51 protein-coding genes and 1 tRNA gene are annotated in these 53,980 nt (G+C 40.0%); 40 read left to right on the top strand and 12 right to left on the bottom strand.

The genetic code is table 11. The features are described 5' to 3' along the window. Window positions 1–139 precede the first annotated feature (139 nt). From O9316_RS02225 to O9316_RS02215, 3 genes are all read right to left on the bottom strand, one after another. Window positions 140–217: transfer RNA gene (locus O9316_RS02225), tRNA-Pro, on the bottom strand. A 60-nt stretch (window positions 218–277) separates the two neighbouring features. After that, window positions 278–1,111, bottom strand: a complete 834-nt coding sequence (locus tag O9316_RS02220) for a DUF2807 domain-containing protein (RefSeq protein ID WP_298204141.1) — start codon at window positions 1,109–1,111, stop codon at window positions 278–280. A gap of 29 nt (window positions 1,112–1,140) precedes the next feature. Then, entirely contained in the window at window positions 1,141–1,602 is a 462-nt protein-coding gene (locus tag O9316_RS02215) for a DUF4442 domain-containing protein (RefSeq protein WP_298204140.1), read from the bottom strand. Window positions 1,603–1,787: 185 nt separating this feature from the next. Here O9316_RS02215 and O9316_RS02210 point away from each other — a divergent pair, with 185 nt between their 5' ends. From O9316_RS02210 to O9316_RS02155, 12 genes are all read left to right on the top strand, one after another. Further along, window positions 1,788–2,306: a DUF4870 domain-containing protein gene (locus O9316_RS02210; protein WP_298204139.1), complete on the top strand. Its 519-nt coding sequence runs from the start codon at window positions 1,788–1,790 to the stop codon at window positions 2,304–2,306. A gap of 58 nt (window positions 2,307–2,364) precedes the next feature. Further along, the gene (locus O9316_RS02205) at window positions 2,365–2,697 is read left to right on the top strand and encodes a PadR family transcriptional regulator (protein ID WP_073362689.1); all 333 of its coding nucleotides are present in this window, start codon (window positions 2,365–2,367) and stop codon (window positions 2,695–2,697) included. Between the two features lie 2 nt (window positions 2,698–2,699). Next, window positions 2,700–4,445: a PspC domain-containing protein gene (locus tag O9316_RS02200; protein ID WP_298204138.1), complete on the top strand. Its 1,746-nt coding sequence runs from the start codon at window positions 2,700–2,702 to the stop codon at window positions 4,443–4,445. Between the two features lie 2 nt (window positions 4,446–4,447). After that, entirely contained in the window at window positions 4,448–5,182 is a 735-nt protein-coding gene (locus O9316_RS02195; RefSeq protein ID WP_298204137.1) for a head GIN domain-containing protein, read from the top strand. Between the two features lie 133 nt (window positions 5,183–5,315). Beyond that, window positions 5,316–6,224 (top strand): TIGR01777 family oxidoreductase, encoded by a 909-nt coding sequence (locus O9316_RS02190; RefSeq protein ID WP_298204136.1) that lies wholly within the window; start codon window positions 5,316–5,318, stop codon window positions 6,222–6,224. A gap of 198 nt (window positions 6,225–6,422) precedes the next feature. Further along, a complete protein-coding gene (locus O9316_RS02185) occupies window positions 6,423–6,995 on the top strand; it encodes a nucleotide exchange factor GrpE (RefSeq protein WP_298204135.1) in 573 nt (190 codons plus the stop codon). 8 nt (window positions 6,996–7,003) lie between these two features. Further along, window positions 7,004–8,119 (top strand): molecular chaperone DnaJ, encoded by a 1,116-nt coding sequence (gene dnaJ, locus O9316_RS02180; RefSeq protein WP_298204134.1) that lies wholly within the window; start codon window positions 7,004–7,006, stop codon window positions 8,117–8,119. 165 nt (window positions 8,120–8,284) lie between these two features. Next, window positions 8,285–9,205, top strand: coding sequence for an ABC transporter ATP-binding protein (locus tag O9316_RS02175; RefSeq protein ID WP_298346930.1), 921 nt, complete (start codon window positions 8,285–8,287; stop codon window positions 9,203–9,205). A 9-nt stretch (window positions 9,206–9,214) separates the two neighbouring features. Further along, entirely contained in the window at window positions 9,215–10,516 is a 1,302-nt protein-coding gene (locus O9316_RS02170) for an ABC transporter permease (protein WP_298204132.1), read from the top strand. Window positions 10,517–10,569: 53 nt separating this feature from the next. Beyond that, window positions 10,570–11,733 (top strand): sigma-54 dependent transcriptional regulator, encoded by a 1,164-nt coding sequence (locus tag O9316_RS02165; RefSeq protein ID WP_298204131.1) that lies wholly within the window; start codon window positions 10,570–10,572, stop codon window positions 11,731–11,733. Window positions 11,734–11,748: 15 nt separating this feature from the next. Next, window positions 11,749–12,372 carry a DEAD/DEAH box helicase gene (locus O9316_RS02160; protein ID WP_298204130.1) on the top strand — a complete coding sequence of 208 codons (624 nt, stop codon included), beginning with the start codon at window positions 11,749–11,751 and terminating at the stop codon, window positions 12,370–12,372. Window positions 12,373–12,479: 107 nt separating this feature from the next. Further along, complete coding sequence (locus O9316_RS02155; RefSeq protein WP_298204129.1) at window positions 12,480–13,436, top strand: Fic family protein; 957 nt, start codon at window positions 12,480–12,482, stop codon at window positions 13,434–13,436. A gap of 12 nt (window positions 13,437–13,448) precedes the next feature. Here the strand turns inward: O9316_RS02155 and O9316_RS02150 are convergent, their stop codons facing one another. Continuing rightward, on the bottom strand, window positions 13,449–14,660 hold the full coding sequence (locus tag O9316_RS02150) for an MFS transporter (RefSeq protein ID WP_298346928.1): 1,212 nt from the start codon (window positions 14,658–14,660) through the stop codon (window positions 13,449–13,451). Window positions 14,661–14,755: 95 nt separating this feature from the next. On the opposite strand from O9316_RS02150, the gene O9316_RS02145 reads away from it, so the two are divergent. Beyond that, complete coding sequence (locus tag O9316_RS02145) at window positions 14,756–16,387, top strand: ABC-F family ATP-binding cassette domain-containing protein (RefSeq protein WP_298204127.1); 1,632 nt, start codon at window positions 14,756–14,758, stop codon at window positions 16,385–16,387. A gap of 57 nt (window positions 16,388–16,444) precedes the next feature. On the opposite strand, the gene O9316_RS02140 is transcribed toward O9316_RS02145, so the two are convergent. The 4 genes from O9316_RS02140 to O9316_RS02125 form a co-directional block, all read right to left on the bottom strand. Further along, window positions 16,445–18,367 (bottom strand): von Willebrand factor type A domain-containing protein, encoded by a 1,923-nt coding sequence (locus O9316_RS02140; RefSeq protein WP_298204126.1) that lies wholly within the window; start codon window positions 18,365–18,367, stop codon window positions 16,445–16,447. A gap of 36 nt (window positions 18,368–18,403) precedes the next feature. Beyond that, window positions 18,404–19,327, bottom strand: a complete 924-nt coding sequence (locus O9316_RS02135) for a hypothetical protein (RefSeq protein WP_298204125.1) — start codon at window positions 19,325–19,327, stop codon at window positions 18,404–18,406. 3 nt (window positions 19,328–19,330) lie between these two features. Then, window positions 19,331–19,864: a sigma-70 family RNA polymerase sigma factor gene (locus O9316_RS02130; protein WP_298204144.1), complete on the bottom strand. Its 534-nt coding sequence runs from the start codon at window positions 19,862–19,864 to the stop codon at window positions 19,331–19,333. 132 nt (window positions 19,865–19,996) lie between these two features. Further along, the gene (locus tag O9316_RS02125; protein WP_298204124.1) at window positions 19,997–21,004 is read right to left on the bottom strand and encodes a T9SS type A sorting domain-containing protein; all 1,008 of its coding nucleotides are present in this window, start codon (window positions 21,002–21,004) and stop codon (window positions 19,997–19,999) included. A gap of 221 nt (window positions 21,005–21,225) precedes the next feature. Between O9316_RS02125 and O9316_RS02120 the strand changes: the two genes are divergently transcribed. The 5 genes from O9316_RS02120 (at window position 21,226) to O9316_RS02100 (ending at window position 26,234) form a co-directional block, all read left to right on the top strand. Next, window positions 21,226–22,605 (top strand): MATE family efflux transporter, encoded by a 1,380-nt coding sequence (locus tag O9316_RS02120; RefSeq protein ID WP_298204123.1) that lies wholly within the window; start codon window positions 21,226–21,228, stop codon window positions 22,603–22,605. Window positions 22,606–22,709: 104 nt separating this feature from the next. Further along, entirely contained in the window at window positions 22,710–22,934 is a 225-nt protein-coding gene (locus O9316_RS02115) for a hypothetical protein (RefSeq protein WP_298204122.1), read from the top strand. A gap of 30 nt (window positions 22,935–22,964) precedes the next feature. Next, the gene (locus tag O9316_RS02110; RefSeq protein ID WP_298204121.1) at window positions 22,965–24,434 is read left to right on the top strand and encodes a DUF4836 family protein; all 1,470 of its coding nucleotides are present in this window, start codon (window positions 22,965–22,967) and stop codon (window positions 24,432–24,434) included. Then, on the top strand, window positions 24,427–25,071 hold the full coding sequence (locus O9316_RS02105; protein ID WP_298204120.1) for an ATP-binding cassette domain-containing protein: 645 nt from the start codon (window positions 24,427–24,429) through the stop codon (window positions 25,069–25,071). Before O9316_RS02110 ends, O9316_RS02105 begins: the two co-directional genes overlap by 8 nt. Further along, complete coding sequence (locus tag O9316_RS02100; protein WP_298204119.1) at window positions 25,071–26,234, top strand: FtsX-like permease family protein; 1,164 nt, start codon at window positions 25,071–25,073, stop codon at window positions 26,232–26,234. The genes O9316_RS02105 and O9316_RS02100 overlap by 1 nt, the downstream gene beginning before the upstream one ends. On the opposite strand, the gene meaB is transcribed toward O9316_RS02100, so the two are convergent. Next, entirely contained in the window at window positions 26,231–27,310 is a 1,080-nt protein-coding gene (gene meaB, locus O9316_RS02095; protein ID WP_298204143.1) for a methylmalonyl Co-A mutase-associated GTPase MeaB, read from the bottom strand. The genes O9316_RS02100 and meaB overlap by 4 nt on opposite strands. A 284-nt stretch (window positions 27,311–27,594) precedes the next feature. On the opposite strand from meaB, the gene O9316_RS02090 reads away from it, so the two are divergent. Genes O9316_RS02090 through priA form a run of 5 tightly spaced genes read left to right on the top strand, consistent with a single transcriptional unit; the run spans window position 27,595 to window position 33,696 of the window. After that, window positions 27,595–28,998, top strand: a complete 1,404-nt coding sequence (locus O9316_RS02090) for an FAD-linked oxidase C-terminal domain-containing protein (protein WP_298204118.1) — start codon at window positions 27,595–27,597, stop codon at window positions 28,996–28,998. A 17-nt stretch (window positions 28,999–29,015) separates the two neighbouring features. Further along, complete coding sequence (nadC, locus tag O9316_RS02085; RefSeq protein WP_298204117.1) at window positions 29,016–29,876, top strand: carboxylating nicotinate-nucleotide diphosphorylase; 861 nt, start codon at window positions 29,016–29,018, stop codon at window positions 29,874–29,876. Beyond that, window positions 29,876–30,823, top strand: coding sequence for a YihY/virulence factor BrkB family protein (locus O9316_RS02080; RefSeq protein ID WP_298204116.1), 948 nt, complete (start codon window positions 29,876–29,878; stop codon window positions 30,821–30,823). The genes nadC and O9316_RS02080 overlap by 1 nt, the downstream gene beginning before the upstream one ends. Beyond that, the gene (locus tag O9316_RS02075) at window positions 30,820–31,248 is read left to right on the top strand and encodes a DUF2147 domain-containing protein (RefSeq protein WP_298204115.1); all 429 of its coding nucleotides are present in this window, start codon (window positions 30,820–30,822) and stop codon (window positions 31,246–31,248) included. The genes O9316_RS02080 and O9316_RS02075 overlap by 4 nt, the downstream gene beginning before the upstream one ends. Continuing rightward, entirely contained in the window at window positions 31,249–33,696 is a 2,448-nt protein-coding gene (gene priA, locus O9316_RS02070; RefSeq protein WP_298204114.1) for a primosomal protein N', read from the top strand. It abuts the gene before it with no gap. On the opposite strand, the gene O9316_RS02065 is transcribed toward priA, so the two are convergent. Further along, window positions 33,693–34,388, bottom strand: coding sequence for a LytTR family DNA-binding domain-containing protein (locus O9316_RS02065; protein ID WP_073362647.1), 696 nt, complete (start codon window positions 34,386–34,388; stop codon window positions 33,693–33,695). The two genes, priA and O9316_RS02065, sit on opposite strands and share 4 nt — an antisense overlap. 170 nt (window positions 34,389–34,558) lie before the next feature. Here O9316_RS02065 and rpsF point away from each other — a divergent pair, with 170 nt between their 5' ends. The 8 genes from rpsF (at window position 34,559) to O9316_RS02025 (ending at window position 40,352) form a co-directional block, all read left to right on the top strand. Continuing rightward, the gene (gene rpsF, locus O9316_RS02060) at window positions 34,559–34,897 is read left to right on the top strand and encodes a 30S ribosomal protein S6 (protein WP_073362646.1); all 339 of its coding nucleotides are present in this window, start codon (window positions 34,559–34,561) and stop codon (window positions 34,895–34,897) included. A gap of 5 nt (window positions 34,898–34,902) precedes the next feature. Continuing rightward, entirely contained in the window at window positions 34,903–35,199 is a 297-nt protein-coding gene (gene rpsR / locus O9316_RS02055; protein ID WP_073362644.1) for a 30S ribosomal protein S18, read from the top strand. Between the two features lie 15 nt (window positions 35,200–35,214). Next, entirely contained in the window at window positions 35,215–35,655 is a 441-nt protein-coding gene (rplI, locus tag O9316_RS02050; RefSeq protein ID WP_298204113.1) for a 50S ribosomal protein L9, read from the top strand. Window positions 35,656–35,717: 62 nt separating this feature from the next. Then, window positions 35,718–36,194 carry a DUF6495 family protein gene (locus O9316_RS02045; RefSeq protein ID WP_298204142.1) on the top strand — a complete coding sequence of 159 codons (477 nt, stop codon included), beginning with the start codon at window positions 35,718–35,720 and terminating at the stop codon, window positions 36,192–36,194. Between the two features lie 49 nt (window positions 36,195–36,243). Next, window positions 36,244–38,241 (top strand): NAD-dependent DNA ligase LigA, encoded by a 1,998-nt coding sequence (ligA, locus tag O9316_RS02040; protein WP_298204112.1) that lies wholly within the window; start codon window positions 36,244–36,246, stop codon window positions 38,239–38,241. Continuing rightward, a complete protein-coding gene (locus O9316_RS02035; protein ID WP_298204111.1) occupies window positions 38,231–38,902 on the top strand; it encodes a hypothetical protein in 672 nt (223 codons plus the stop codon). Before ligA ends, O9316_RS02035 begins: the two co-directional genes overlap by 11 nt. 8 nt (window positions 38,903–38,910) lie before the next feature. After that, entirely contained in the window at window positions 38,911–39,633 is a 723-nt protein-coding gene (locus O9316_RS02030; RefSeq protein ID WP_298204110.1) for a hypothetical protein, read from the top strand. A gap of 14 nt (window positions 39,634–39,647) precedes the next feature. Then, entirely contained in the window at window positions 39,648–40,352 is a 705-nt protein-coding gene (locus tag O9316_RS02025) for a hypothetical protein (protein WP_298204109.1), read from the top strand. Here the strand turns inward: O9316_RS02025 and O9316_RS02020 are convergent. Together O9316_RS02020 and O9316_RS02015 are read right to left on the bottom strand one after the other, a co-directional pair. Beyond that, window positions 40,317–41,234 (bottom strand): metallophosphoesterase, encoded by a 918-nt coding sequence (locus O9316_RS02020; protein ID WP_298204108.1) that lies wholly within the window; start codon window positions 41,232–41,234, stop codon window positions 40,317–40,319. The two genes, O9316_RS02025 and O9316_RS02020, sit on opposite strands and share 36 nt — an antisense overlap. Window positions 41,235–41,242: 8 nt before the next feature. Further along, window positions 41,243–42,022 carry a 5'-nucleotidase gene (locus O9316_RS02015; RefSeq protein WP_298204107.1) on the bottom strand — a complete coding sequence of 260 codons (780 nt, stop codon included), beginning with the start codon at window positions 42,020–42,022 and terminating at the stop codon, window positions 41,243–41,245. Window positions 42,023–42,069: 47 nt separating this feature from the next. Between O9316_RS02015 and O9316_RS02010 the strand changes: the two genes are divergently transcribed. The 9 genes from O9316_RS02010 (at window position 42,070) to O9316_RS01970 (ending at window position 53,812) form a co-directional block, all read left to right on the top strand. Beyond that, window positions 42,070–42,588 (top strand): hypothetical protein, encoded by a 519-nt coding sequence (locus tag O9316_RS02010; protein ID WP_298204106.1) that lies wholly within the window; start codon window positions 42,070–42,072, stop codon window positions 42,586–42,588. 1 nt (window position 42,589) lies between these two features. Then, a complete protein-coding gene (dapA, locus tag O9316_RS02005) occupies window positions 42,590–43,471 on the top strand; it encodes a 4-hydroxy-tetrahydrodipicolinate synthase (protein WP_298204105.1) in 882 nt (293 codons plus the stop codon). A gap of 78 nt (window positions 43,472–43,549) precedes the next feature. Beyond that, entirely contained in the window at window positions 43,550–44,347 is a 798-nt protein-coding gene (bamD, locus tag O9316_RS02000; RefSeq protein WP_298204104.1) for an outer membrane protein assembly factor BamD, read from the top strand. A gap of 5 nt (window positions 44,348–44,352) precedes the next feature. After that, the gene (locus O9316_RS01995; protein ID WP_073362712.1) at window positions 44,353–44,670 is read left to right on the top strand and encodes a DNA-directed RNA polymerase subunit omega; all 318 of its coding nucleotides are present in this window, start codon (window positions 44,353–44,355) and stop codon (window positions 44,668–44,670) included. Window positions 44,671–44,681: 11 nt separating this feature from the next. Further along, the gene (coaBC, locus tag O9316_RS01990) at window positions 44,682–45,890 is read left to right on the top strand and encodes a bifunctional phosphopantothenoylcysteine decarboxylase/phosphopantothenate--cysteine ligase CoaBC (protein WP_298204103.1); all 1,209 of its coding nucleotides are present in this window, start codon (window positions 44,682–44,684) and stop codon (window positions 45,888–45,890) included. Then, window positions 45,880–46,773 (top strand): DUF4835 family protein, encoded by an 894-nt coding sequence (locus O9316_RS01985; protein WP_298204102.1) that lies wholly within the window; start codon window positions 45,880–45,882, stop codon window positions 46,771–46,773. The genes coaBC and O9316_RS01985 overlap by 11 nt, the downstream gene beginning before the upstream one ends. A 19-nt stretch (window positions 46,774–46,792) precedes the next feature. After that, window positions 46,793–48,445 (top strand): DNA repair protein RecN, encoded by a 1,653-nt coding sequence (gene recN, locus O9316_RS01980; protein WP_298204101.1) that lies wholly within the window; start codon window positions 46,793–46,795, stop codon window positions 48,443–48,445. A 49-nt stretch (window positions 48,446–48,494) separates the two neighbouring features. Next, complete coding sequence (gene fabV / locus O9316_RS01975; RefSeq protein ID WP_298204100.1) at window positions 48,495–49,685, top strand: enoyl-ACP reductase FabV; 1,191 nt, start codon at window positions 48,495–48,497, stop codon at window positions 49,683–49,685. Window positions 49,686–49,786: 101 nt separating this feature from the next. Then, the gene (locus O9316_RS01970; RefSeq protein ID WP_298204099.1) at window positions 49,787–53,812 is read left to right on the top strand and encodes a GEVED domain-containing protein; all 4,026 of its coding nucleotides are present in this window, start codon (window positions 49,787–49,789) and stop codon (window positions 53,810–53,812) included. Window positions 53,813–53,980 lie beyond the last annotated feature (168 nt).

Raw genomic sequence — 53,980 nt, 5'->3', positions numbered from 1 at the left:
GCTTTAGCACACAACTTAAGAAAGAAAATTGCAGCTTAAAGGCAATTTTAAACTCATTTTAAAATAGTAAACTTTTGATGAAAGTTTAATCAAATAAAAAAACCGTCTCAAAATTTTAGTATTGAGACGGCTTCTTTTTTGGTCGGGGTGGCAGGATTCGAACCTGCGGCCTCCTGCTCCCAAAGCAGGCGCGATAACCGGGCTACGCTACACCCCGAATTTTTTTTGCGTGGGCAAATATAGTATTATTTTTTGCATTGTATCGCTTGTTTACCAATTATTTCAGGGGTTTTTTCGATAACACAGCACTGTCTGTAAATGTCGATAACTCAATTTTGGGTTCTCCGTACAAATCCAACTGTGATTTTCCTGCCATGGAAAGCGTAAGTTGCTTATCTACTTTAATACTAGCACGGGAATACGATTCTGTTGTTATTTTACCAGACTTACAATCCAAATTTTTTCCTGTAAATCCACTGTTATTGTCCAAACGAAGCGTAATGTTTTCAACATCACCTTCCACTTCGGCGGTGGCTTTTTGATAGGCATCAAAGGTTAAGTCATGCCCAGTAATTAAAGCTTTGCATTGGGCACTTTTACTCAAGTTGATACGACATTCATCACTTTTTACATTGAGTTCCGATTTCGAATGGTCGTTGGCAATGAGCTCAAACTTTTTGCATTGTGCATTAACAAAAACTTTAGAATCATCAAAACTAGTGAACGTAATGGTTTCCAACTTCATTTCCGCAAGGGCATTAATTTTAGCTTCATCTTTGGTAGTTACCGCGATAAAATCATCGGTATACGTTACACGAATGCTTAACTTCTTGTAGCCAAAAGCACTTTTTAAGGTAGCTAAGCGCAATTGACGTCCCACCACACTAATACCAATGGCATCATGCAAATTGTCGTCGGCTTCAATTTCAAGTCCACATTCATTACCTTTTATCAAAAAAACTTCAAGATTGTCGGAAATTTCCAAAGCATTGAAGGCTTCAATCTTTTTTTGTTCTACGGTAACAATTTTGGACCCTTTTACTTTTTCTTTTTTTTGGGCTTGTACCCCCAACGTAAATACAAGGGTAATGATCAAATAAATGCGATTCATGAATTATTTTTTTTCAAAGGTAACAATTCTCATGATTTCGATTTTAATTTTAAGGTCCATTCAAAATCCATAACAGAAACAACCTCCCCCAATTCATCTACCCCAATGGATTGCAACCAAATCGTTTGTCCTCCTCCCGAATTGACTACTTCATTGAGTATAGCTGCGATAGCGGCACCTTGTTGACAGGTAAATGTAATTTTGCCGGTAGCTTTTTTAGTGTAGGTTGCTTTATTGTTGAGGACTAACATTGATATTGGCTTCTTTTTGCGTTGAATCTCAGCCATTACCAAGGCTCCTGTAGTCAACTCGGCCGCCATCGCTTGGACGGCAAAATACATAGATTGAAACGGATTTTGATTGATCCAGCGGTGGGTGACAGTGGCTACACAAGCGGTTTCAGAAATGGTTTTAACCCGAACACCGCACCAAAATGCTGCCGGTAACCGCCATGCTAAAAACACGTTTAATTTACGAGGTGAAAGTTGCATAAAGCCTTTATTTTCGGTAAATATACACATACCTTTTATATATATGGTGAAACTCAAAATGTTAATATATTGTTAAATCTTAGTACTTTGTAATGCATAATACCTGTTTTTGGTTGTATCTTTGTTTAAGAAAATAATAGTTTATAAAAAGTATTATTAAGTTTCAATCATCAAAATCAAATGGTATGAATGCTAATGAACGAAATATAGGAGCGCTCTTGCATCTTGGTGCGCTAGGGCAATATCTATTTCCCTTTGGAAATTTTATTATACCTGCTTTTATATGGTCGGCCAAAAAAGAAACATCCTCTGTATTGGAAGCGCAAGGACGTAGCGTATTGAATTTTCAACTGAGTGTTTTAGTGTATACCCTAGTTTTAGTTGGCTTAGGGCTAATACTCACTGTAAGTGCTTTTACCCAAGGAATGATCGCATTTCAATGGGATGACCAATCATTTTCGATTCGCAATCTCGAAGAGGTACAATTCTCGACTGGACTAATCGTTGGGATTACCGCATTTGTATTATTCATATTGTTAAAAATCACAGAATTTGTTCTCGTCGTTTATGGAGCGCTAGAAGCTACTCGTGGAAGAATTTATCATTATCCATTATCCATTCCGTTTTTGAAACAACGCGTTCAAAACGTCAGTGTTCAATCCAATGACAATGTTTCTGAACCTGCGGTTTCCAACTCCGAATAAAATCATCAATCATCAATCAAAAAACAAACATCCTCGTGGATTAAAAAAAAGTAATTTTATGAACATCGAAAACACAAAAGCACAAATGCGAAAAGGCGTTTTGGAGTTCTGCATCTTGTCGGTGCTAAAAGACAAAGAGGCTTATACTTCCGAAATTTTGGATACGCTCAAGGCAGCGCGGTTACTCGTAGTCGAGGGCACTGTCTATCCGTTGCTGACCCGCTTAAAAAATGATGGCTTGCTCAATTATCGTTGGGAAGAATCGACATCGGGACCACCGCGTAAATATTACGAGTTGACCGAATTGGGAAAAACATTTTTAAACGAATTAAATGGCACGTGGACTGAACTCTCCGATGCTGTAACCATTATCACTAAACAAAACCAATAATCATGAACAAGACCGTAAATATCAATATAGGTGGTTTATTTTTCCACATTGATGAAGACGCTTATCAAAAACTTTCCCGCTACTTTGATGCAATAAAAAATTCGCTCACAGACGCTACCGGAAAAGATGAAATCATGAAAGATATCGAAATGCGCGTAGCTGAACTCTTTGCCGAGCGCCAACTTTCAGACAAACATGTAATCAATAGTCACGATGTAGATGAAGTTGTCAATGTTATGGGGCAACCCGAAGATTATCGTTTGGATAATGAAGGGGAACCCCGAAAAGAAACTGATTTTAAATACGCCTTGCCTCCACGTCGTCGCAAATTATACCGCGATGAAGAACGTGGTGTAATTGGAGGGGTTTGTACGGGTTTGGGACATTATTTTGGAGTAGATTCGTTTTGGTTTAAACTGGCCTTTTTAATCCTGGGATTTGGAACAGGAACGGGGTTTTTAGCCTATTTAATCCTATGGATTGCCATGCCTAAAGCCATTACTACTGCTGAAAAGTTGGAAATGACGGGAGAACCCGTAACCATTTCTAATATAGAGAAAAAAGTGCGTGAAGAATTTGAGCAAGTTTCTCAACGAATTCAAAATGCAGATTACAACGAAATAGGAGAAAAAGTCAAATATGGAGCTGAATCTTTCGGCAATCGTTTAAGTGGCTTTATTACAACCGTATTTGGTGTTTTTGCCAAAATTATTGGAGCCTTTGTATTGATTTTTGCCTCTTTGTCCCTGTTGGGGGTATTAATAGGTGCTGTCATTTTGATTTTTACCTCACAATTGCCTCAAAATGCCGCAATAAATAGGGTGGTTACCCCAATCGGATTGGAAACGCCGTACTGGATTCAAGGACTCTTATTTATGTTTTGCTTTGGGATTCCGCTGTTTTTTTTAATGTTATTGGGACTCAAGCTACTGATGAATCATGTTCGTTCTTTAGGTAATGTGGTAAAATATACCTTGCTAGCCGTGTGGATTGTTTCTTTAGGCGCGTTGATTACCATTATCATCAATGAAGTAACGCAAGCGGCCTTTGACGGCAAGGACATTGTAAAAGAGCAAATAATGTTGCAACCTCAAGATACACTACAAATACGATTTGTGAACAATGATTTTTATGCCAAAGACATGAATCCTTCACACGATTATCGTTTAACGACCAACGAGCAACAAAAAGAAGTGATTTATTCCAATCAAATTAGTTTTGAAGTATTGCCCACTGATGCCGCAACTCCTTATGTGCGAATTGAAAAAGTAGCCGTTGGTAAAACAGTTGGAGAAGCTAATGCAAGAGCTCAAAAAATAGAATACGGGTTCAAAATTGAAGGCAAACAACTGTTGTTAAATAATTACTGGACTACGGCGATCAATAACAAATTTCGTCAACAGGAAGTTACCGTTTACTTGTATTTGCCCAAAGGGGTAAAGTTTAAAACCGATCGTTCAGTTCGTCATTACGATTACAGTGATAATTCCTATTTCAATATGCATCATTCTTCCGAGGATTATGTGTATCTTGTGGAGGAAAATCAGGTAAAATGTACCAATTGTCCTCCCGACGAAGATGAATACGACGACGTTATTGAAACCGAAACGATTGAAAAAGTGAATGATTCTGTTGATAAAGTAACCGTTAAAGTCAATGGTGTCGAAATTATTCGTGAAGAAAAAACTGGAGAAAAAGGAAGCCTTATTATTAACAAAGATGGCGTTGTCATCAAAAAATCAAATTAAGTATGATACGAGTCGTAGTTTATTGTACCAAGTTTTTAGTAGCAATTATTGCAGCATTATTGCTCACGTCGTGTAATCCCATGTTGAATGGCGTGGATGGAAATGGAAATGTGACCACCGAAGTACGAAATATTTCTGGAAAGTTTACAGCAGTTCAAGCTTCAGCCGGCATTGAAGTCGAAATGAAACAAGACAGCACCACCAAAGTTGAGGTTGAGGCCGATTCTAATTTGTTGGAGTTTATAAAAACCGATTTGGAAGGCGAGACGCTAAAAGTGTATATCGACAAAAGTATTTCGGGAGCCAAAGAACTTAAGGTATACATCCACATGCCAGAACTAAAAAAAGTAACCTCGAGTAGCGGAGCCAATGTATTGCTGACAGGAACGTTTGTGGGAACCTCTTTGATTATGGATTCTAGTAGTGGAGCTCATTTGGAAGGTAAAGTTGAATACGATACAATCACTGCCGAAACCTCAAGTGGTAGTTCAATGGACATTAAAGGAATTGCACTAAAGTTGAAAACGAGTTCGTCCAGTGGAAGCACACTGAATGCTAAAGGATTGTTGGCTAATGACGTTAATGCTGATGCGAGCAGTGGAAGTGAATCTTCTGTAAATGCAAGAGTTACGCTTGACGCAAGTGCATCCAGTGGGTCCAGTATAAAATACACGGGAATTGCCAAAACCGTTGATAAGAATGAATCTTCGGGAGGCAGTATTCAAAAAATTGACTAATTTGTTTTTTTGCGAGAAAGATCCCGGCTTCGGCGGGGATTTTTTTATTACATTCCTAAACAGACGTTAAACCTTTTATAGGGGATCACTAGTTTTGTTATTATTTGGATAATTTTGACCCCAAAAAGAGGGTATGCGCATTTTAATAACAGGAGGTTCAGGTTTGATTGGTTATGCATTGACCAAGCTTTTGGTTCAAAAGGGGCATCATGTCCATTGGCTGACCACACAAAAATCACCCAACAATGTGCCTGAAGGTGTGCAAACGTTTTATTGGAATCCCGCCGAAGGAAAAATTGACGACCAATGTTGGAATGGAGTTGATGCCCTTATACATTTAGCAGGTGCGACTATTGCCAAACGGTGGACACCGCAATACAAAACGATTTTATTGGAGAGTCGTGTTGTATCGACCAATGTATTGTATGCCAGTTTAAAAAAGGTACCCCAGCACCAAGTAAAACACATACTATCTGCCTCGGGAACAGCTATTTATCCCGATGATTCCCAAGCGGTATACACAGAACACTCCCACATACAATCGAGCACTTTTCTAGGAACATTAGTGCAACGCTGGGAAGCTACTGTGGATCAATTTTCAAAACTCGATTTAACGGTAACCAAGGTACGAACGGGCGTGGTATATGCTCGTGAAGGCGGTGCTTTGAACCCTATTGTTCAGCCTATTCGATGGGGAATGGGGGCCTTTTTTGGATCCGGTAAACAAATGCAATCATGGATTCACCTTCACGATATTGTGCAATTGTATGCCTGGCTTCTCGAGAAGGGGCATGCAGGTGTTTTTAACGGTGTCGCTCCACATGCCGTAAGCAACAAAGAGCAAACCAAAATCATTGCGCGCCTTTTGAAACGTCCCCTTTGGTTACCTCCCGTTCCGCGATGGGTAATGAAACTCGTTTTAGGCGACATGCATGAATTGTTGTTTAATGATAAGAAAATTCTTCCCCAACGGGCATTGGACCTTGGGTTTAAATTCACCTACCCCGATGCCGAAAAGGCACTAAACGATTTATTGCCATAACCAATTTTTCCGAGTATATTTTATTTTAAGTAGAAATTACATTTCAGTTTGGCAATAGAAATGTAAGACGAGGTAAATCGCCATTTCTGGAATGTAAGGGGGTGGAACCTCTTTTTTCACTAAAAATAAATGACAATTTGACATTTTTAAGGAAATGGCAGTACTTTTGCACGGAATTTTGCGAAGCAATACATTCGAATGAAAATCAACAACCCATTTAAAGGAAAAAATACCATGAATACTGAGACAAACGAGCATGAAGCCCCTGAGTTAGCTCCTGAAATGTCGGAAACAGACGGTTGTGCGCCAACAGAAGAATTGTCAGCAGAACAACAATTAGCGTTGCAATTGGCCCAAGAAAAAGATAAATTTTTACGTTTGTTTGCAGAATTTGAGAATTATAAAAAACGCACCACCAAAGAGCGCTTAGAGTTGTTCAAAACAGCCAATCAAGAAGTTTTGATGGCCATGTTACCCGTTTTAGATGATTTTGATCGCGCAATGGAGCAAATTCAAAAATCAGCAGATGAAGCCCTGGTTAAAGGCGTAGAGTTGATTCATGAAAAATTTAAAGCAACGTTAGTTGCAAAAGGTCTTGAACAAGTTTCCCTTCAAACAGGAGATGCTTTTGATGCGGATTTTGCAGAAGCGATAACTCAAATTCCTGCGCCCACAGAGGATTTGAAGGGGAAAATCGTAGATGTGATTGAAAAAGGGTATAAATTAGGCGATAAAATTATCCGTTTTCCCAAAGTGGTCATCGGACAATAATTGAAAATATGAGTAAAAAAGACTTTTACGAAATACTAGGTGTCGGTAAAAATGCCAGTGCGGAGGAGATAAAAAAAGCCTACCGTAAAAAAGCGATTGAATTTCACCCGGATAAAAACCCCGGTAACAAAGAAGCGGAAGAGAACTTCAAGTTGGCCGCAGAAGCCTATGAGGTTTTGAGTGATCCCGATAAAAAGGCACGTTATGATCAATACGGTCATGCCGCCTTTGATGGCGCTGGTGGCTTCGGTGGAGGTCATATGAATATGGATGACATCTTTAGTCAGTTTGGCGATATTTTTGGTGGTGCTTTTGGTGGAAGTTTTGGCGGTGGCTTCGGCGGCGGCGGTTCGCGCAGAATGAAAGGCAGTAATTTACGGATTAAAGTCAAACTCACACTGGAAGAAGTAGTAAACGGCGTTGAAAAGAAAGTAAAAGTTAAGCGAAAAATACAAGCGCCTGGTGTTCGTTATAAAACCTGTCCCACCTGTAATGGCGCGGGGCAAGTAGTAAAAGTTACCAATACGATTCTAGGGCGTATGCAAACCGCAACCACGTGCCCTATGTGTGGCGGATCGGGGCAAACAATTGAAAGCAAACCCAATAATGCCGATGCCTATGGGATGATCATGGAAGACGAGACTGTTTCGATCAAAATACCTGCCGGTGTTGCCGATGGAATGCAGTTAAAAGTATCAGGCAAAGGAAACGATGCTCCCGGAAATGGAGTCCCCGGCGATTTGATTGTGGTGATTGAAGAAACGGAGCATGAATGGCTTAAACGGGATGGTGAAAACCTTCACTATGATTTATACATCAGTTTTGCTGAAGCGGCTCTAGGAGTGTCCAAGGAGCTAGAAACGGTTAATGGAAAAGTTCGTATCAAGCTGGAAGAAGGCATTCAATCGGGAAAAATTTTACGATTGAAAGGCAAAGGTATTCCTAGTTTAAACAGTTATGGGAATGGCGACTTGTTGGTGCATGTTAATGTTTGGACCCCAAAAACCCTATCCAAAGAGCAACGACAATTTTTCGAAAAAGCCTTGACCGACGAAAACTTTATACCACACCCCGAAAAGAGCGAAAAATCTTTTTTTGAAAAAGTTAAAGATATGTTTTCGTAGTTAAAAAAATAATTTTACTTTTGAGCATTACTTGGAAACAGGTAATTTCTTTTTCATAGCAATTTTTCCCATCCTTGTGTCACCATAAGGGTGGGTTTTTTGTTTTTAGTTATGCCCCATTCTGTTGGGAATTCCGTATTTTTACCCGAAGATTAGAAAAAAAATATGCAATCCATTTTAACTGTAGATAGCGTTGTCAAACAATACGGTGATTACACGGCTTTGAATGCTGTTTCACTCACGGTACCCCAAGGAAGTATTTATGGGTTATTGGGACCCAATGGCGCCGGAAAAACGTCCCTCATTCGCATTATCAATCAAATTACCTTACCCGATAGCGGTTCGGTGGTTTTGGACGGAGAACCCCTTCAGCCCAAGCATGTTCATGAAATAGGGTATATGCCTGAAGAGCGTGGATTGTATAAAACCATGAAAGTGGGGGAGCAGTGTTTGTATCTTGCGCAACTCAAAGGAATGTCAAAAAATGATGCTAAAACGCAACTTAAGTATTGGTTTGAAAAGTTTGAAATCACTTCTTGGTGGGACAAAAAAATACAAGAGTTGTCCAAAGGAATGGCGCAAAAAGTACAGTTCATTGTGACCGTTTTGCATCAACCGAAGCTCTTGATCCTAGACGAACCTTTTTCGGGCTTTGATCCTGTAAATGCCAATTTAATCAAGGATGAAATTATCGCATTGAATCGACAGGGAACTTCGATTATTTTTTCAACCCATCGCATGGAATCGGTAGAAGAAATGTGTGATTATATCGCTTTAATTCACCGTTTGAATAAATTAATTGAAGGAAAGCTATCGGAGGTAAAAAAACAGTATAGAACCCATTCGTATGATGTGGGGATTTTGACCGATAATGTGGAAGGTGTTTGGCATGATTTGTCCCAAAAGTTTACCCTGAAAACAACCGATTTCAAGTCGTTGAATCAGGAGTTGAAATTGGAAATTCAATTAGGAAACCATTCCGCCAATGAACTTTTACATACGCTGATGCAACGCGGGCAAGTAACCCATTTTGCAGAGAAAATACCCACTGTCAATGATATTTTTATCCAAACCGTAACGGATTAATCGGCTATTATGAGCAAACTTATATTGATAATTAAGCGAGAATTTACCGCCAAAGTGCGCAATAAATCTTTTATTGTGATGACTTTTTTGAGTCCGCTCCTTTTTGTTGGAATTGCCGTTTTTGTTGGCTATTTGAGTACGTTGAAAGCCGATCAAAAAACCATTGCAATTCATGATGAAACGGGCCGTTTTTTTACACAATTCAAAAGCGATGAAGAGTACAAATATGTCGATTTTTCACAAACACCAATTTCAGTTTTAAAAGATAGTATTCAAGCCGAACATTATGAAGGCTTGTTGTTAATTCCCAAAGTACCTGACAACAAGGATTTGGCAAAAAAGATAGAATACATCTCCAACGATAGTCCAAGCGTTCTTTTTATCTCCGATTTAGAGTCGGTGATTACCAAAAAAATGACCCAAGAAAATTTTAAAGCAGTGGGTTTAGATACCTTAAAAATTCAACAGGCCCAAGCCAAAGTTGCCATTAATTTGGTCAAAGCTTCGGGGGAACAAGCCTTGAAAGGGATCAATGAAATCAAAATTGGTATTGGAGGTGCTTTTGGTTATCTTATCATGATGTTTATCGTCATCTATGGAAATATGGTGATGCGTAGCGTCATTGAAGAAAAAACATCGCGGATTATTGAAGTAATTATTTCTTCTGTCAAACCTTTTCAATTGATGATGGGCAAAATCATTGGAACATCTATTGCAGGGATTCTTCAGTTTTTGATTTGGGCCTTATTGGGATTGACCGCTATGTTTGTATTATCCGTTGTGTTTGAGGTACCTCTGGGTGCTACCGCTGGGCAAACGCAAAAAATGATGGCTACTTCAGGTCAAGATGTAAGTAAAGCTGCTCTGTATTTGAATGAGTTATGGAAGTTACCGGTAGGAACAATACTCGTCTCTTTCATTTTTTATTTTATCGGCGGGTATTTTCTATACAGTTCGTTTTATGCCGCTATTGGTGCCGCAGTCGATAATGAAACCGATTCGCAACAGTTTTTATTACCCATTATTATGCCTTTGATTTTGGGAGTTTACATTGGATTTTTCACAGTCATGAATGATCCGCATGGAACGATTGCCACTACATTTTCTATGGTACCTTTGACTTCACCTATTGTAATGATGATGCGAATTCCCTTTGGAGTCCCTTGGTGGCAGTTGGCGATTTCATTGGTATTACTATTTGGAACGTTTGTTTTTGTGGTGTGGTTTGCTTCTAAGATTTATCGAGTAGGAATTTTGATGTATGGTAAACGACCTACTTGGAAGGAATTATTACGTTGGATAAACTACTAGTGCAGAAAATGGCATGTCCTTTGTTATACGCTTAACATTTAAAAATACAACATATGCCTAAAATATTGGTCATAGAAGATGAAGCTTCCATTCGTCGTGTGCTTACGCGAATTTTAACAGAAGAAAGCGATACCTATCAGGTGGAAGAAGCCGAAGATGGCGTGCAAGGCCTTGAAAGAATTAAGGGTACTGACTTTGATTTGGTTTTGTGTGATATCAAAATGCCAAAAATGGACGGAGAGGAGCTCCTTGAGGCGGTAAAAAAAATTAAGCCCGAGATTCCTATTGTAATGATTTCAGGGCATGGCGATATGGAAACAGCCATCAACACGATGCGATTAGGGGCTTTTGATTATATCTCCAAACCCCCCGATCTGAATCGCTTACTGAATACTGTTCGTAATGCGCTGGATCGAAAGCAATTGGTTGTTGAGAATAAAATTCTAAAAAAGAAGGTTTCCAAAAACTATGAGATTATTGGGACTAGTGTGCCCATTCAGCATATCAAGGAAATGATAGAAAAGGTCGCCAAAACCGATGCCCGCGTTTTAATTACAGGTCCAAATGGAACGGGTAAGGAATTAGTAGCCCACCAATTGCATCAAAAAAGCGATCGCTCGGAGGCACCTATTGTTGAAGTTAACTGTGCGGCGATTCCTTCTGAGTTGATTGAAAGTGAATTATTTGGACATGTGAAAGGGGCTTTTACTTCGGCGGTTAAGGATCGAGCTGGTAAGTTTGAAGCAGCCGACGGGGGTACCATTTTTTTGGATGAAATAGGCGATATGAGTTTAGCTGCTCAAGCAAAGGTTTTGCGCGCTTTACAGGAAAATTTAATTCAACGGGTTGGAGCCGATAAGGATATCAAAGTCAACGTTCGCGTCATTGCGGCCACGAACAAGGATTTGAAAAAAGAAATTGAAGAAGGAAGATTTCGGGAGGATTTATACCATCGATTGGCCGTTATTTTAATCAAAGTTCCAGCGTTAAATGATCGTCGCGATGATATCCCATTGTTGATAGATCACTTTACATCCAAAATTGCTGAGGAACAGGGAAATGCACCCAAGCAGTTTTCACAAGAAGCTGTTCAATTGCTACAAGCGTACGATTGGACGGGAAATATTCGCGAATTGCGCAATGTGGTCGAGCGCCTAATCATTTTGGGTGGCCAAGAGATTTCAGAAAGTGACGTGAAATTATTTGCGAGTAAATAAATTTAAAAACAATTTATGCAGTTAAAAAAAATAAACCCATTACTTCAGAAGGCATTGATCGAGTCGGGTTTAACATTGGCCAATGACCTGCAAGAGGGTACGTATGCAGCGATAAAAAGTGGTGCTGATGTGGTTATTCAAAGTGAAGCAGGTTCAGGGAAGACAACCACCATTGCACTCCATGTCATTCAGCGCTTGGATAAACCTTTCGAATTGTCTCCAAGAGCCTTGATTCTATGTAATGACAAAGACAAAGTCATAGCGATGGTAGAGGTGTTTAATCAATTGAATAAGTACAATGCTTTGCGTGTTTATCATGTTCATGACCGTTCGGATTTGGACGAAGATAAAAATCAAATTTCATTGGGAATCGATGTTTTAATAGGAACACCAAACCAATTAACGACGATGTTTAGTTCGGCTGGATTTGATGTAAACCAATTAAAAATGTTTATTTTGGATGATGCAGAAGTGATTATAAAAAACCGCTTTGAACCCAAGATACTTCGTTTGTCCGAGAGTATTGAAAAAGTACAGCGAATTTTCTTTTGCTCTCAAATTACGGAACGCCTTGAAAATGTGGCTAATAACATAATGATAGAGCCTTTGTTTTTTGAAACGGAAGACCAGGGCGATTGAAAAAAAATAGGTTATTTTACTCATCCCGATACCTTCGGGATTTTTTATTTTTGTTAAAATTAATATCGGATAGATATAATTAAGGAATAAAACGATACTTTTGTGGTATGTGGGAGATAGATAGAAGTTATTATGTAGAATTTGAAGAAACGTTTCAACGCTTGTTTGACAAAAAACAAATGTTAGATCGTGGGCGGCCATTGCCTCAAAGTGCCCTCCAAAAAATCAAAGAAGCCTTAACCATCGAATGGACCTACAATTCCAATAGTATCGAAGGGAATACCTTGAGTCTACGCGAAACCCAGCGTGTTATTCAAGAGGGGATTACCATCAAAGGGAAATCATTGCGAGAGCATTTTGAGGTCAAAAACCATGAAGTTGCTATTGCGTATTTGTATTCTATTGTAAATGACTCCTATCAGCTTCAAAGCCGTGATATTTTAGCGTTGCATGCGTATGTATTACGTTCGATCGAAGAAGAGTTTGCGGGGCGACTTCGCAATGGAGGAGTGCGTATTTCAGGCGCAAATTTTATTCCTCCCAATGCGCTTAAAGTCCCCACACTTATTGATGAGTTAATTGCTTTTGTGCATAATAATCCATTAGGCTTAAACACCATAGAATTGGCAACAATTTTCCATCACAAATTTGTTTGGATACATCCATTTTTTGATGGCAACGGCAGAACGGTTCGTTTGGTAATGAATTTACTGTTGATGCAAGAGGGTTTTCCACCGGCCATCATCTTAAAAAATGACCGCAAAAAATACTACGAAGCCCTTAATCAAGCCAATAATGGTAATTATCAAAAGCTCATTTTATTAATGTGTCAAGCAGTAGAACGCTCCTTAAACATCTATTTAAATGCTTTTCCAGGTCAAGAGCCTTACGAATCGATCGCCACAATAGTCAGTGAGCCCGGCACTCCTTATGGTCAGGAGTATATTAGTTTATTAGCTCGTCAAGGCAAGATTGACGCCTATAAAGAGGGGCGAAATTGGTTTACCACTCGCAAAGCTATTCACGATTACATCCAAAATAGACAACGCAGAAGACAACTTTAGGGTTGTCTTTTTTTATTTAAAAATATTCAATTGATTTACTAACCCTACGATAACCAATCCGAAAACTCCAATAACAGCAAAAGAATAACGCAAATTGGTTAATTCAGCAATGTAACCAATGATGGGTGGGCCAATCATAAAACCTAAAAAACTTATGCTAGTAACTACAGTGAGCGCTATACCCGTGGGTATAGTTGGATGATTTCCAGCGGCATTAAAAATAATTGGAATTACATTTGAAACACCAATACCAACCCACATAAAGGCCAGTGTTGAAGGGATTAAATAAGGAAAAAGTACAGCAGTATATAGTCCGATTGAAATGAGTAAGCCACTATAAATTAGCACTTTTCGGTTACCGAGTCGGGCCACAAAAAAATCGCTTAAAAAACGTCCTGAGGCCATGCTTATCATGAATGAAGTATAGCCTAAAATGACAAATGCTCCAGGTGCTTTTATAATTTCTTTGAAATATACACCACTCCAATCAAACATAATTCCTTCGCTAGCCATCCCAAAAAAACATATAATCCCCAACCAAAATAAGGTTTTATCAGGGTTTTTAAGAAAACTGTACGTACTTTTTTCTTCTTTTTTTGAAGTTTGGGTTTTGACCAAATATTTGGTATTTGTTACCACAATGACCGATACAAAGCCCAATGCGATCAAAAAGTGATAGAAAACACTCATGTGAAATGAAAGCATGATCAAACCCGTCAGTGCGCCAGTAAATCCAGCCAAACTCCATGAGCCGTGGAAAGAACCCAAAATTGGTTTTTCAAAAAAAAATTGAGTGTAAACGCCTTGTGTATTCACTGCAATGTTACATACATTACCAAAAAAACCAAAAAGAGAGAGCGCCACTGCAAGTTCCCATTTCGATTGGGATAAACTAATCAAGGGCAAACAGCCGGCATACAGCAGCAACCCCAGCGCACAAATCCATCGACTACCATACCGAGTGACTACTTTTCCCGAAAAAGTCATAGCTAATAATTGTCCAACCGGCAAGGCCAAAAGAAGGCTACCTAGATCTGCATCCGTTAGCTGTAACTGACTTTTTATACTCGGAATTCGACTTGCCCATGTTGCAAAACTAAATCCCATGCCAAAAAAGAATAGGGCGGTGGCTAAGCGAACACGATTGCGGTATCGTTTTCTTATATTTCCTAGCGATATTGAAGCGATTGAGGAGGACATTACGGATAAAATAGTATGTTGCAAAGGTATTTATTTTCTTTTCAGGATTCCTTTAAAATCCTTGATGGCTTATGATTTTGAACTATATTTGCCGCTTCATTTTAAAATCGTTAGCTCACATGATTACCGTAAACGATATCGCTGTTGAATTTGGGGGAACTACACTTTTTAGTGACGTTACTTTTGCTGTAAATGAAACCGATAAAATAGCCTTAATGGGCAAAAATGGTGCGGGAAAATCGACTTTATTAAAAATAGTGGCCGGTCAAAACAAACCCACACGAGGAGCTGTTTCGGCTCCTAAAGAAGCGGTAATCGCCTATTTACCTCAGCATTTATTAACGCAAGATGATGTGACGGTTTTTGAAGAAACATCCAAAGCTTTTGCTGAAATTTTTTCGATGAAAGAAGAAATCGATGCACTGAATGAACAGCTAACGGTGCGAACCGATTATGAAAGCGACGATTACATGAAGTTGATTGAACGCGTTTCTGAACTAAGTGAAAAATTTTATTCCATCGAAGAGATTAATTACGAAGCTGAGGTCGAGAAAGTTTTAAAAGGACTTGGATTTGAACGGGAAGACTTTCATCGTCCCACTTCTGAATTTTCGGGGGGATGGCGCATGCGCATTGAATTGGCCAAAATTCTTTTGAAAAAACCCGATTTAATTCTACTTGATGAGCCCACCAATCACTTGGATATGGATAGTATTCAGTGGCTGGAAGATTTTCTATTAAATCAGGCCAAAGCAGTAATGGTGATTTCTCACGACCGAGCGTTTGTAGACAACATCACCAACCGTACCATAGAAGTCACGATGGGACGTATTTATGATTATCGCGCCAAATATTCCCATTATTTAGAATTGCGAAAAGAACGCCGTGCACATCAGCAAAAAGCCTACGAAGAGCAACAAAAAATGATTGCTGAAACCACCGAATTTATCGAACGGTTCAAAGGAACCTATTCCAAAACATTGCAAGTGCAATCTCGTGTAAAAATGTTGGAAAAACTCGAATTAGTCGAGGTTGATGAAGTCGATACATCGGCACTTCGTTTAAAATTTCCACCCTCGCCACGAAGTGGACAATATCCTGTTGTTGTGGAACATTTGTCCAAAAAATATGATGATCATGTGGTATTTAAAGATGCCAATATGGTCATAGAACGCGGGCAAAAAGTAGCTTTTGTGGGGAAAAACGGAGAGGGAAAATCAACTATGATCAAAGCCATAATGAATGAAATCGATTTTGAAGGGAAATTAGAAATCGGTCATAATGTGCAAGTAGGCTATTTTGCCCAAAATCAAGCCGCTTTATTGGATGGTGATTTGACAGTTTTTGAAACGATTGATCGTATTGCGGTGGGTGAGATTCGTACCAAAATCAAAGATCTTCTTGGGGCCTTTATGTTTGGAGGTGATGATGTCCATAAAAAAGTAAAAGTTTTATCGGGCGGTGAGCGAACCCGCTTGGCCATGATTAAATTGTTACTCGAACCCGTAAATGTTTTGATTCTGGATGAGCCAACGAATCATTTGGACATGAAAACAAAAGATATTATTAAAGATGCACTCAAAGATTTTGACGGTACTTTAATCCTCGTGTCGCACGACCGTGACTTCCTCGATGGCCTGGTTACAAAGGTTTTTGAATTTGGAAACAAACGCGTAAGAGAGCATTTTGAGGACATTAAAGGTTTCTTGGAATACAAAAAAATGGAAAACTTAAAAGAGATAGAAAAATAAACAAAAGGCCGGAAGTACTCAACTCCCGGCTTTTTTGCTAACCAAAATTAACCCTAACTAATTATGATGAAATGTGTTAACTAATCGAATCAGTTCATAGCGATAGCCCTCTTTATCTTGTCCAATAGCTGTATTGGCTAAGTTTTCAATATCGGTTATCGATTTGTTTTGAATCAATTTAGAATCTCGTAAATACAAGCCAAACCAAGCTACAGCCGAAGCAAAACGAAAATCGGGCGATGCATTATGGGCACCAACCTCAATGTTTTGAATCACACGGGTCATTTCGGTACTGCGATCCCCATCCGGTTTTTTGTAACGAAACTTAACCGTTGCCAATTCACTATTTAACGGCGTATCAGTGACTACTTTTGGGGTGTATTTCAAATCATCGGTGGCCACAAAGAGATTGGATTCTACGCCTGTGGGAATGATTTCATAAAAGGCCGTTACCGTATGGCCACTTCCCAATTCGCCTGCATCAATAGCATCATTTTTAAAATCTTCGGGGCGTAATTTCCGATTTTCATATCCAATCAAACGGTAAGCTTTAACTAAAGATGGATTAAATTCGATTTGAATCTTAACATCCTTCGCAATGGCAAACATTGTTCCTTTAAATTCCTTAACCAAAAAACGGTTGGCTTCTTGTAAGGTATCGATATAGGCATAATTTCCATTGCCTTTGTTGGCTAAAGTTTCTAATGTTGTGTCTTTATAATTTCCCATTCCGTAACCTAAGCAGGTTAGAAAGACTCCTGTTTTTCTTTTTTCTTCAATCAATTGTCCCAAATCACTGGATGAATTGTATCCCACATTGAAGTCGCCATCGGTGGCTAAAACCACACGATTATTGCCCCCTTTGATGTAGTTTTCCTGCGCCACTTTATAGGCAAGTTCAATTCCTGCACCTCCAGCCGTGCTTCCTCCCGCCGAGAGATTTTCGAGTGCCATACCAATTTTATCTTTTTGATTTCCGGCAGTTGAAGGCAATACCAACCCTGCGGCTCCCGCATATACCACGATAGCGATACGATCATTTTCACGCAACTGTGAGGTTAATGCCTTTAAGGATTGAATGACGAGGGGTAATTTATTGGCAGCACCCATTGAACCCGACACATCGATAAGAAATACTAAGTTGGAAGGCGGCAAAAGATCGTTTTCTAATGTTTTTCCTTGAAGCGCAATACGCAACAGTTTGGAGTTGGTATTCCAAGGGCACGCACTGTATTCGGTATGGATAGCAAAAGGATGTTCTCCTGTGGGTTGTGCATAATTATAGTTGAAAAAATTGATCATTTCTTCAATTCGAACAGCATCTTTGGGAACTTTTTGGCCACTATTGATCATACGCCGAATATTGGTGTACGAAGCATTATCAACATCAATGGAAAAGGTCGATAATGGATTGGCACGCGGACTTTCAAAGATGTTTTCAATCAACGCTCCATATTCTTCATCGGGTTGGGGATTGATGTTTTTTGACTTCCCATCGTTATTGTTTTTTTCATCCTTATAGTTACTAGCAGTCCCTGCAATTTGTCCTTGTAAAGTTTGTATCACATTGGCATTGGGTCGGTTTTCTATTTTTTTACCACTGACAACAACGCTAGTGGCTGCCACACTTGTTTTTTTTGTGACAAGTCGGTATCCTTGTGTAATGACAACTTCGTCCAATACCTTTGCTTCAGCATTCAATTGAATGGGGTAATGATTGGCTTTGCCCACAATCACTTCTTTGGTTTGGTACCCAATATAACTCACACTTAATGTGGAGCCAATATTCACCGACATACTAAACTTCCCATCCAAGTCGGAGGTTACATATTTTTTTGTTCCTTTCACTACGATGTAGGCTCCGGGGAGTAATGTTCCCTGGTCATCGGCAACTTGCCCTGTGATGGTTTTTAATTGCCCAAAGCTTACGAAATGAATAAGCATAGCAAGGGCTAACGAAAGATGTTTTACATATTTCATGGCGTTACTTTTTTACGTTAAACAATACTCTTTGATTTACTTTTTCGGCGTAGGTTTTCCTGTTTTCGTAGTGATAATCACTACACCATTTTCCGCTTTTTTACCATAGATTTCAATCGCTTTTTCGGCCTGCAGTACCGTAACCGATTCAATGGGTTGTTCTTTGAGTGGGGCATAAGGACAAGTAGGGTTGGGGCCAAACACTTCCTTTTCAGTGTATTCTGTTCCATCAATGATGTACAGCGGATTATTTAAATATACCACAGAATCGGCATCATCAAGGTTATAATTTTCGGTGACCTCGCCATCCACGACCACCAAGGGTTCTTCTTTTTGCGCTGTATTTTTACTTTTCCCTCGTAAGACCAATTTCGGACTTTCTTGTACTCCAATTGCGTCAAATTTTCGTTGGGGAAGCAATGCGCCTCTCATAGTAGATGAAGCGGTGTTGTATGGTCCAGGTTGCATGATAACTTCTTTGGAAGCCCTGCTGTTTGGAGTAACAACATCGGCTTCTTTTTGAACATCTTCTTGTATTTCCATTTTTTCCTCAGCCGCGGCTGCGATGGGTGCTGCGTGAACTGATTTTTCAACCAAAGTCTCCATATTGGGTTGAAGCGCAGGGTGATTGGGCGTTTCTAAGGGTTGTCCAACCGCAGAGGGATTGGCATTGGGTTGAACGGTTACCCCATTGGTAATGGCCTCCTTTTTTGGTAATTGAGGTGAAGTCGGCGTTGGACTTTCGGCGCTATTCCAAATCAAATAGCTGATAGAAATAAGCAACGTAACCGAAGCAGCCCCGGCAATTTTTTTCCATTTCCATTGTTCTTGTACCGCTACTTTATGATCCAGCTTGGTTTCAACACGATCCCATATTTTTTCCTTCCCAGGAAAAGAATCTTCGGGCGTCGTCGCATCGAGTTGCTGAAATTGGTTCCAAAATGTATCGTTATGTTCCATAATTTATTTCGCCTGTTGGTAATAATGTAGGTTAACCAATTCCTTTAGTTTGGATTTGGCAAAATTGAGTTGTGATTTTGAGGTACCTTCTGTGATCGAAAGTAGGGTTGAAATTTCTTTATGACTATAGCCTTCAATGACAAATAGCGAAAAAATAGTTCGACTTCCATGCGGTAATGTGTCCAATAATTTCAGTAAATCAGCTTCCAAAAGCGGTTGCTCTTGCTCGGCGGCCACACCGGGAATTTGCGGGCGATCTTCCAGGTACAAGTTGAAATTGACTTTTTTCTTCAAATGCCGTAAACTTTCATTTATGGTGATGCGTTTCGCCCAACTCCAAAACGCTTTGTTTTCATTGAGCTGATCAATTTTTGTAAAAAGAATAAAAAAGGAATCAGCTAATACTTCCTCAATTTCTTCTTCTTTCTTAAGATACCTTTTACACAAACGATACAAATACGGGCCTAATTTTTCATAGACCTGTCGTTGTGCCTCTCGTTGCTTTTTTCGGCAGCCCTCTATTAGTTTTTCATCAATCACGGGGTAGGTGTTTTATAGTAAAGAGATACCTTCTCCTCAAAAGGTTGGAAACCCAATCGATTTTTTTTTCAAAAGTATTGATTTTAAGGAGAGTGATCGCCAAAAAAAAACCTCCCGAAGGAGGCTTTCTTAATTAACCATCAATTTTTTTATGAATTCATTTTTGTATTCATCTTGGAAATGTAGGATATACATGCCCGGACTTAAATTTGAGGGAACCTGAATACGAGTAGTTCCCGAGTCTAAAATTGTTTTAGTGGTTGCAATGGATTGTCCCAAGGTAGAATATAAGGTCATGGTTGCTGGAATAGACTCTTGCGAATTTTGGATCACAATTTCACCTTCCTCAATTTGCGCTATAAATTGCGCGGCATTAAATTCTGTTTGACTCAACGCGCTGTATCGCAAGCTTTCCCAGGTTTGCGCTATACTTACTAACCCCATACGTCCTATTGGCGCATTGGCATTACGTAAGTTAATGACCATTCGGTCTAGGGTATTACTTACATCTTCTCCATTATTGGTCAATGCATTGGGTAGGGTAGGTTCATCAGCCATGACAACTGGGTTTGTGTACAAACGTAAAATATCGTCTGAACCTCCGCTGAACATACTGTATCGTATTACAACCAATTGATTGCTGTTTAAGGAGTAGGGAATGGAAGACCAAACAATGTTGCCACTATTTTTAGAAATACCAACACTGTATTGGGAAGAATTCAAACGAACTACATACACTTTTAGCGCCGCTGTTGTGCTACTAGCGCCGCTGATTCGTAAGAATTCCTGACTTGAGTAAGCACAGCTTGTAAGTCGTAATACAAATCCAATGTAAATTTCACCTGAATTTTGAGGTGGAAAAGGAACTCCACACCCGTCACCGTTGGCAATTAATTCAACAGAACGGTTAGCGGTTCCCCAATTTAAAAATCCAACCGTCTGTTGAATCACTTTAGCATTAGAGCAATTGGACGAATTGCACGAACCTAATCCATACGAGTTTTCAGCATTCGTCCATTGACCTTGTCCCGATAGATTTTGATTGACCACATAGGTGTTAAAATCTTCGCGAAACACATTTTGAGCAGTGGCAGTAAGCACTACTACTTGTAGCAGAAATAAGGTAATTGTTTTCATCGGTTTTATTTTGATTTGGCTACACTAAATTACAATTAAAGTAATATAATACTTACAAAAAGATAAAAAAAATCGACGAATAACCTTACAAAACTGCATTTTGTCGAGTTTTTGAAGGGTAAAATCAATAATTGTAAGAATAGTATTACAATAATTTATAGTACGAATTCTTTTTGCATAGCCCAAAAAAGGGGTCTACCTTTGTTTCTTATTTGAAAAAGATGTCTTGGCAATCCTACCGTAAAGAGTTTACCTATAATATACAATTGGCCTATCCTGTGATTCTGGGAATGGTGGGCCACACTTTAATAGGAATCGTTGATAACATCATGGTAGGCCGATTGGGAAGTACAGAATTGGCTGCAGTTTCGCTGGGAAACAGTCTCATATTTGTGGCAATGTCCTTGGGAATTGGATTTTCAACCGCTTTGACGCCACTGATAGCCCAAGCCGATGCCTCGAGCGATACCTCACAAATTCGTACTTATTTTCAGCATGGTTGGATTTTATGCACCCTTTTGGGATGGCTATTATTTGGTCTAGTCGTAGTGTCAGTTCCTTTACTTACACTACTAGAACAGCCCGCGGAAGTGTTGGTCCTTGCCAAACCTTTTTTAATTCAGGTGGCTTTCTCATTGGTACCTTTAATAATGTATCAAGCTTACAAGCAGTTTGCCGATGGGTTATCCTTGACCAAGTATTCAATGTATGCCATTTTACTTGCAAATGTTGTACACATTGTACTCAATTATATTTTTATTTACGGGTGGTGGATTTTCCCAAAAATGGGGATTCAAGGAGCTGCTTTAGGTACTGTTTTGTCCCGTATTGCGATGCTGGTTTTTATGCATGTGTTACTTTTTCGACAACCACAACTTCGTGCCTATTTTTCGAAATTTCATTTTAAAAATTTGCAGTATCGGGTGGTAAAACAATTGGTTGATTTGGGAATCCCCTCGGCCTTGCAAATGTTGTTTGAAGTGGTTTTGTTTACCGCGGCGATTTGGCTATGCGGAACGATAGGGAAAACAAGTCAAGCAGCCAATCAAATTGCACTGAGTTTGGCGTCGCTAACCTTCATGTTTGCCATGGGACTTAGTGTGGTTTCGATGATTCGCGTAGGCAACTTCAAAGGGATGCAGGATTACCGTGGTTTGGTGCGAGTTGCCCGTTCCGTTTTCTTGCTTGCTGTTTTAGTTGAGATTGTTTTTGCGCTGTTTTTTATACTTTTTCATACCTATTTGCCTCGATTGTTTCTTAATGTCGATAACCCATCAGAGTTGTCGAACACCTTAGAAGTGCTTACCATTGCTTCTAAATTATTGATTGTGGCTGCCTTTTTTCAAATTTCCGATGGCATACAAGTGGTGGTTTTAGGAGCACTTCGGGGACTCCAAGATGTGAAAATACCCATGTATATTACCTTTATAGCCTATTGGATTGTTGGATTTCCAATGTCGTTTTACCTTGGAAAGTATACCGCTTTGGGAGCCGTTGGGGTTTGGATAGGATTATTGGCCGGATTGACGTTTGCTGCAATTTTTTTGTATATTCGCTTTCATTATTTAACCAAGAAATTAAACCAAAACACAGTAATTTAAAACACTTCGCCACATTGCGCTACTACTTCAAGGTGTATATTGAGATTTCAAGCCCGATTTATTCGCAACGCAGCTTCTGTTTTAATTCTTAAACAACCATTTTCATGAATCTTCCAAAATTTGTACTTGCTGATAACGCTCAGTTTCCCGACGACATTTTCGTAATACATCTAGACTATCCTCGTTTTATAATTAATTTGGCCAATGATGAGGTCGAAATATTTGATGATGTCGATGATGAAGACCAGGCTGAATTGGAAGCCGAAATGGAAACGCTAATCCAACAAGCAGGCGAATTCTACGATGCTGAAATGGAAGATTTTGAATAAACATTTTTTTACCTATAATCCAATCTTATTATGATCAAGACAAATCTGAAAGCCTTACTATTGCTTTGTTTGGTAAGCACTGTGATGATTTCATGTGGAAGCAATTCCAATGAAGTTGTATTGAAATATGTAACCGACAAGACATTGGCCGTTTCGAGAATCAATTTAAACGAACTCGATGGTAAACTTCCTAAAGAGGAAATTGCCAAAGACCCCAAAATGCAAAACATGTCAGACAATGAGAAAGAAGCTTTTCAATTACTCATGAATGGCGAAAGCGCGGGAATCAACATGGACGAACCCATGTATGTGATGGTGGATAACGTGAATAACGATATGGCGGTTTCCATTATCATGAGTTTGGATGATGTCAAAATTTTTGAACAAAAGTTTTCAAAACTCACCCGCAAAGAAGTTAAAGTAGATACCGCCAAAAAGACGGTTTATGCAGGGAGTGAACTCATAGGGACTTTGGATGATGATGTGCTTATTTTGTCAAAGTTTACCAACTATAACAACAGTTACGGCGAGAATTACCAAGAAACGGATGAGAAGTATTATGCTGATTTCCGTGCGCGAAAAGCTACCGAAAACGAGTCCGTTCAAGAACAAATCAAAATGGCGCTTACCGAAGATACCGATATGAGTCTTTGGGTGAATCTACATGGAGTGATAAATACGGCTTCCAAAGGATATATTGAGTCTTTGGCAGTCAATAAATTGCTCTTAAATGCAGCTCTAGCAGTTTCGGTACGTTTTGAAAAAGGCGAGATTGTTATGGCGTCTCAAACTCATTTTAATGACGAAATGCGTAAGGTAGTTGAAAAATATTACGAAGGAAAAGGAGTCAACTATGATATGGTAAAAAACATCGAATTGGATGACACTTCAGGCTATGGTATTGGATTTTTTAGCATGGATTTGGTGCGTTACATGGTCAAAGAAGCGGGCTTAGAGTCGGCGGCCAATAACATGTTGGCCTCTCAAGAGTTAACCCTAGATGATGTCATGAATGCATTTACGGGGGATTTTGCTTATGCCAATTTTAAGTACTTCCAAAATTACAGCGAAGACAACATGCAATATGGAGTTTATCCCAAACAAAATATGTTACTTGCTTTGGGCATCGATAAAACAAAAGGTAAAAAGATGATGGATTTTATCAATACCAAAATGATGCCGATGATTCAAAGCCAAGGCACGGTTCATATGACGAATTCGATGATGGTTTTTGCTACAGAACCTGCTAAATTGGAAGGTATTAAAAAGAATAAAATTGCTAACAATACCAAGTTGAACAAAGAAACAGGCTTGAACAGTATCTCTTGGATGGATGGCTCGCAAATTAACGAAGGTTTGCGCTACACCAACATGCGCACCAATATCAAAGAAATTGTTTCCACAGCCAAAGTTACCGATGGCGCTTTTACCTCGGAAATAAAAATCACATTAGACAAGAATAAAGAAAACGCAATTCATTACTTCATGGGGTATGAATAAACTCGGTTTACATGCGATTTTCCCTGTTTATTTCTCCCCCAAATTGGCGGAATCTTCGCTTTGGAAACAAGAAATCATCTTTGACAAAGGCAACCACTACTTAATTGTAGCTCCTTCGGGAAGTGGGAAATCTACCCTAGCCACCGCGCTTTTTGGGAATCATTTCCACTACGAAGGGAGCATTACCTATGACGATCAAATCCTCCAAAATTTATCGTTGGAGGAATTGGTTCGTTTTCGCCAAAAAGGGATTCAACTGCTTTTTCAGGATGTTCGGCTAATACCTGAACAAACCATTCGTGAAAATGTACTAATGCGAACGTTTGGTAAAGCAGATGCGGCAACTCAAAACCTGTTGGAAACCTATGCCCAACGGTTGGGTATCGCCAAAGTGCTCGATCAAAAGGCGGCGCAATGTTCGTATGGCGAGCGGCAACGGGGTGCAATCCTTCGGAGTTTGATTCATCCAGCCGATTTCTTGGTGTATGACGAGTGTTTTAGTCATTTGGATGCCGCCAACCGGAAAACAGCCTATGATTTGATTATTGAAGTGGCCTTATCCCACCAATCTGCTGTCCTTTTCTTTGAACTGAATGCCTTTGCGTTCCCTCACCAATGTCACGTTTTACAGCTCTAATGAATCAATCAGTTACCAAATCGGTTTGGGTTATCCCAGGACTCTTACTAGCATTCTTGTTAGTGTTAGGGTGCGTCCAATTGTATCGTAATGCCAACGCACTTTTTGGTGCCAAAAACGAGGCGTCTAACTATTGGATTACCTTATCCAAGACAATAACTCCCGATAATATCGGACGTAAAGAGTTGATAGGTTTCAATGCCAATGATTTGGCTGAGTTGCGAAAATGGAGTGAAGTAAAACAAGTTTACCCGATTATTTCCAATGATTTTAAAGTTTCAGCAGATGGAGGTAATTTCATTCCGTTTTATACCGATATGTACCTGGAAGCCGTTGATAATGATGCAATCGACATTCCGGACTTGTCAACATTCAAAGTTGAAAACAATGTGATTCCCATTGTCATCTCTAGGGAATATTTGAATTTATACAACTACGGATTTGCACTCAACCAGGGTTTGCCTCAAATTACCGAAGATTTTGCAAAAAAAATCGAAGTCAATATCAATTTGACCCTAAAAGACAAAAATGTAACGTACAAAGGAAGGTTAATCGGACTAAGCGATCGCATTCACTCGGTTTTAGTTCCCAAAGCTTTTTTGGATTCCCTCAACGCAACCCAATCTTTTTCTCAAAAGCATCGCGATATTTATACCCGTGTTTTGGTAAAAGTCAACGATGCCAAAGATGGTGGTTTAATAGCCAAAATGGAGCAAAAAGGATACGAATCCAATCAAGAATCGCTTCGTTCAGCTAAGATTAAAGGAAAAATTATGTTGGTGTTGCAAGCCATCGCGTTACTCGGCATCTTTATTCTTTTGTTGAGTGTTGTATTGGTGATTAACTATATTAAAATGGCCTTTTTAGAGCGACGAGAAGAAGTTTCCATCAAATATGCTTTGGGCTATTCTCCTAAAAAAATGGTGCAACAAATTAGTTTTCGATTTAGCCGTATGTTGTTTGTGATATTGCTATTTACATTAGGAATTTTATCAATAGCTCAATACTCACTGTCAAAGCTTTCCCTAAGCCAAGGCATGCTTTTACCGTATCTCGACCCGTGGCTGGGGATAATGGCTTTTGTGATTCCTTTTGTAATGTATGTAGTAGTGTTTCAGCTTATTTACCGTTGGTTGATTCGGTCTTGGCGTTTGATTACCTAATCGAGAGTTTTCGCCAGGTCTAGTAATGCTTGGGCAGCGGCAAAGGGTGACAATTGGTGACTTGATACGGCCTCTTTGTAATGGTTAAGGGCCGCCGATACTTTGGGATGCGTAAAAAAAGTAGTTTTCAATTGTTCCTGTATGGTTTCTAGCATCCAATATTCATTCTGGGCAATGCGTTTAGTTTCAAAATACCCATTCTCTTTAACCAAATTTTGGTAAGTTACAATGGTTTCCCAAACCGCATCAATCCCCTTTTTTTCAAAAGCACTGCATGTAGTTACTAAAGGTGTCCAGCCACTTTTTTTGGCAGGAAAAAGATGTAAGGCCCGCTGAAATTCAGTTTTGGCTAATTTCGCTTTGGCAATATTATCTCCATCGGCTTTGTTAATGACAATCGCATCGGCCATCTCCATGATACCGCGTTTGATTCCTTGAAGTTCATCGCCTGCTCCCGCAATTTTTAAAAGCAAAAAGAAGTCAACCATGCTATGCACCGCTGTTTCGCTTTGTCCCACACCCACTGTTTCGATGATAATGGTATCAAAACCAGCAGCTTCGCACAAAATAATGGTTTCTCTTGTTTTACGGGCTACACCTCCCAAACTATCCCCTGCTGCACTGGGTCGAATGAACGCATTGGGTTCCTTTACCAATTCTTCCATGCGGGTTTTGTCGCCCAAAATACTCCCATGCGATACCCTACTGCTGGGGTCAACGGCCAAAACCGCCACTTTTTTCCCTAATCCAGTCAAGTACATCCCGATGGCTTCAATAAACGTGCTTTTTCCTACGCCAGGAACACCCGTAATTCCAATACGAAGCGATTGATTGGCAAAAGGAAGGCAACCGTTGATAACCGTATTGGCTTTTTCAAGGTGCTGCGGTTGGGTACTTTCAATAAGCGTAATCGCCCGACTCAGTGCCGTGATGTCGCCTTGACGTATACCCTGAATTAATTCGGTAGCGGTGGGTTGCAATCGGCGTTTAGACACTACTTCTTGCAGTGCTTTCGCATTGACAGTAGGGGGAGCCGAAATCCCTTCTTTTTCATGTAAAGCCGATTTTTTACCCATTTGTTTTCCCACAACAAAAGTTTTCGTAAAGATATTAATTTCAACATGGGTTACCACATCAAATTTAGGGTTTAAAGAGGAATCTGCTAAACCATTAAATTGTATTTTCATTCAAGCTTTCACTATTTTTTTAGTTGGTGTTAAAAAGGAGTATGTTCAGCATTGAATTTCCAATTTCATGGGTAACGGTATATTTGTGGTACTGATTGCTGATTTAATAGGCCGAAAGCTTCCTTTTTTGGGAACAAAACTTTATTTTTACGCGAACTATACTGAAAATAAAAATGGCTATTTCTCCAGAACTATTAGTCCGTCTTGAAGCGATTGTCGGGCCTTCTTATCTATCTATCGACCCTGAGGTACTGAAGCACTATGGGCACGATGAAACGGAAGATTTGGTATTTCCACCCAATGTAGTGGTAAAACCCGGTTCGACGCAAGAAATTGCAGCACTCCTCAAGGTGGCCAATCATTTTAAAATGCCTGTAACTCCTATTGGTGCTCGTACGGGTTTGAGCGGAGGTGCCTTATGCGTTTACGAGGGTATCGGCTTGTCGATGGAGCGATTGAATTCGATTATTGAAATTGACGAGCAAAATTTACAAGTCACGGTTGAACCGGCCGTAATCACTCAGGTGTTGCGCGAAGCAGTTGCCGAAAAAGGATTGTGCTATCCCGTTGACCCAAGTAGTATGGGGAGCTGTTACATTGGGGGAAATGTGGCCGAAAATTCAGGAGGAGCCCGCGCTGTAAAATACGGGGTGACGAAAGATTATGTGTTGAATTTGGAGGTGGTATTGCCCAACGGAGAAATTATTTGGACCGGAGCCAATACTTTGAAAAATTCAACGGGTTACAATTTGACACAATTAATGGTAGGAAGTGAGGGAACCTTAGGTATCATTACAAAAATTGTATTGAAGTTGATTCCTCTAAACACCCATAATATTCTTATGTTGGTACCATTTTTCAAAGCAGAAGAAGCGTGTGAAGCGGTTTCAACACTATTTCGAGCTGGGATTGTACCCAGTGCCTTGGAATTTATGGAACGCGATGCGATTGATTTTGCATTGCGCTATGTAGAGGGAATTTCAGTAGCGGTTCCCGATACAGTGCAAGCCCATTTGTTGATAGAAGTTGATGGAAATTATCCCGAAATATTAATGCAAGAGGCAGAGAAAATCATGCATGTGGTAGAACAGTTTGCCATTGATGAAGTGTTGTTTGCCGATACCGAAGACCAAAAGAAAGCCCTCTGGAAAATGCGACGTTCGGTTGCTGAAGCGGTTAAAGCCAATTCGGTCTACAAAGAGGAAGATACGGTGGTTCCCCGTTACATGTTGCCTGAATTGTTGACAGGGGTGAAAAAAATAGGCGACAAATACGGGTTCAAATCGGTGTGCTACGGACATGCAGGCGATGGCAATCTTCATATCAACATCCTAAAGGGCGATTTGACCGATGCCCATTGGACGCATGAGGTACCCAAAGGGATTCGTGAACTATTTGAGCTGACGGTTCGTTTAAAAGGAACGCTCTCGGGGGAACACGGTATTGGCTTGGTACAAAAGAATTACATGGATATCGCTTTTTCCAAAGTGCATTTGGAGCTAATGGAGCGAATTAAACATGTTTTTGACCCCAATAATATTTTAAATCCAGGAAAAATTTTCCCCGACCATTTATAATTTTTAAGGTAAAAATAATGATTTCAGAAGACCAATTTGAATACGAAATACAGACCATCATTGCCAATGCCATTCGTGAAGATGTAGGTGATGGCGATCATAGTTCGCTTGCTTGTATCCCCCAAAATGCGCATGGAAAAGCCAAATTGTTGGTCAAAGATGAAGGCGTAATAGCGGGTGTTGCGTTTGCCCAAAAGGTATTTCATTATGTCGATCCTGACTTGCAGGTGGATGTTTTCATCAAAGATGGCGCGCGTGTGCAGTTTGGCGATGTCGTTTTTCATGTTTCAGGTCGATCGCAATCCATTTTAAAAGCCGAACGCTTGGTGCTGAATGCGATGCAACGGATGAGTGCCATTGCCACCAAGACCCGGCATTATGTGGATTTGTTGGAAGGAACAGGAACCAAAATCTTGGATACCCGTAAAACCACCCCAGGATTTCGAGCCTGCGAAAAATGGGCCGTAAAAATAGGAGGAGGGGAGAACCATCGGTTTGCCCTGTATGACATGATTATGTTGAAAGACAACCACAACGACTTTGCGGGCGGAATTACAGCGGCCATTCAAAAAACAAAAGCGTATTTAGCCGAAACTAAGCGCGACCTGAAGATTATCGTGGAAGCCCGAAATTTAGCTGAAATTGAAGAAATTCTTCAATCTGAAGGAATCCATCGAATTCTAATCGATAATTTCAATTTTGAAGATACCCGAAAAGCAGTGGCACTTATTGGAGATCGCTGTCAAACGGAATCGTCGGGAAATATTAATGAAAAAACCATTCGTGAGTATGCAGCATGTGGTGTGAATTATATTTCATCGGGCGCGCTAACCCATTCGGTATACAATATGGATTTGAGTTTAAAAGCCATCGAATAATGACACATCGCACAGCGGAAATTCTTCAAAAAATCCCAGTGCTTCGGCAGCTGATCCAGTTATTGGACCGGATTACGTTGCCTTGGCTTTATGGATTGTCCCTCTATGAATTGATTGCCTTTTATATCAGTGGAATTTTTGAAAATGCCGTTTCCAATCGCGCAGCATCGATTGCGTTTAGTTTTTTTATGGCACTTTTTCCTTTTGCACTATTCATCTTTAACCTAATCCCTTTTATCCCAATCGATGGATTTCAAACCGATTTTATGGGGTTTGTGCAGGAAAGTGTGCCGCCTACAACATTTGAAGCCATTTCCAAAATTGTAAACGATATCTTGCATCATTCCCATTCGGGCTTGCTTTCCATTGGGTTTTTTATGTCTGTTTTTTTGATGACCAATGGGGTAAACGCCATACTCACCGGATTTGAATCTTCTTCTCATGTGCGTATCAAACGAAAATTTATCCGTCAGTATCTAGTAGCCTTAGGGATCTCAATGCTGCTATCGCTTTTATTGTTGATTACGGTGGCCGCCATTGTTGTTTTTGAAGTGTTTATCCAAAAAATAAAAATCCAAGACGTGCTTTCTGAAGACATTTCCCTCATTCAAATGGGAAGGTATGCCTTTGTGATCGTAATGATTTTACTCACTACCTCCATTTTGTTTAAATACGGTATCAAACGCGATAAACGGCGTTCATTTATCTCCATTGGCTCGGTATTTACCACCTTATTAATTATCGGGACGTCCTATCTTTTTGGGATTTGGGTGGTTAAATTTTCCAAATACAATGAGTTGTACGGATCGATTGGTACACTTTTGGTCGTCATGTTTTATATTTGGATCAACAGTGCCATTTTATTGTTGGGATTTGAATTGAATGGAACCATAAATACATTGAAATATAGAGAAGAATTAAAAAAACAAAACGAAGAAACGCTATGAAAAAAAGTCTTATTTTGTTGGGATTGTTCCTAACCACATCCCTCTATTCGCAAACCATTATAGGAAAATGGAAAACCATTGACGATGCTACAGGAAAAGAGAAAAGTATCGTTGAAATCTATGAACAAAACGGTAAAATCTACGGACGAATCGTTGAGGTACTCGACCCTGCCGCTAAAAATAAAAAATGCGACCAATGCGAGGGTGCTGATAAAAACAAGCCTGTCGAAGGATTAATCATCATCAAAGGGTTGAAGAAAGACGATGATGAATTTACCGGAGGCACCATTACCGATCCCAAAACAGGGAAGGTGTATAAATGCACCATCTCACTCGAAGGCAATGATAAGCTCAAAGTACGCGGGTATGTTGGTTTTTCGCTTTTGGGACGTACACAATATTGGATTAAAGTTAAAAAAAGCTAGGTGTATTTTGCCGAAGTCATTTTACCGTTAGCCTTACCTCGAACCTTTACCTATGCGGTCACCGAGGCCGAATACCATTTTTTACAGCCTGGAATGCGTGTTGTGGTTCCCTTTGGAAAACGGAAAATGTATACCGCTTTGGTGCATCATGTGCATCAAACGCCACCCCAATTGTATGAAGCCAAATCGATTGACCATATCTTGGATGAGTCGCCTTTGGTCAATGCACTACAGTTGAATCATTGGCAGTGGATTGCCCAGTATTATATGTGCACCTTGGGTGAGGTATTTCGGGGAGCGTTGCCGGCAGCATTTATTTTGGAAAGTGAGACGCAACTCCATTTTCGGTCGGAAGCACAAGTGGATCTGAGCTCTTTGACCGACGATGAGTATTTGATTTATGAGGCCTTGCAACACCAATCTTCTTTAACGATGCAGTTGGCTTCTTCAATTATAAATCGAAAAAATGTATACCCAGTCGTCCATTCCTTGTTGCAAAAAGGCGTACTCGCTTTGCATGAGGAAGTGCAGCATACCTACAAGCCCAAGTGGGTGAAGTATGTGCGGCTTAGTAATGCCTATACCGAAGAATCCCAATGGCTAGCCTTGTTGGATGGTTTAAAAAGTTCGCGTCAAAAAGAGGCCGTTTTGGGTTATTTTCAATGCCAAGCTGAAAGCCGAAAGCCCATTTCTGTCAAACAATTGAAAGAAAAATCAGGGGTAAGTGATGCGGTTGTAAACGCGCTTATTTCCAAAAATGTTTTTGAGACCTATTCGTTACAAGAAGATAGGGTTAATTTCACAAATGCTTTTCAACCCTATACCCTGACGTTGAGTGCTGCCCAACAAGAGGCCTACGATGCACTGCAACTCGCTTTCAAAGCGAAACCTGTCGTTTTATTACATGGTGTCACGGGTTCGGGTAAAACAGAGTTGTACATCAAAATGATTGAAACAACGATTCAAACTGGAAAGCAAGTTTTGTATTTATTGCCAGAAATTGCTTTAACCACTCAATTGGTGCAGCGTTTGACTCGGTACTTTGGGAATGCAGTCAGTGTGTATCATTCCAAATATTCCAATAACGAGCGTGTGGAGGTTTGGCATAATGTTTTGCAACAAAATCCTTCGGCACAAATTGTAATTGGGGCGCGTTCAGCGTTGTTTTTACCCTTCTCCAATCTTGGTTTGGTTTTGGTTGATGAAGAGCATGAACAAACGTTCAAGCAGCAAGATCCTGCACCCCGTTATCATGCTCGTGATGCAGCGATTGTTTTAGCCCAAGCCCATGGTGCAAATACATTGTTGGGTTCGGCAACTCCTAGTATTGAAACCTACCACAATGTAAAGATTGAAAAATACGGTTTGGTGAATCTTTCGGAACGATTTGGGAAAACCCCACTCCCTGAGGTACAATTGATCGATTTAAAAGACGCGTATTTCAAAAAGCAAATGAAGGGGCATTTCAGTGTAGTGATGCTTGACGCCATAGCTGAAGCCTTGGCATTGGGAGAACAAGTGATTTTGTTTCAAAACCGACGAGGATTTGCGCCGGTTATGGAGTGTATGACGTGTGGACATATTCCGCAATGCACCAATTGCAACGTGAGTTTAACGTATCATAAGTTCAAAAACCAGTTGCGCTGTCATTATTGTGGTTATGCGATAGCTAAACCTTCCCATTGTCATGCCTGTTCGAGTACCGATTTGATTACTAAAGGAATAGGTACAGAGCAGATTGAAATGGATTTGGCTCAAATTTTCCCACAAACCAACATCAAGCGCATGGATCAAGATACGACGCGGGGCAAATACAGTTTCGAAAAGTTGATTGACAGTTTCAAGAATCGGGAAATCGATATTTTAGTAGGTACTCAAATGTTGGCAAAAGGCTTGGACTTTGATAATGTATCGCTTGTTGGCATCATCAATGCCGATAATTTGTTGTACCACCCTGATTTTAGGGCGTTTGAACGTAGTTTTCAGTTGCTAACACAAGTGGCTGGACGCGCCGGTCGTTCTGAAAAGCAGGGTAAAGTAATCATACAAACCTACAATCCGTTGCACAATACCATTCAACAAGTGACACATCACAGTTATGCGGAGATGTTCAAAGAACAATTGTATGACCGTCAAATTTACAAATATCCACCGTATTATCGTTTAATTCGCCTAACCCTCAAACACCGTGATTTTGGAAAACTAAAAGAAGGAAGTTTATGGTTGTACCAGGGTTTGAAACAACAAATTGACAGTCCTGTTTTGGGACCCGAAGAACCTGCGATCAACAAAATTCGCAATGAATATTTACGTACGATTTTGATCAAAATACCGACCCATCAGTCGGTAATGGGCATAAAAAAAACTATCCAACGCCTTTTGGATAGTTTTGATACGGTACCACAATACCGAACGATAAAAGTTACGGTGAATGTGGATTACTATTAAGCAATAGCCAAAGCTTTGATTAAATCATCTTTTTTGTTGCGACTCAACGGTATTTTCGTAACACCAATTTCGGCATATTTACTGTTGAAGCGCTCAACTTTGTCTATATTAATAATATACGACTTGTGTACGCGAATGAATTTATCTTTGGAAAGATCTTTTTCAAAAGATTTCATGGTCGAAAGTACCAAGTTGGTGTCTTCTTCGGTTACAACTTTTACGTAATCACCATAGGCCTCAATCCACTTGATTTTGTTCGTATAAACCTTGAGTTTTTTAAGATTACTCTTAATGAAGATGTGTTCACCTTCTTCTTCATGGTTTTCACGACGCAACATGTGTTGTTCCAAGGCACGTTTTACAGAGGCGTTAAAACGTTCTAAAACGATGGGCTTTTGTAGGTAATCGGTAGCGTCATAATCGAAAGCCTTGAGTGCGTATTCTGCTTTTGAAGTAATGAAAATTACTTGAGGCTTCACTTTTAAACCGTCAATAAAATCAAAACCACTAATGACAGGCATCTCTACATCCAGGAAGATTAAATCCACGGTATGTACGGTCATACAGTTCTTTGCTTCAATTGCATTAGAAAAATCACCTACTAAATGTAAATTAGGATGATTATTTACTAACTTTGCAATCACCATTCGTTGTAATGAACTGTCGTCAACTACTACACAATTTAACTTCATAATTTAGTGTTATTATAGATTTGGTTCCGCTAAAGTAAAAGGTTTAAATTAAAAAACCTAATTTTTATCGGCTTTTTTTGCACTTAAGCGAATATTTTTAAATTTTACTTGTTTGGTAAAATATTTTCACTACCTTCGCGCCCAATTTGAATTTTTTAATCATTTCTATTATGAAACATTATGAAACTGTTTTCATTTTAAATCCCGTTTTATCTGAAGTTCAGGTAAAGGAAACAGTAAGCAAGTTCGAGGATTTTCTTACTTCCAAGGGTTCTAAAATGGTATCAAAAGAGGATTGGGGCTTAAAAAAATTAGCTTACGAAATCCAACACAAGAAAAGTGGTTTTTACCATTTATTCGAATTCCAAGCTTCTCCAGAAGTGTTAATCCAATTTGAAACAGAATTCCGTCGCGATGAGCGCGTGATGCGTTTCTTGACAGTAGCGTTAGACAAACACGCTATTTCTTGGGCAGAACGAAGAAGAGAAAAATTAAAATCTAAAGCGTAAGGATCATGTCGACAATCGAACAATCAGCAAAAGGAAAAAAAGACGGAGATATCAGATATCTTACGCCTTTGAACATTGAAACCAACAAAACCAAAAAATATTGTCGTTTCAAAAAATCTGGAATTAAGTATGTAGATTACAAAGATCCAGACTTCTTATTAAAGTTTGTAAACGAGCAAGGTAAAATTTTACCCCGTCGTTTAACTGGAACTTCTTTGAAATACCAAAGAAAAGTTTCTGTAGCTATCAAAAGAGCACGTCACTTGGCTTTAATGCCTTACGTTGCGGATTTATTAAAATAATAAGGAGAAAAGATTATGGAACTCATTTTAAATCAAGACGTTCAGAATTTAGGTTTTAAAGACGATATCGTAAGTGTAAAACCCGGTTACGGTCGCAACTTCCTAATTCCTCAAGGGTTGGCTACGTTAGCTACTCCTTCGGCCAAAAAAGTATTGGCTGAAAACCTAAAGCAAAAAGCACACAAAGAAGCTAAAATTGTTGCTGACGCACAGGCTTTGGCTGAGGCTCTAAAAGCATTAGATATTAAAATTACTGCAAAAGCAGGCGGTGATAAATTGTTTGGTTCGGTAACCAACATTGATATCGCTGAAGCATTAGAAAAAGCGGGTCATGCCATTGATCGTAAATTTATCACTAGCGGTACCGTTAAACGTACAGGAAAATACACAGCTAGCGTTCGTTTACACCGTTCAGTGATTGTTGATTTGGCTTACGAAATCGTTGCTGAGCAATAATCAAAATCCCATTACCATACAATCCCGTTCTTATGGACGGGATTTTTTTTGACCTTTACCTTATGAAATACAAGCGACTGACCAAAGAACAATTTGAAGCCTTGCATGTAGAATTTGCCAATTTTTTGGCCGCACAATCTATCGATAAAAAAGAATGGGACGAATTGAAAGTGCAGCAACCTGAAGTCGCCGAGCAAGAACTCGATGTGTTTTCCGATTTAATCTGGGAAGGCGTATTGGACAAAGCTTCCTATTTAGAGCATTTTTCTCCCCAGCATATTTTTTTGTTCCATTGCGAAGAGACTTCCATGCATTCTATTATTATTAAAACCAACGTTCTTGGCGTCGATTTTTTACAAAAAGAAGGATTAACGTGGTTATCACAACAGCTTTTTACCCCCGAAGTTGAAATTCACACAGGAATGAAAACGTACGAAGGCGAACGCAATCTCGCTTTGTTTGAATTGATTACCCAAGGCGCGATTTTGAGCGAAGGTCAGTTGTACCGTCAGTTGTATGAAATCCTAAATCAATCCTAAGCTATTTTCCAAAAAATGGCTACATTAGTCCTGTAAAAAAACAGTATTTATGGAGCCTGCGCAACGTATTTTTCAGTTACGTGAAACGTTAGATCAACACAATTACAATTACTACGTGTTGGATCAACCCACGATTTCGGATTACGAGTTTGACCAATTATTGAAAGAACTCCAAGCGCTTGAAAATCAATTTCCCGAATTTTTTGACCCTAATTCTCCCACCCAACGTGTAGGAGGGATGGTCACCAAAAATTTTGAGACGATTGTCCATGAATCCCGCATGTATTCTCTCGACAATTCGTATTCACGGGAGGATTTGATCGATTGGGAAAATCGCATTCAAAAAATGTTGGGCGCTACTCCGGTGCACTATACGTGCGAATTAAAATACGACGGAGCCTCTATTAGTATTACTTATGAAAATGGATTGTTGGTTCGCGCTGTTACCCGCGGCGATGGATTTCAAGGCGATGAAGTGACTGCCAACATCAAGACAATCAAATCGGTACCCTTAAAACTTAAAGGAAATTTTCCGCCAAAGTTTGATATTCGTGGGGAAATTATTCTACCGTGGGATGGATTTGAAAAAATGAACCACGACTTACTTGAAAAAGGCGAAACCCCCTATTCCAATCCCAGAAATACAGCCTCAGGAAGTTTGAAGTTACAAGACAGTAGCGAAGTCGCCCGTAGGCCTCTCGATTGTTTGCTATACAATATTGTGGGAAATAATCTTCCCTTTCAAACGCAGTTTGACGGACTTCAAGCAGCAAGACAATGGGGATTTAAAGTGCCCAACCAATCCAAATTAGCCCAAAACTTGCAGGAGGTTTTTGAATTTATCGATTATTGGGACGTCCACCGTCATGAGTTGCCCTATGAAACCGATGGGGTTGTCATCAAGGTAAATGATTTACACCAACAAGAAGAATTGGGCTTTACAGCCAAAGCGCCCCGTTGGGCTATCGCCTATAAATTCAAAGCCGAGCAAGTAACGACTACCTTAAATTCAATTACATATCAGGTAGGTCGAACCGGCGCAATCACTCCGGTGGCAAATCTCGAACCCGTGCAATTGGCAGGAACAATTGTCAAAAGAGCCTCGTTGCACAACGCCGATCAAATTGAAAAGTTGGATGTGCGAATTGGCGATCATGTTTTTGTAGAAAAAGGAGGGGAGATTATTCCTAAAATTATCGGAGTAGCCCAACGCGGTCCTGCATTGCAACCCGTGGAATACATTACCCATTGTCCCGAATGTCAAACCGAATTGATTCGTAAAGAAGGAGAAGCCCAACATTACTGTCCCAATTATTACGGTTGTCCGCCACAAATTATTGGCCGCATTGAGCATTATATTTCGCGAAAAGCCATGGATATTGAAGGGTTAGGAGGTGAAACGGTTGCCTTGTTGTATACCCATGGATTGGTTCAGGATTATGCCGATTTGTATGAATTGACCGTTGATCAAGTGATTCAGTTGGATCGCATGGCACAAAAAAGTTCGGAGAATATGATTTTTGGTATTGAAAAGTCAAAAGAAGTTCCTTTCGAACGGGTTTTATTTGCTTTAGGCATTCGCTATGTAGGGGAAACAGTAGCCAAAAAATTGGCGCGGCATTATAAATCCATTGATGCGTTACAAGCTGCCTCAATGGTTGATTTGATGTTGGTGGATGAAATTGGGGAGCGAATTGCCCAAAGCGTTATCGAATTTTTTGACAATGCCAACAACCAACGCATACTGCAACGATTGAAAGAGCACGGGATTCAGTTTGCCGTCGTCGAGCAATTTAATCCCAATGCTACACAGAAGCTACTAGGAAAAACCTTTGTGGTTTCGGGTGTTTTTGAAAAATTTAATCGGGAGGATTTGAAGCAGTCTATCGAGGATAATGGCGGTAAAGTGGGAAGTTCGATTTCGGCCAAAACCGATTATGTCATCGCTGGTGCCAACATGGGGCCCGCAAAGCTCGAAAAAGCAAAACAGTTAGGAGTTCCCATAATCACTGAAGCGGAATATTTAACGTTATTGTATGAAAATTGATAAAATTGCGTTGTCTTTTTTTATTGTATTTTCAGTCTTGGCTTCCTTGTCAAGAGCCATGGAGTGGAATGGTATATTGTTGTTTTGCAAGCCTTTAATTATACCATCGCTTGCGTTTTTTTATTTAGGAAATACGAAAAAAGTTTCATGGAGCATCGCTCTTTTCCTGATGGTCTGTTTTATTGGAGACGCGATAGCTCTATTTGATTTTGAACAGGAAATAAATTACTTATTAGCCCCCTTTTTTATTGGGAACCTTATTATTATTCGGTTGGCACTTCGCGAAAGTAAACGCTTTTACTGGGATACGATAAATATGATATCACTGTTTTTAGTGCTCATTTTTCTTGGCTATTTATGGATTACTGTGGTGAGTTTTTTCTGGGAAGAAGAAGGAATACTTCCTTTTGCAATAGCTATTTTTGGGCTAACCTTATGGGTTATGAATGGATTGACGGCTTACAATGGTCTATATTCGATGCAGTTGTCTAATTTATTTTTGCTAATCACTTCAGTTTCTATTTTGGTTTCACAAGTGTTTTATGTCTTGTTTACGATAAAAATCAATCTAATTGTTTTGGATGTATTGCATCATTTGTGCCATTATTTGTCTTATATCGCCCTAGTTCTTTTTGTATTGAATCATCCCAAAAGTAAATAAATTAACTTATGGCATTACTGACTTCGCAGGCACGCATTTCTATTGTGTTTCCCTTTTTTTTGATGGTTTCCTTGGTTGAAATTGGTGCCGAATTATACCATCATGAAGCGATAATTAATACTGTCAAGCCATTGCTTCTTCCCTTGCTGGCTTGCTGTTATCTTTTAAAGACATCCTCAATTAACAAGGGGTATTTGGTTGCTTTATTGTTTAATTGGTTGGCTAACATAGCTTTTACTGTTCCTGCTGCTAATTTCCTTTTCTTTGCCACACTCTGTTTTATTATACATCGTTGTATTCTTGTTTTTGAAATTTGGAAGTTCGAGTTTTCTCGTGGAATACGTTTAAAACCAGTGTTGATGGGTTCAGCTCCCTTTTTAATTTTGTTTTTGAGTGTAATTCATTTGGTATATACCGATGTACTTGAATACGAATTATATATGTTAATTGCTCAAGCCCTTGTTATGGCATTGTTGGGTGGTATTGCTTTTGGCACTTATTTTTTAATCCATGATAATGCGAGCAAATTTTTATTTATGAGTGCCTTATGTTTTGCACTCAATTTATTTGTGCTTGGGGTTAAATTATACTATCTAAATATCGATTATTTAAAGCCTATATCTATGATTTTTTTCCTTTTAGGACATGTGTTTTTATGTAAATATATGGTCTTGATGTCGGAGATTTTAATAAATAAATCAATTGTAAAAGATATTTATTACAAAAAATAAGTTAATTTTATAGAATGAATTCAAAACTTTCACCTCAACTAGTAACTGGATTTACACTGCTCTATTTTGTCAATGGGGGCATTGAATTGGTGGGGGAGTTTTTTCGAATTTTGCCAGTTATATACGTTTCAAAGCCTTTGATTCCGCTTATCTTGTTGGGGATGTACTTTTGGATTTCAAAGCAAAAAAGCTTTGTTTTTGTAGGAATAATGCTTTTTTCCGCGCTGACCAATCTTCTGTTTATTCCCAACACGGTTGAAAGTTTGTTTTATGGGATTATTTGTTTTACGATACATCGCTTGTTTTTGTTGTGTTTCATTTTAAATCATATCAAAATAAAATACTGGCTCGCTTTTTTACTGGCAACACTCCCCTTAGCCTTCATCTTTTTTTATCTTTTTGCCGCCAATGATGTGCCCGATAATGCAGTAGCTATGGTGTTTTTTCACAATATTATTGCCGCAGTATTTGGGGGAATAGCCATTTCAGTCTATGTAATGGATGACAATCAAGTTCATTCATTACTTTTAATCAGTATTTTACTGTTTTTGGGCTTGCAATTGGTGATTTATATTGAAAAGTATTACTTGGCTGAGGTCCATTCACAAATCATGCGTCCCTTAGCCATGTTGTTGAATGTATTAGGGTTTTATGCCTTTTATCGCTTTGCGTTAGCTGCCGAATCACCCAATTTCAATCGAAGTACCTTTCGAAGCTAACGGTTTATCCTGGGTAAGGTAAAAATCGATGCGTCCTAAGTTCAATCCGTAGCATCCCACCTGATTAATTAACACTTTTTTTCCCGCACGATTCAATTCAACCACGGGCTTCTCCAAAAAAGTGTGGGTATGTCCTCCGATAATCAAGTCGATGTTTTCGGTTTTTTGGGCCAATAGTACATCGCAAATTTTTGAAGCATCATCAGTGTATTTAAATCCTAAATGGGAGAGGCAAATAACCAAGTCACATCTTTTTTCTTCACGAAGCAGCCGGGCAGTATCGGTTGCAATTTCCACAGGATCCAAGTACTTCGTTTCTTTACAGTTGCGCACATCGACCAGTCCCTGTAACGCAATGCCTAATCCAAAAATTCCAATCCTTACACCGTCAACCATTTTTAAGGTGTACGGCGAGACAAGTCCGTCCAATACCGTGTTTCTCAGGTCGTAATTGGCAGAAACCATCTCAAAATTTGCCTTTTTTAATTGGGTCATCAAACCGTCAATACCGTTATCAAAATCATGATTCCCAATCGTAGCCACATCATATTCCATTAAGTTCATGAGTTTGAATTCCAATTCCCCCCCATAATAGTTAAAATAGGGCGTACCCTGGAAAATATCGCCTGCATCAACCAACAACACATTAGGATTTTCTTCCCGAATCATTTTGATGACCGCAGCCCGACGTGCCACACCACCTTTGTTGGGGTTTTTAGGGTGATTGGCGGGAAATGGATCCACATAACTGTGAACGTCGTTGGTGTGCAAAATAGTGATCTGTTTCGTATCAGCATTCGTAAAACTACTTAGCCCAAGACTTCCTAGTCCTACGTAAGCTCCTGCCGCTCCGGTTGTTTTGATAAATTCTCTTCGTTTCATGCGGTTTTCTATTCTTTGATGTGTATTCGGGGCGTCGAATTTACCCGTAGGGTATCGGTAGCCTTAAAATAATCGATGAGTAAATTTCGGATTTTGTAATCGGTTTGTTCCGTTTCCAAGGCTTTGCTAAAAAAGGTCATATTGTCGCCGCCATTGGATAGATAATCGGAAGTGGCTACACGATAGATTTTATTTTCGTCCAAAGGAATGCCTTGTACTACGATAGATTCAGCATGGTTGTGATGCAATGTAAAGGTCAAACCCGACAAAGGGTGCGGTTTTTTTTCTTGCACTATGTAGTCGACCATTTCTTTTATCTGAGCCCCTTTTAAAGCAACAACTACAGCACTGTTTTCAAAAGGCATGACTTCATATGCCGTTCGTGCGGTAACATCACCTTGAGGAATAACCGCTCGAATTCCCCCGTGATTGAGCAAGCAAATTTCGGCTGGAGCAGAGCCACGTTGGGCCAAGGTTTTGTTAACATAGTCAAGCGTAATATCGGCCATAAAACAACCTATATTCGTTTGCCATTTGCCTTTCGATTTGTCCAAGGGCTCAGGATTGTAGGCCAATACCGTACTTAGGTCTTTTTCAATATGTTGACGGTAGGGTTGTATGACCGCTTCAATTGTAGAATCTATCGGCTGACTCTCCGTTATAGCGATTTTCGTTCCCGTTATCCGCGTAGAAGTCCACGGATTTCGATGACAGGCCACAAGGACGCCAAATGTTAAGATAAAAACAAAGTACTTTCGCAAGCTGCGATACTTTTTTAGCTTTACCATGTGCAATGCAGTTGAATTTAATTAAATTTGTAGTAAGTAAAAATACTATGTTTTTCCAAAGATTAAAGGACATATCACTTAAAAAAATCGTTAAACGTAAATGGACTGAAATCAAGCAATTGACCTCCAGTGATTTGGTGAAAAAGGTAGGTATTATCTTGGATGAGACTTGTTTTCAAGATAAAGATGCTTTGATTCGCGAACTAATCAAAAAAGGGATACGTCCTGAAAATATCGAGATTTTAGTGTTTAGAGATCATATTTCCAAAAAAGAAACGTTTGATTATCCCGTTTTTTCGTACCGCGATTTTAAATGGACAGGGTCTTTTGATAGTGCTGTCGTGCAACGATTTATCTCTCAATATTACGATTTACTCATCAATTATTATCCTACTGATAAAGGGATATTGCAGTTTATATCACAATCGTCGCGCTCTGGTTTTAAAGTAGGTTTCGCTAGCGTTGATAAGAAATTAAATGATTTGATGATTGCCACCGACACTGAAAATCATTCTCAATTTACAGATGAGTTATTTAAATACTTAAAAATTCTAAACAAAATATAACATGCGAGCATTAATTGGTACTGGTGTGGCCTTGGTAACTCCTTTTCAAAAAGACGGTTCAGTCGATACAGAAGCACTTACCCGAATAGTCAATTTTCAAATAGAAAATGGAATTGAATATCTAGTAATTTTAGGTACAACTGCCGAAAGTGCTACCCTGACGTCTGAGGAAAAAGAAGTAGTGATTCAAACCGTAATTCAGGCCAACCAAGGTCGTTTGCCGCTTGTTTTAGGTGTAGGAGGGAATAATACAGCGCAGGTGATTCACGAATTGAAAACGCGTGATTTAGCAGCTTTTGTGGCAATTCTATCGGTGTCGCCGTATTACAATAAACCAACCCAAGAAGGAATTTATCAGCATTTCAAGGCCATTGCAGAGGCGTCTCCTATTCCAATAATTTTGTACAATGTGCCCGGTCGAACCTCAAGCAATATGTTGCCCGCTACCGTGATTCGCTTGGCGCAAGAGTTTTCCAATATTGTAGCGATTAAAGAAGCGGCTGGAGATATCGTGCAAGCGATGCAGTTGTTGCAACATAAACCTGCACATTTTCATGTAATTTCGGGCGATGATATGATCACATTGCCGATGGTCTTGGCCGGAGGAAGTGGAGTGATTTCGGTGATTGGCGAAGGGTTTCCCAAAGCATTCTCGGATATGGTTCGATTAGGTTTAAACCGTAAAGTGGAAGAAGCCTATGCCATTCATTACCAGTTGGCTGATACAATCAATATGATATTTGAACAGGGTAATCCTGCCGGAATTAAAGAAGTGTTCATGCATTTAGGCTTGTCTGAAAATACAGTTCGTCTGCCATTGGTCAACGTTTCTTCCGATTTGTCACATCGATTGAAGCAATTTGTGGATGCATTTCCCTTGTAAAAAAATATTTTAAAGCTATACAAATAATACCTACTTTTGCGTTTCGTTTTGGCGAAAGTCGAAAGAACCTATTTCCGAATGAAAAAACGATTGATTCTTAGTATACTTGGATTATTTTTGGTAAGCTGCAGCGAATACCAAAAAGCATTTAAATCGGAAGATACCGAAGTAAAAAAAGCGGTGGCCAAAAAAATGTACGACAAACAAAAGTACAACAAGGCCATTCGTTTGTATGAAATCATTGCGCCAATTTACAAAGGAAAATCGGGAGAAGAGGAGATGTCCTATAGTTTTGGGATGTCGTATTACAATACGAAGCAATACTATTTAGCCGCCTACCAATTGGAAGGTTTTGCCTCTTCATACCCCAGAGATCCTCGTGCAGAAGAAGCGTTCTTTTTATCGGCCAAGTGCTTTGCTGAGTTATCACCAACTTACAGTTTGGATCAAACGGAAACCGATAAAGCCATTTTTAAAATGCAAGAGTTCATTGATCGTTACCCCAATTCAACCTATATGCCTCAGGCGAATGCTATCGCGAAAGATTTGCGCGTGAAACTTGAACGCAAAGCATTTGAAGTAGCCAAACAATACAATACCATTGGAGATCACAAAGCTGCCCAAGTCGCATTTGATATCTTTTTATCGGATTTTCCAGGAACCGCTTTCAAAGAAGAAGCGTTGTTCCTTAAATTGGACTCCGCCTTTCAATTGGCCATTAACAGCATCCCTTCCAAAATGCAAGAGCGTTTAAACAATGCCAAAGGCGCTTACCAGTCGTTAGTTAAATTTAAAGGCGACTCAAAATTTAAAAGTAAAGCCGACGTTATGTTGGAACAAATTGATAAAGAATTACAACAATTTTCAAAGTCATGAGTAAAATGGATTTAAAAAAGACAACAGCACCTGTAAACACGATTACATACAACCGTGCTGTTATCGAAGAGCAAACCGGTAACATTTACGAAGCGATTACCATTATGGCCAAAAGAGCCACGCAAATCAATACGGAAATCAAGAAAGAATTGATTGAAAAATTGGAAGAGTTTGCAACGTATAATGATAGCTTGGAAGAGATTTTTGAAAATAAAGAACAAATTGAAGTTTCAAAATTCTATGAAAAATTACCCAAACCCCACGCGCTAGCGGTACAAGAATGGGCCGATGGTAAAATTTATCATAAAGACGTATCGAAATAAAAATTGATCCCATGGCAGTGTTGAGCGGTAAAAAAATAGTTCTCGGGGTTTCCGGAGGCATTGCTGCTTATAAAGCCGCTACATTGGTTCGATTACTCATCAAAGCAGGTGCTCAGGTCCGTGTGGTCATGACACCTGCTTCTGTTGATTTTGTAACTCCCCTAACGCTCGCTACATTATCCAAAAACCCTGTCTACTGTTCGTTCTACAACGATGATGAAGAAATTCAGTGGAACAATCATGTGGAATTGGGATTGTGGGGTGACTTAATGTTGATTGCTCCCGCTACCGCCAATACATTGGCCAAAATGGCACACGGGAACTGTGATAATCTGTTGATTGCCACGTATCTTTCTGCGAAATGTCCCGTTTATTTTGCTCCTGCCATGGACTTAGACATGTACAAACATCCGTCTACAATAGCTTCATTTCAGTTGTTGCAACAATTTGGCAATATCATGATTCCCGCTGAAAAAGGAGAGTTGGCCAGCGGATTATCGGGCGAAGGACGTATGGCAGAACCCGAAAACATTGTGGCGTTTCTCGAAAAGGATTTATTGGGGAAAATGCCCTTGCGCGATAAAAAAATATTGATTACCGCCGGACCTACGTACGAACCCATTGATCCGGTACGCTTTATCGGCAATCATGCTTCTGGAAAAATGGGGTTTGATCTTGCCGAAGTTGCTGCCTCATTGGGAGCGAAGGTTTATTTGGTTGCAGGGCCAACCGCTTTAGCAATAAAAAATTCAGCGATACACCGCATTGATGTGCAAACGGCTGAGGAAATGTATGCCGCTTGTTTACAGTGTTTTCCTGAGGTTGATGTGGCGATTTGTGCAGCAGCAGTGGCCGATTATCGTCCCGAAATTGTAGCCCAAGAAAAAATTAAAAAGTCCGATGAGTCACTAACGCTTACGTTGGTCAAAAACAAGGATATTTTAGCCGCATTGGGCGCCCAAAAAAAAGCCCAGTTTTTAATTGGTTTTGCCCTTGAAACGCATAACGAAATTGAAAATGCGATGTTAAAAATTGCGAAAAAAAACTTAGATTTGATTGTCCTAAACTCCCTTCGAGATGCGGGTGCCGGTTTTGGAACACCTACCAACAAAGTAACGCTTATCGATCGGAATGGAACAATAGAGCCTAAGCCTTTACAATCGAAAGAGGCGGTTGCACATGAAATTTTGCAAAAAGTAATACAACATTATGAAAGATAAATTGCGCTTTTTATTGGTTTTGATTTTTTCTGTAAGTATCGCAAATGCCCAAGAAATCAATTGTAGGGTAGTGATTAACTACGACAAAATTACCAATGTCAATACCCAAATTTTTAAATCGTTGGAAACCTCGATCAATGATTTTATCAATAAAACAGTTTGGACGGAGAAGACTTTTGAAAACCAAGAGAAAATTAGCTGCAGCATGTTCATTACGATCAATGCCTACGAAAACAACAATTTTGACGCCAGTCTTCAGGTACAATCTTCGCGACCTATTTTTAACTCTGGATATAGTTCCAACTTGCTAAATATCAACGATAAAGACTTTCAATTTCAATACGTTGAGTTTCAACAAATGTATTTCAATCCCAACAGTTATGATTCCAACCTCATGTCAACGTTGGCATTTTATATCTACATTATTTTAGGGATAGATGCAGAAAGTTTCGAGTTGGATAGTGGATTGCCTTATTTCCAAAAAGCACAAGAGGTAGTCAACTTAGCCATGCCCGGCGGTGGAAAGGGGTGGCAGCAATCGGATCGAACGAACAATCGCTATTATTTGGTAGCCGATTTGTTGTCGGGGACCTTCAAACCGTATTTAGAAGCCATTTATAAATATCATTTTCAAGGCTTAGACTTGATGCATAAAGACCTAAAGGCGGGTAAAAAAGCGATTATTGAATCGATAAATAGTTTGGAAGCCTTGCACAAAACGCGTCCCAATGCCTTTTTAACTCGATTGTTTTTTGATGCTAAAGCCGATGAATTGGTAGCGATATTGTCTGGGGGACCTGCAGTGCCCGCCGAGGGAATCGTCGATAAGTTATCGCGAATTTCCCCTCTTAACAGCAGCAAGTGGAATGCCATAAAATTCTAATTGAATCGAGAATACCTAGATGATTACAGCCCTTTCGATAGAAAATTACGCTTTAATCGAAAAGCTTTCGGTTAATTTTTCCTCTGGTTTTACCGTAATTACCGGTGAAACGGGGGCAGGTAAATCGATTCTGTTAGGTGCATTGGGTTTAGTTTTGGGCAACCGTGCCGATTTATCTGCATTGAAAAATTCAAATGAAAAATGCGTAATTGAAGCGCATTTCTCCATTGCCTCCTATCAACTTCAGGATTTTTTTACGGTCCATGATTTGGATTATGATGCCGAAACTATCATTCGACGTGAAATATTACCCTCTGGGAAATCTAGAGCTTTTGTCAACGATACACCAGTTAACTTATCAGAATTGCAAGCTTTGGGATCGCTGTTGATTGATGTGCATTCCCAGCATGAAACGCAAGCGCTCAATGACGATGATTTTCAATTTCAATTGGTCGATGCTGTCGCAGGAAATAACGATATTTTACGAACCTATCAGCAAACCTTAAGGGATTATCGTAAAGCGCATACCATTTTACAAGAAAAGCAAGCTGCACGCGCACAAGCCTTTCAAGAACAAGATTATCACTCCTTTTTGTGGGAGGAATTGGTGGCTGCTCAATTGGTGGCAGGATCACAAGAGGAAATGGAATCGCAGTTGGAGAAATTAAACCATGTGGAACTGATTCAAGCTCAAATGGCAAAAGTAATTAGTATCCTGCAAAATGAGTCGTTTGGCGTTGTTGATCAATTAAAAGAATCCAAAAATGCGCTTTCCAAAATTGCTTCTTTTTCACCCGAATACCAACAATTTTTAACACGGATTTCGAGTGTTTTAATCGAAATTGATGATATCGCTGCCGAGTTGCAACAAGGGGCGGAAGAATTGCAAGCGGATCCTGAAACTTTGCAAAGCCTTCAAGAGCAGTTGCAAACGATTTATACACTGCAAAAGAAACATCAAGTACAAACCATAGAGGCTTTATTGGAAATTCAAGAATCGCTTCAATCAAAAATGGTTTCACTCACCAATTTAGAGGAAGAAATTGTACAATTGGAGCAGGAGGTGAGTGAGTATCTTCAAGAATTAGAGCAATTAGCCCATTCCCTTACACAAAATCGTCAAGCAGCTGTGGGGCCATTAGTTCAAGAACTACAACAAATAGTAGCCAATCTAGGAATGCCTAATGCACAGTTTGCCATCGATTTTCCAATAAAAACGACGTTTATACCGCAAGGAAATACAGGAATTCAATTACTTTTTGCCGCCAACAAAGGGGGACAGTTAGGCGTTTTGAAAAAAGTTGCTTCAGGAGGCGAATTGTCGCGTATCATGTTGGCAGTCAAAGCAATAATGTCTTCAAAAATCCAGTTGCCTACTTTGATTTTGGATGAAATTGATACTGGTGTTTCAGGAGAAATTGCTCATAAAATGGGGGAAATCATGCGCGGGATGAGTCGGAATATCCAACTTTTTGCAATTACGCATTTGCCTCAAATTGCAGGGAAAGGGCAACACCATTTTAAAGTATACAAAGAGGACGACGACACCCGTACCAAGTCCAATGTAAAAGCGTTGAACGAAGAGGAACGAATTCAAGAGATCGCACAAATGCTTTCAGGAGAAGTAGTTACTCCTGCGGCAATCGGGCAAGCACGCGAATTGCTTAACTAAAAAAATGCCTTATCTTTGGCGAAGTACATAAAACATTAAATAGAAAAGTATGATTATCGAACCCAGAATGCGCGGATTTATTTGTTTGACAGCTCATCCAACAGGCTGTGCGCAAAATGTAAAAAATCAAATTAATTATGTAAAAGCGCAAGGGAAAATTGAGGGAGCAAAACGCGTTTTGGTCATTGGGGCCTCAACCGGTTTTGGTTTGGCTTCTCGCATTACAAGTGCATTTGGATGTGGCGCGTCTACCCTTGGTGTATTCTTTGAAAAGCCCGGAACTGAGGGGAAAACCGCCTCACCTGGATGGTATAATTCAGCTGCGTTTGAACAAGAAGCTCACGCCGCTGGTTTGTATGCCAAAAGTATCAATGGCGATGCTTTTTCGGAGGCCATCAAAGAGCAAACGATAGCAACTATCCAAGCCGATTTGGGTCAGGTTGACTTGGTGATTTACAGTTTGGCTTCCCCAGTGCGTATGCATCCAACGACAGGTGTTTTACATCGTTCGGCATTAAAACCAATCGGAGGAACATTTACCAATAAAACGGTTGATTTTCATACGGGTAATGTAACTCAAGTTTCTATCGAACCCGCGACACAAGAGGATATCGACAATACCGTTGTGGTTATGGGTGGCGAAGATTGGAGTATGTGGATGGATGCCCTGCAAAAAGCGGGCGTATTGGCCGAGGGTGCCATGACATTGGCGTATTCTTACATCGGTCCTGAGGTAACCAAAGCGGTTTACCGTAATGGAACCATTGGACGTGCCAAAGATCATTTGGAAGCTACGGCAGCCACAATCACAGAAAAATTACAACATTTAGGCGGAAAAGCATATGTTTCTGTAAATAAAGCCTTAGTAACACAAGCAAGTTCAGCTATACCCGTTATTCCACTTTACATTTCTTTATTGTATAAAATCATGAAACGGGAAGGGATTCATGAGGGCTGTATAGAACAAATGGATCGCTTGTATCGTGCACGTTTGTATGCCGGAACCCCCATTCCTGTAGATGCAGAGCATCGAATTCGTATTGATGATTGGGAAATGCGTGATGATGTTCAAGCCGAAGTTGCCCGTTTATGGGAGGAGGCTACTACGGAATCTCTGGGTGATTTGGGCGATTTGGCCGGTTACAAAAATGATTTTCTCAATCTATTTGGTTTTGGATTTGAAGGAGTGGATTATTTGGCAGATGTAAATGAAGTGGTCTCCATTCCTAGTATTTCCTAATAATTTTAAACTTTAACATACCCACAGTCTGAATATTTTTTCAGGCTGTTTTTTTTTGGCTACTTTTAACTCGCAAAAAATTAAACCTAACAAAGTATTTTATGAAGAAAATTACAATGACTTTAGCGTTGTTGTTGTTTCTACAGTTAGGATTTAGTCAAACGTTAAGCCAATATACTTTTTCGCAAAGTAATGGTACGTACACGGCTATATCTGGAGGGACTGTTTTAGGAAACACAGCAAGCGATGATGAACGATTTTTGGATCCAGCAGTTCCTCTGGGGGGGAATGCTTTCACAGGAGTGGGATTGCCCATCGGATTCAATTTTGTGTTTAACGGTACAACCTATGACCGTTTTGCCGTGAATACCAACGGATGGATTTCTTTGGGCTCATCCACGTTTACGCCAGCCGTAGATATGAATTCCTCCTCCTCGTATACCCCTCTATCTTCTACGAGTACAGTGGTTCCAAGTGATCGTGTGGCACGAATTGCTGGTTTTTCACGCGATTTACAAGCCCAAGCGGGGTCCGAAATTCGCTATGAATTAATTGGAGTTGCGCCCAACCGCGTTCTTGTAGTACAATGGAAAAATTATGCCAAGTACTTGGCGCTAGGCGATTCGTTCAATTTTCAAATACGTCTTCAAGAAACGACCAATGCTGTTGCAATTGTTTACGGAACGATGACCAATAACGCGACACCTACTACAGCGGATTGTGGTTTGCGAGCAGCTCCCAATAATCCAGCGTCTAATTTTTCAAACCGAAGTACTGCTACCGATTGGAATGCAACCACAGCGGGAACTACGGCTGCGGCGACAGTATTGCTCTCCAATACCATTGCTCCAACTTCTGGATTAACTTTTGCTTGGACACCCCCTCCATCGTGTACTGGGGCTCCAAATCCCGGAAATACAATTGTTCCGAGTGCGACAGCATGTGCTGCCGTTCCCTTTAATGTGTCATTGCAGAATGCAACTTCAGGCTCAGGTGTGACCTACCAATGGTTGGTTTCTACCGATAATATCACCTATACCAATGCCTCTGGTATTTCAAACGCAGAGGCCTACAATGCCTCACAAACTGTGGCAACGTATTACAAATGTGTAGTGACATGTACCGCTTCTGGACAAAGTGCTGAAAGTACACCAGTTTTGGTTGGCATGACCGCACCCAATGCTTGTTATTGTGTGCCTATTTACACCGTTGGGAAGACTGATGGCGATTTGATTTCAAATATTGTAATCAATGGAACTACTTTGTCAAATAACTCAGGAACAAATCCTGTGAATCCAGCGTATACGTATTTTACAGGGCAGCCAAATTTTACAGCCGATCTTCAAGCTGGTGGAACGTACACCGTTTCAGTGACAGTAGGAACATTTGGTAACCAAAACATGGCCGCTTGGATAGATTATAACGATAATGGAGTGTTTGAAACCAATGAGCGTGTGGGGTTTACAACAACGGCGATTGGAGCTAATGGTACTGCAACGTTTACCATAACGTTGGCATGTAATCCGCCACTGGGAACGCATCGTATGCGCATTCGTGATGTATGGAACACACCCGGGAATACCATCGACCCATGTGCTTCGTATGGTTATGGAGAAACCGAAGATTATGATGTGACGATTACTACTGCAGTAGCTTGTCCTCAACCTTCCAATATCATTACTACAAATATAACGACTACATCAGCCACTATGGGTTGGACAGCAGGTTGTACAGAAACACAATGGGTAATTTATGTTACTCCTAATGGAGGCGCTGCCCCTTCTCCTGGTGCAGGAACAGTTGTTACAACAAATCCATTTGTATTGACTGGTTTAACCCCCAATACTTTATATGACATATACATTAGCGCGATTTGCGGACCCAATGAGTCGAGTCTTTGGACAGGTCCGTTTTCATTCCGAACCTTAATTCCACCGCCAGCCAATGACGACTGTGTCAATGCCATTGCATTAACTGTCGGTACAAATGTCAATAACATTCCTATTACCACTACGAATGTATCGGCTACCAATTCCAATCCTCCGGCACCTGGATGTGCAGCCTTTACAGGGGGCGATGTTTGGTTTACAGTCACAGTTCCAGCTTCAGGTAGTGTAACTTTAGAGACCAATGCTTTGTCGGGTAGTGCCGTAACCGATACTGGGATGGCGGTTTACTCCGGTACTTGTGGCGCGCTAACCTTACTCGCTTGTGATGATGACAGTAGTACTAATGGTAACTTTTCTTTAATCAGCTTAAACGGATTAAATCCAGGACAAGTTTTATACGTTAATGCATGGGAGTACCTAAACGACGCTTTTGGTGAATTCCTAATTGCAGCCTATGATTGCGCTTCAACAACTCCAGCTCCAACGGGAGATGCCGTCGTCAGTTTTTGTGGTAACGGATTTACGGTAGCCAATTTATTTGCCAACGGAACTTCCATTCAGTGGTATGCCACACCAACCGGGGGGACCCCACTAAGTGCTTCAACGATTTTGGTGGATGGGGCATCGTATTATGCTTCGCAGACCTTAGATTGTGAAAGTTTTCAACGTTTACAGGTAACCGTTGATATTGTTCCGCTGCCCGTATTATCAGATGCGACCCTTACTTTATGTGATTTGAATACTAATTCTACAGAGGTTGTAGATTTGACCAGTGCAATTTCTTTAATCTCAAATGAAACGGGTCTTACCTACAGCTTTTATTTGGATTTATTCGATGCTGAAAATCTCGTTAATGAAATTCCTAATCCTACTGCTTATGTTGCCTCTAATGGTGAGACAATCTTTGTTGTAGGACAGAATAATTTAGGGTGTACTTCAATTGTTGAATTAGTATTGGTAGTTACGGCACCCTCAGCGGCCCCATCAGGAAATCCAACACAAGATTATTGTACAACCGCAACCATTGACGATTTGTCGGTGGTAGGCACGCAAATTGTATGGTATGACAGCGCAACGGGAGGAAATGTACTTCCAACGTCGACTCCATTAGTGGATGGCGCTACCTATTTTGCTTCTCAAAATGAATTGGGATGTGAAAGTACGTCTCGTTTAGCTGTTACCGTAAATGATATTTGTGCGACTACGGCGTGTTTGGATACACCCAACGGAATTTTCCCTACACAAACATTTACACCAGCTTGTATTGGTGCGGCACAAGCCATTACCACAGTGGGTTGGGCTGGAGAATATTCCAATGTGAATGTGACTGCGGGTGTGCAGTATACTTTCACTAGTTCAATTGCATCGGATTTCATTACGATTGCTAATACTGACGCAACGTTGGCCTATACTTCGGGGATAACTCCAGTGACATGGACAGCTACGGTAACGGGTGTTATCCGTTTTATCACTCATGCCGATGACCAATGTAGTGACAATCAAGATGAGCGTACACGCGCAATTACTTGTGGAACACCACCCCCTCTACCAAACAATGACTCATGCGCAACACCTACTGCATTAACCGTTGGCGGTGTATATGCCGATCAAGATATTGATACAAGCAACTTGGGCGCAACATTGAGTGCCGAAACACCGGCTCCGACCTGTGGTGCTTTTGGATTTGCAACATCTGGAAAAGACGTATGGTATAGTTTCGTTGTTCCCGCATCGGGTAATGCTACGATTGAAACTGCGGGTACTTCAACAGGAGGTGCCGGAATTGACACGGTGCTTCAAGCTTACATAGGCGACTGCGCAGTATTGACGGCTGTGGGTTGTGATGATGATGGGGCTTCTGAGACGGCTGTAGGACATTCTAGACTCGTTTTAACCGGACTTACACCAGGAGTGACCGTATTGGTTCGTGCATTCGGATATAACGGAGGACAAGGTAACTTTGGACTTTCGGTTTATGATGCTTCTTTAAATACCATTGGATTTAACGATGTGCTGTTTACCGCTTATCCAAATCCTGTGAAAGATATCTTGCAGGTATCGGCTTCTGAACCTATTGATCGAATTGAAGTGATTACAATGTTAGGCCAATCCGTTTGGTCACAAACCATTCAAGCAACAGCTTCGCAAATTGATCTTTCGCAATTGCCTGCCGGAACTTACTTAGTTCGCGCTACAGTAAATCAACAGGTGAAAACATTAAAAGTGATAAAACAATAATTTTACGCTGTTTAAAAACCATAAAAATGAAGCCGTCTCAATACTAAAATTTTGAGACGGTTTTTTTATTTGATTAAACTTTCATCAAAAGTTTACTATTTTAAAATGAGTTTAAAATTGCCTTTAAGCTGCAATTTTCTTTCTTAAGTTGTGTGCTAAAGCCATTAA

Source organism: Flavobacterium sp. (assembly GCF_027533505.1).
Classification (GTDB): domain Bacteria; phylum Bacteroidota; class Bacteroidia; order Flavobacteriales; family Flavobacteriaceae; genus Flavobacterium.
Note: the sequence above shows the minus strand (reverse complement) of the source record. Positions and strands in the feature narration are given on the sequence as shown.

What these genes read in the sequence shown, in the direction of transcription:
- O9316_RS02220 (WP_298204141.1), bottom strand. Translation starts at nt 1,111, where the DNA reads ATGAATCGCATTTATTTGATCATTACCCTTGTATTTACGTTGGGGGTA.
- O9316_RS02215 (WP_298204140.1), bottom strand. Translation starts at nt 1,602, where the DNA reads ATGCAACTTTCACCTCGTAAATTAAACGTGTTTTTAGCATGGCGGTTA.
- O9316_RS02210 (WP_298204139.1), top strand. Translation starts at nt 1,788, where the DNA reads ATGAATGCTAATGAACGAAATATAGGAGCGCTCTTGCATCTTGGTGCG.
- O9316_RS02205 (WP_073362689.1), top strand. Translation starts at nt 2,365, where the DNA reads ATGAACATCGAAAACACAAAAGCACAAATGCGAAAAGGCGTTTTGGAG.
- O9316_RS02200 (WP_298204138.1), top strand. Translation starts at nt 2,700, where the DNA reads ATGAACAAGACCGTAAATATCAATATAGGTGGTTTATTTTTCCACATT.
- O9316_RS02195 (WP_298204137.1), top strand. Translation starts at nt 4,448, where the DNA reads ATGATACGAGTCGTAGTTTATTGTACCAAGTTTTTAGTAGCAATTATT.
- O9316_RS02190 (WP_298204136.1), top strand. Translation starts at nt 5,316, where the DNA reads ATGCGCATTTTAATAACAGGAGGTTCAGGTTTGATTGGTTATGCATTG.
- O9316_RS02185 (WP_298204135.1), top strand. Translation starts at nt 6,423, where the DNA reads ATGAAAATCAACAACCCATTTAAAGGAAAAAATACCATGAATACTGAG.
- dnaJ (WP_298204134.1), top strand. Translation starts at nt 7,004, where the DNA reads ATGAGTAAAAAAGACTTTTACGAAATACTAGGTGTCGGTAAAAATGCC.
- O9316_RS02175 (WP_298346930.1), top strand. Translation starts at nt 8,285, where the DNA reads ATGCAATCCATTTTAACTGTAGATAGCGTTGTCAAACAATACGGTGAT.
- O9316_RS02170 (WP_298204132.1), top strand. Translation starts at nt 9,215, where the DNA reads ATGAGCAAACTTATATTGATAATTAAGCGAGAATTTACCGCCAAAGTG.
- O9316_RS02165 (WP_298204131.1), top strand. Translation starts at nt 10,570, where the DNA reads ATGCCTAAAATATTGGTCATAGAAGATGAAGCTTCCATTCGTCGTGTG.
- O9316_RS02160 (WP_298204130.1), top strand. Translation starts at nt 11,749, where the DNA reads ATGCAGTTAAAAAAAATAAACCCATTACTTCAGAAGGCATTGATCGAG.
- O9316_RS02155 (WP_298204129.1), top strand. Translation starts at nt 12,480, where the DNA reads ATGTGGGAGATAGATAGAAGTTATTATGTAGAATTTGAAGAAACGTTT.
- O9316_RS02145 (WP_298204127.1), top strand. Translation starts at nt 14,756, where the DNA reads ATGATTACCGTAAACGATATCGCTGTTGAATTTGGGGGAACTACACTT.
- O9316_RS02140 (WP_298204126.1), bottom strand. Translation starts at nt 18,367, where the DNA reads ATGAAATATGTAAAACATCTTTCGTTAGCCCTTGCTATGCTTATTCAT.
- O9316_RS02135 (WP_298204125.1), bottom strand. Translation starts at nt 19,327, where the DNA reads ATGGAACATAACGATACATTTTGGAACCAATTTCAGCAACTCGATGCG.
- O9316_RS02125 (WP_298204124.1), bottom strand. Translation starts at nt 21,004, where the DNA reads ATGAAAACAATTACCTTATTTCTGCTACAAGTAGTAGTGCTTACTGCC.
- O9316_RS02120 (WP_298204123.1), top strand. Translation starts at nt 21,226, where the DNA reads ATGTCTTGGCAATCCTACCGTAAAGAGTTTACCTATAATATACAATTG.
- O9316_RS02115 (WP_298204122.1), top strand. Translation starts at nt 22,710, where the DNA reads ATGAATCTTCCAAAATTTGTACTTGCTGATAACGCTCAGTTTCCCGAC.
- O9316_RS02110 (WP_298204121.1), top strand. Translation starts at nt 22,965, where the DNA reads ATGATCAAGACAAATCTGAAAGCCTTACTATTGCTTTGTTTGGTAAGC.
- O9316_RS02105 (WP_298204120.1), top strand. Translation starts at nt 24,427, where the DNA reads ATGAATAAACTCGGTTTACATGCGATTTTCCCTGTTTATTTCTCCCCC.
- O9316_RS02100 (WP_298204119.1), top strand. Translation starts at nt 25,071, where the DNA reads ATGAATCAATCAGTTACCAAATCGGTTTGGGTTATCCCAGGACTCTTA.
- meaB (WP_298204143.1), bottom strand. Translation starts at nt 27,310, where the DNA reads ATGGGTAAAAAATCGGCTTTACATGAAAAAGAAGGGATTTCGGCTCCC.
- O9316_RS02090 (WP_298204118.1), top strand. Translation starts at nt 27,595, where the DNA reads ATGGCTATTTCTCCAGAACTATTAGTCCGTCTTGAAGCGATTGTCGGG.
- nadC (WP_298204117.1), top strand. Translation starts at nt 29,016, where the DNA reads ATGATTTCAGAAGACCAATTTGAATACGAAATACAGACCATCATTGCC.
- O9316_RS02080 (WP_298204116.1), top strand. Translation starts at nt 29,876, where the DNA reads ATGACACATCGCACAGCGGAAATTCTTCAAAAAATCCCAGTGCTTCGG.
- O9316_RS02075 (WP_298204115.1), top strand. Translation starts at nt 30,820, where the DNA reads ATGAAAAAAAGTCTTATTTTGTTGGGATTGTTCCTAACCACATCCCTC.
- O9316_RS02065 (WP_073362647.1), bottom strand. Translation starts at nt 34,388, where the DNA reads ATGAAGTTAAATTGTGTAGTAGTTGACGACAGTTCATTACAACGAATG.
- rpsF (WP_073362646.1), top strand. Translation starts at nt 34,559, where the DNA reads ATGAAACATTATGAAACTGTTTTCATTTTAAATCCCGTTTTATCTGAA.
- rpsR (WP_073362644.1), top strand. Translation starts at nt 34,903, where the DNA reads ATGTCGACAATCGAACAATCAGCAAAAGGAAAAAAAGACGGAGATATC.
- rplI (WP_298204113.1), top strand. Translation starts at nt 35,215, where the DNA reads ATGGAACTCATTTTAAATCAAGACGTTCAGAATTTAGGTTTTAAAGAC.
- O9316_RS02045 (WP_298204142.1), top strand. Translation starts at nt 35,718, where the DNA reads ATGAAATACAAGCGACTGACCAAAGAACAATTTGAAGCCTTGCATGTA.
- ligA (WP_298204112.1), top strand. Translation starts at nt 36,244, where the DNA reads ATGGAGCCTGCGCAACGTATTTTTCAGTTACGTGAAACGTTAGATCAA.
- O9316_RS02035 (WP_298204111.1), top strand. Translation starts at nt 38,231, where the DNA reads ATGAAAATTGATAAAATTGCGTTGTCTTTTTTTATTGTATTTTCAGTC.
- O9316_RS02030 (WP_298204110.1), top strand. Translation starts at nt 38,911, where the DNA reads ATGGCATTACTGACTTCGCAGGCACGCATTTCTATTGTGTTTCCCTTT.
- O9316_RS02025 (WP_298204109.1), top strand. Translation starts at nt 39,648, where the DNA reads ATGAATTCAAAACTTTCACCTCAACTAGTAACTGGATTTACACTGCTC.
- O9316_RS02020 (WP_298204108.1), bottom strand. Translation starts at nt 41,234, where the DNA reads ATGAAACGAAGAGAATTTATCAAAACAACCGGAGCGGCAGGAGCTTAC.
- O9316_RS02015 (WP_298204107.1), bottom strand. Translation starts at nt 42,022, where the DNA reads ATGGTAAAGCTAAAAAAGTATCGCAGCTTGCGAAAGTACTTTGTTTTT.
- O9316_RS02010 (WP_298204106.1), top strand. Translation starts at nt 42,070, where the DNA reads ATGTTTTTCCAAAGATTAAAGGACATATCACTTAAAAAAATCGTTAAA.
- dapA (WP_298204105.1), top strand. Translation starts at nt 42,590, where the DNA reads ATGCGAGCATTAATTGGTACTGGTGTGGCCTTGGTAACTCCTTTTCAA.
- bamD (WP_298204104.1), top strand. Translation starts at nt 43,550, where the DNA reads ATGAAAAAACGATTGATTCTTAGTATACTTGGATTATTTTTGGTAAGC.
- O9316_RS01995 (WP_073362712.1), top strand. Translation starts at nt 44,353, where the DNA reads ATGGATTTAAAAAAGACAACAGCACCTGTAAACACGATTACATACAAC.
- coaBC (WP_298204103.1), top strand. Translation starts at nt 44,682, where the DNA reads ATGGCAGTGTTGAGCGGTAAAAAAATAGTTCTCGGGGTTTCCGGAGGC.
- O9316_RS01985 (WP_298204102.1), top strand. Translation starts at nt 45,880, where the DNA reads ATGAAAGATAAATTGCGCTTTTTATTGGTTTTGATTTTTTCTGTAAGT.
- recN (WP_298204101.1), top strand. Translation starts at nt 46,793, where the DNA reads ATGATTACAGCCCTTTCGATAGAAAATTACGCTTTAATCGAAAAGCTT.
- fabV (WP_298204100.1), top strand. Translation starts at nt 48,495, where the DNA reads ATGATTATCGAACCCAGAATGCGCGGATTTATTTGTTTGACAGCTCAT.
- O9316_RS01970 (WP_298204099.1), top strand. Translation starts at nt 49,787, where the DNA reads ATGAAGAAAATTACAATGACTTTAGCGTTGTTGTTGTTTCTACAGTTA.